The sequence below is a fragment of the Treponema sp. genome (genome assembly GCF_024696245.1).
Taxonomy (GTDB): Bacteria; Spirochaetota; Spirochaetia; order Treponematales; family Treponemataceae; genus Treponema_D.
Map to the genome: position 1 here is coordinate 1 of NZ_JAILGZ010000057.1, position 54704 is coordinate 54704.

44 protein-coding genes are annotated in these 54704 nt (G+C 39.8%); 25 read left to right on the forward strand and 19 right to left on the reverse strand.

Going from position 1 to position 54704, the window contains the following annotated elements; translation table 11 throughout:
• The 5 genes from K6D58_RS03935 to K6D58_RS03955 all read left to right on the forward strand — a co-directional run.
• The coding region (locus K6D58_RS03935; protein WP_296827845.1) for an ATP-grasp domain-containing protein at nucleotides 1-840 on the forward strand (840 nt) is incomplete at its 5' end.
• Nucleotides 827-1924 (forward strand): HD domain-containing protein, encoded by a 1098-nt coding sequence (locus K6D58_RS03940; RefSeq protein ID WP_296827846.1) that lies wholly within the window; start codon nucleotides 827-829, stop codon nucleotides 1922-1924. The genes K6D58_RS03935 and K6D58_RS03940, both read left to right, overlap by 14 nt.
• A 22-nt stretch (nucleotides 1925-1946) precedes the next feature.
• On the forward strand, nucleotides 1947-2636 hold the full coding sequence (locus K6D58_RS03945) for a helix-turn-helix transcriptional regulator (protein WP_296827849.1): 690 nt from the start codon (nucleotides 1947-1949) through the stop codon (nucleotides 2634-2636).
• A gap of 96 nt (nucleotides 2637-2732) precedes the next feature.
• Complete coding sequence (locus K6D58_RS03950; RefSeq protein ID WP_296827852.1) at nucleotides 2733-3506, forward strand: TrmH family RNA methyltransferase; 774 nt, start codon at nucleotides 2733-2735, stop codon at nucleotides 3504-3506.
• Between the two features lie 3 nt (nucleotides 3507-3509).
• Nucleotides 3510-4331, forward strand: a complete 822-nt coding sequence (locus K6D58_RS03955) for a phosphatase PAP2 family protein (RefSeq protein ID WP_296827854.1) — start codon at nucleotides 3510-3512, stop codon at nucleotides 4329-4331.
• Nucleotides 4332-4346: 15 nt separating this feature from the next.
• Here K6D58_RS03955 and K6D58_RS03960 read toward each other — a convergent pair whose 3' ends face one another.
• Nucleotides 4347-4853: a flagellar basal body-associated FliL family protein gene (locus K6D58_RS03960; protein WP_296827857.1), complete on the reverse strand. Its 507-nt coding sequence runs from the start codon at nucleotides 4851-4853 to the stop codon at nucleotides 4347-4349.
• Between the two features lie 15 nt (nucleotides 4854-4868).
• Nucleotides 4869-6161, reverse strand: coding sequence for a GTPase HflX (gene hflX / locus K6D58_RS03965; protein WP_296827859.1), 1293 nt, complete (start codon nucleotides 6159-6161; stop codon nucleotides 4869-4871).
• Nucleotides 6162-6277: 116 nt separating this feature from the next.
• Here hflX and aspS point away from each other — a divergent pair, with 116 nt between their 5' ends.
• Nucleotides 6278-8110: an aspartate--tRNA ligase gene (gene aspS / locus K6D58_RS03970; protein ID WP_296827861.1), complete on the forward strand. Its 1833-nt coding sequence runs from the start codon at nucleotides 6278-6280 to the stop codon at nucleotides 8108-8110.
• Nucleotides 8111-8302: 192 nt separating this feature from the next.
• On the opposite strand, the gene K6D58_RS03975 is transcribed toward aspS, so the two are convergent.
• Nucleotides 8303-9535 (reverse strand): cation:dicarboxylate symporter family transporter, encoded by a 1233-nt coding sequence (locus K6D58_RS03975; protein WP_296827863.1) that lies wholly within the window; start codon nucleotides 9533-9535, stop codon nucleotides 8303-8305.
• 66 nt (nucleotides 9536-9601) lie between these two features.
• On the opposite strand from K6D58_RS03975, the gene K6D58_RS03980 reads away from it, so the two are divergent.
• From K6D58_RS03980 to rpiA, 6 genes are read left to right on the forward strand one after another with little or no spacing between them, the layout of a single operon-like run.
• Entirely contained in the window at nucleotides 9602-10417 is an 816-nt protein-coding gene (locus K6D58_RS03980) for a hypothetical protein (protein ID WP_296827866.1), read from the forward strand.
• Between the two features lie 10 nt (nucleotides 10418-10427).
• Nucleotides 10428-11090: an MgtC/SapB family protein gene (locus K6D58_RS03985; protein WP_296827869.1), complete on the forward strand. Its 663-nt coding sequence runs from the start codon at nucleotides 10428-10430 to the stop codon at nucleotides 11088-11090.
• 19 nt (nucleotides 11091-11109) lie between these two features.
• Nucleotides 11110-12903 (forward strand): DNA repair helicase XPB, encoded by a 1794-nt coding sequence (locus K6D58_RS03990; RefSeq protein WP_296827872.1) that lies wholly within the window; start codon nucleotides 11110-11112, stop codon nucleotides 12901-12903.
• 2 nt (nucleotides 12904-12905) lie between these two features.
• The gene (locus tag K6D58_RS03995) at nucleotides 12906-14978 is read left to right on the forward strand and encodes an LSm family protein (protein ID WP_296827874.1); all 2073 of its coding nucleotides are present in this window, start codon (nucleotides 12906-12908) and stop codon (nucleotides 14976-14978) included.
• Nucleotides 14979-14990: 12 nt separating this feature from the next.
• Nucleotides 14991-16502, forward strand: coding sequence for a type I 3-dehydroquinate dehydratase (locus tag K6D58_RS04000; protein ID WP_296827876.1), 1512 nt, complete (start codon nucleotides 14991-14993; stop codon nucleotides 16500-16502).
• Nucleotides 16483-17202 carry a ribose-5-phosphate isomerase RpiA gene (gene rpiA / locus K6D58_RS04005; RefSeq protein ID WP_296827878.1) on the forward strand — a complete coding sequence of 240 codons (720 nt, stop codon included), beginning with the start codon at nucleotides 16483-16485 and terminating at the stop codon, nucleotides 17200-17202. The genes K6D58_RS04000 and rpiA overlap by 20 nt, the downstream gene beginning before the upstream one ends.
• Before the next feature lie 92 nt (nucleotides 17203-17294).
• Here rpiA and K6D58_RS04010 read toward each other — a convergent pair whose 3' ends face one another.
• The 5 genes from K6D58_RS04010 to K6D58_RS04030 all read right to left on the reverse strand — a co-directional run bounded on the left by K6D58_RS04010 (nucleotide 17295) and on the right by K6D58_RS04030 (nucleotide 22232).
• The gene (locus K6D58_RS04010; RefSeq protein ID WP_296827880.1) at nucleotides 17295-18326 is read right to left on the reverse strand and encodes a PASTA domain-containing protein; all 1032 of its coding nucleotides are present in this window, start codon (nucleotides 18324-18326) and stop codon (nucleotides 17295-17297) included.
• Between the two features lie 16 nt (nucleotides 18327-18342).
• A complete protein-coding gene (gene fmt, locus K6D58_RS04015; protein WP_296827882.1) occupies nucleotides 18343-19356 on the reverse strand; it encodes a methionyl-tRNA formyltransferase in 1014 nt (337 codons plus the stop codon).
• Nucleotides 19357-19932, reverse strand: coding sequence for a peptide deformylase (gene def, locus K6D58_RS04020; protein ID WP_296827884.1), 576 nt, complete (start codon nucleotides 19930-19932; stop codon nucleotides 19357-19359). It abuts the gene before it with no gap.
• Nucleotides 19933-19960: 28 nt separating this feature from the next.
• On the reverse strand, nucleotides 19961-21277 hold the full coding sequence (gene hisD, locus K6D58_RS04025) for a histidinol dehydrogenase (RefSeq protein ID WP_296827886.1): 1317 nt from the start codon (nucleotides 21275-21277) through the stop codon (nucleotides 19961-19963).
• Between the two features lie 223 nt (nucleotides 21278-21500).
• Nucleotides 21501-22232 carry a hypothetical protein gene (locus K6D58_RS04030; RefSeq protein WP_296827888.1) on the reverse strand — a complete coding sequence of 244 codons (732 nt, stop codon included), beginning with the start codon at nucleotides 22230-22232 and terminating at the stop codon, nucleotides 21501-21503.
• 117 nt (nucleotides 22233-22349) lie between these two features.
• Here K6D58_RS04030 and K6D58_RS04035 point away from each other — a divergent pair, with 117 nt between their 5' ends.
• The gene (locus K6D58_RS04035) at nucleotides 22350-25316 is read left to right on the forward strand and encodes a two-component regulator propeller domain-containing protein (protein ID WP_296827890.1); all 2967 of its coding nucleotides are present in this window, start codon (nucleotides 22350-22352) and stop codon (nucleotides 25314-25316) included.
• An 82-nt stretch (nucleotides 25317-25398) separates the two neighbouring features.
• Here K6D58_RS04035 and hisIE read toward each other — a convergent pair whose 3' ends face one another.
• Together hisIE and K6D58_RS04045 are read right to left on the reverse strand one after the other, a co-directional pair.
• Nucleotides 25399-26706, reverse strand: coding sequence for a bifunctional phosphoribosyl-AMP cyclohydrolase/phosphoribosyl-ATP diphosphatase HisIE (gene hisIE / locus K6D58_RS04040; protein WP_296827891.1), 1308 nt, complete (start codon nucleotides 26704-26706; stop codon nucleotides 25399-25401).
• 163 nt (nucleotides 26707-26869) lie between these two features.
• Nucleotides 26870-27523, reverse strand: coding sequence for a porin family protein (locus tag K6D58_RS04045; RefSeq protein WP_296827892.1), 654 nt, complete (start codon nucleotides 27521-27523; stop codon nucleotides 26870-26872).
• Nucleotides 27524-27667: 144 nt separating this feature from the next.
• Between K6D58_RS04045 and K6D58_RS04050 the strand changes: the two genes are divergently transcribed.
• Genes K6D58_RS04050 through K6D58_RS04060 form a run of 3 tightly spaced genes read left to right on the forward strand, consistent with a single transcriptional unit; the run spans nucleotide 27668 to nucleotide 31839 of the window.
• Nucleotides 27668-29803 (forward strand): energy-coupling factor transporter ATPase, encoded by a 2136-nt coding sequence (locus tag K6D58_RS04050; protein WP_296827894.1) that lies wholly within the window; start codon nucleotides 27668-27670, stop codon nucleotides 29801-29803.
• An 18-nt stretch (nucleotides 29804-29821) separates the two neighbouring features.
• On the forward strand, nucleotides 29822-30496 hold the full coding sequence (locus tag K6D58_RS04055) for a TMEM165/GDT1 family protein (protein ID WP_296827895.1): 675 nt from the start codon (nucleotides 29822-29824) through the stop codon (nucleotides 30494-30496).
• Nucleotides 30487-31839: an ArsB/NhaD family transporter gene (locus K6D58_RS04060; RefSeq protein ID WP_296827897.1), complete on the forward strand. Its 1353-nt coding sequence runs from the start codon at nucleotides 30487-30489 to the stop codon at nucleotides 31837-31839. The genes K6D58_RS04055 and K6D58_RS04060 overlap by 10 nt, the downstream gene beginning before the upstream one ends.
• Nucleotides 31840-31844: 5 nt before the next feature.
• Here K6D58_RS04060 and K6D58_RS04065 read toward each other — a convergent pair whose 3' ends face one another.
• The 3 genes from K6D58_RS04065 to K6D58_RS04075 all read right to left on the reverse strand — a co-directional run bounded on the left by K6D58_RS04065 (nucleotide 31845) and on the right by K6D58_RS04075 (nucleotide 34843).
• Nucleotides 31845-32246 (reverse strand): hypothetical protein, encoded by a 402-nt coding sequence (locus K6D58_RS04065; protein ID WP_296827899.1) that lies wholly within the window; start codon nucleotides 32244-32246, stop codon nucleotides 31845-31847.
• A 61-nt stretch (nucleotides 32247-32307) separates the two neighbouring features.
• A complete protein-coding gene (locus tag K6D58_RS04070) occupies nucleotides 32308-33579 on the reverse strand; it encodes an extracellular solute-binding protein (protein WP_296827900.1) in 1272 nt (423 codons plus the stop codon).
• Complete coding sequence (locus tag K6D58_RS04075) at nucleotides 33548-34843, reverse strand: aminotransferase class I/II-fold pyridoxal phosphate-dependent enzyme (protein ID WP_296827902.1); 1296 nt, start codon at nucleotides 34841-34843, stop codon at nucleotides 33548-33550. Before K6D58_RS04075 ends, K6D58_RS04070 begins: the two co-directional genes overlap by 32 nt.
• A gap of 174 nt (nucleotides 34844-35017) precedes the next feature.
• On the opposite strand from K6D58_RS04075, the gene K6D58_RS04080 reads away from it, so the two are divergent.
• Nucleotides 35018-35974, forward strand: coding sequence for an ABC transporter substrate-binding protein (locus K6D58_RS04080; protein WP_296827904.1), 957 nt, complete (start codon nucleotides 35018-35020; stop codon nucleotides 35972-35974).
• 147 nt (nucleotides 35975-36121) lie between these two features.
• Here K6D58_RS04080 and K6D58_RS04085 read toward each other — a convergent pair whose 3' ends face one another.
• From K6D58_RS04085 to K6D58_RS04095, 3 genes are all read right to left on the reverse strand, one after another.
• A complete protein-coding gene (locus K6D58_RS04085) occupies nucleotides 36122-36568 on the reverse strand; it encodes a PTS sugar transporter subunit IIA (protein ID WP_296827906.1) in 447 nt (148 codons plus the stop codon).
• A gap of 127 nt (nucleotides 36569-36695) precedes the next feature.
• Nucleotides 36696-38486 (reverse strand): CotH kinase family protein, encoded by a 1791-nt coding sequence (locus K6D58_RS04090; RefSeq protein WP_296827908.1) that lies wholly within the window; start codon nucleotides 38484-38486, stop codon nucleotides 36696-36698.
• Nucleotides 38483-39331: a patatin-like phospholipase family protein gene (locus K6D58_RS04095; RefSeq protein WP_296827910.1), complete on the reverse strand. Its 849-nt coding sequence runs from the start codon at nucleotides 39329-39331 to the stop codon at nucleotides 38483-38485. The genes K6D58_RS04090 and K6D58_RS04095 overlap by 4 nt, the downstream gene beginning before the upstream one ends.
• 159 nt (nucleotides 39332-39490) lie before the next feature.
• Between K6D58_RS04095 and K6D58_RS04100 the strand changes: the two genes are divergently transcribed.
• A complete protein-coding gene (locus K6D58_RS04100; protein ID WP_296827912.1) occupies nucleotides 39491-41086 on the forward strand; it encodes a xylulokinase in 1596 nt (531 codons plus the stop codon).
• Nucleotides 41087-41127: 41 nt separating this feature from the next.
• Entirely contained in the window at nucleotides 41128-41847 is a 720-nt protein-coding gene (gene araD, locus K6D58_RS04105) for an L-ribulose-5-phosphate 4-epimerase AraD (RefSeq protein ID WP_296827913.1), read from the forward strand.
• Between the two features lie 124 nt (nucleotides 41848-41971).
• Here the strand turns inward: araD and K6D58_RS04110 are convergent, their stop codons facing one another.
• Nucleotides 41972-42196 carry a hypothetical protein gene (locus K6D58_RS04110; protein ID WP_296827915.1) on the reverse strand — a complete coding sequence of 75 codons (225 nt, stop codon included), beginning with the start codon at nucleotides 42194-42196 and terminating at the stop codon, nucleotides 41972-41974.
• Nucleotides 42197-42389: 193 nt separating this feature from the next.
• On the opposite strand from K6D58_RS04110, the gene K6D58_RS04115 reads away from it, so the two are divergent.
• From K6D58_RS04115 to K6D58_RS04140, 6 genes are all read left to right on the forward strand, one after another.
• Nucleotides 42390-43592 carry a sugar ABC transporter substrate-binding protein gene (locus tag K6D58_RS04115; RefSeq protein WP_296827917.1) on the forward strand — a complete coding sequence of 401 codons (1203 nt, stop codon included), beginning with the start codon at nucleotides 42390-42392 and terminating at the stop codon, nucleotides 43590-43592.
• A gap of 24 nt (nucleotides 43593-43616) precedes the next feature.
• Complete coding sequence (locus tag K6D58_RS04120; RefSeq protein ID WP_296827918.1) at nucleotides 43617-44933, forward strand: carbohydrate ABC transporter permease; 1317 nt, start codon at nucleotides 43617-43619, stop codon at nucleotides 44931-44933.
• A complete protein-coding gene (locus K6D58_RS04125) occupies nucleotides 44933-46177 on the forward strand; it encodes a sugar ABC transporter permease (protein ID WP_296827919.1) in 1245 nt (414 codons plus the stop codon). Before K6D58_RS04120 ends, K6D58_RS04125 begins: the two co-directional genes overlap by 1 nt.
• A 74-nt stretch (nucleotides 46178-46251) precedes the next feature.
• The gene (locus tag K6D58_RS04130) at nucleotides 46252-48414 is read left to right on the forward strand and encodes a beta-galactosidase (protein ID WP_296827922.1); all 2163 of its coding nucleotides are present in this window, start codon (nucleotides 46252-46254) and stop codon (nucleotides 48412-48414) included.
• A 189-nt stretch (nucleotides 48415-48603) separates the two neighbouring features.
• Nucleotides 48604-48951, forward strand: a complete 348-nt coding sequence (locus K6D58_RS04135) for a heavy-metal-associated domain-containing protein (RefSeq protein WP_296827924.1) — start codon at nucleotides 48604-48606, stop codon at nucleotides 48949-48951.
• Between the two features lie 15 nt (nucleotides 48952-48966).
• Entirely contained in the window at nucleotides 48967-51498 is a 2532-nt protein-coding gene (locus K6D58_RS04140; RefSeq protein ID WP_296827927.1) for a heavy metal translocating P-type ATPase, read from the forward strand.
• A gap of 96 nt (nucleotides 51499-51594) precedes the next feature.
• Here K6D58_RS04140 and K6D58_RS04145 read toward each other — a convergent pair whose 3' ends face one another.
• Together K6D58_RS04145 and fusA are read right to left on the reverse strand one after the other, a co-directional pair.
• A complete protein-coding gene (locus tag K6D58_RS04145; protein WP_296827929.1) occupies nucleotides 51595-52269 on the reverse strand; it encodes an ATPase domain-containing protein in 675 nt (224 codons plus the stop codon).
• 180 nt (nucleotides 52270-52449) lie between these two features.
• Complete coding sequence (gene fusA / locus K6D58_RS04150; protein ID WP_296827931.1) at nucleotides 52450-54546, reverse strand: elongation factor G; 2097 nt, start codon at nucleotides 54544-54546, stop codon at nucleotides 52450-52452.
• Nucleotides 54547-54704: the final 158 nt, after the last annotated feature.

Sequence of the window (54704 nt, forward strand, 5' to 3'; positions counted from 1 at the left end):
GATTGTGTTTACGTTAATCATCAGCTTTTCTGGTGTGCCGGTAACAAGGGCAAGGTAAGGGAAAACGTTTATAAGGATGCCATTCTTTTTAAAATTTCTCAGATGGAATACCCTCTTGTTATAAAAGATACTACAGGCTTGAGTTCCTATGGAATGGAAGTGTGCAGGACTTTTGAAGAAGCAAAAGCTTTTTTATGTTCAAAGAGAAATAATTCTGACAGGGTTGTAGAGCACTTAATAGAAGGAAGGCAGCTGGGGGCAGAAGTATATTGCTGTGACGGAAAGATGACTTTTTTTAGTCCCCTGGAATTTTCTGTAAACAAATATGGTATTACAAGTCCAAAGCTTAGTATAAAAAAAGGTCCTGTTAATAGAAAAGATTTTTGTCTTGAAGCGCTTGAAGCCTGCTTAAAAAAGATTGCGGAAGCTTTTAAATTTAACGGGGTCTTTCAGGTTGATCTGGTTTTTGCAGAAGGCAAATGGTATGTAATAGAAATCAATCCCCGGCTCAGCGGAATGTCCTGGACTTATAGTGCGGCTTTGGGAAAGTCTCCGGTGGAGCTTCTTTTAGAAAATGCCCTGGGGCTTCTTGATGTAAGGGATATGGAATACACGATAAACTTTAAGCTGCCTTTGCAGGAGATAAGTATTCTTGAAGATATTTATCGTGAAGAGGGTGTGCGTTTTGTTCATCAGGTAGAAAATCTTGCTGCAAGACAGGAAAGGGAAAAGGGATATCTTGAAGTTGTTCTTTGTGGTAAAAGTCTTGAATTTATAGAAAATAAATATAAACTTCTCAAAGAAAGATTTGATAAGGCGGTTGAAGATGAATCTTTATGATTACTGGAAGGGAGAATATTTTGACAGGGACAAAAGCGGTTATAAGTGGAATACCGACAGCTATCATAAAATTCTTTGTTCCCGGGTTCCTGATTTTCTTAAGGATTACATTCAGCTTCCTCTTGTTCAGCGTTTAAGTGGAATCGGACTTTTGTGCGGAACAGACTGGACAAAACTTTTTAGAAACAGATTTTTTTATTCCCGCCTGGATCATTCAATAGGTACGGCTTTAATTGCATGGAATTTTTCCAGGAGTAAAAAACAGGCTATAGCGGCCCTGCTTCATGATGTATCAACTCCTGCTTTTTCTCATGTTTCTGATTTTAGGAATGGAGATGCCCTTCTTCAGGAATCTACGGAAGACCTTAACATTCAGATGATAAATGAAAATGCTTTTCTTAAGGAACTTCTTGAACGTGACGGCTATAATCTTCAGGAAGTAAATGATTACCACAAGTATCCGATTGATGACAACAAGTGTCCGGGGCTTAGTGCAGATCGTCTTGAGTATATGTTTCCAAGCGGAGCTGCCCTTAATGAAGTCTGGACTATGGAAGAAATAAAAGAAACTTATAAAGATGTTGCAGTACTTCGTAATGAAAAACTTCTGCCTGAACTTGGTTTTAAAACAGAAAGCATTGCCCTGGATTATCTAAAGAAGTTTACGGATGTAAGTCTTATTTTGCAGCATAACGAAGACAAGGCAGCCATGCAGTTAATGGCAGATGTAATGACAGTTGCCCTTAAGGAAAATATTATTCATGAGCTGGATCTTTATCTTCAGAGTGAAAGTGAGCTTATAGAATTTTTTGATGACTATGCAGTAAAAAATCCTTCTGTAGAATTTACCCGCCTTTATTTAACGTTTAGAAATATGGACAGGGTTATCCATTCTGAAGAAAGGATGGATGACTGCTGGTGTGTTAGTCTTGATGTAAAAAAGAGGTATGTGGATCCTCTTGTTCAGGTAGAGATGAACCGCTTTGAAAGAATATCAAAAATCAATGAAGAGGCTGATAAGGTAATTAAAGATTTTCTTTCTTATAAAGACAGTCTCTGGGGCTGTGTTCCCTATTATAAATAAGCGGCTTTAATCTGAGGAAAATATGCAGGGACATAAATCAAAGCGTATTGTTTTTGTAGGCAGTGATACAAAACTTCTCAAGGAATGGGCAAAGGAAAATGAGACGGAAGTAGTGTCTTCCCTTTCTTTTTTATTTTCCATGGGAACAAGATTTATGCCGGACCTGATTGTTTTTCTTAAGGTAAAGGATGCAGAGCTGAGGGAGCTTCGTAAGAATGAAGCTTTTAAGAAAACTGTAGTTCTTATTGTTCAGGAAAATTTTAAGGACGAAAATAATTTTAATTCCATTTCTGACTTCCCCCGGGTTTTGATTTGTAATGAAGAACTGGCTTTAGAAAAATCTTTTTATGACAGTCTTATGGAAATTATAGAAGGTAAAAAAAAGATGCTGCCGGTAAAAACAGCTTCCATCGTAAAATATACAATTCTTTTTATAAATAAAAATTATTCAAAAAAGCTTACCAGAAAAAATCTTGCTGATCAGGTTGGTGTTACAGATGATTATTTAAGCAGGGTTTTTAACCAGGAGATGGGGATTCCCCTCTGGTCTTATCTTAATCTTCTTCGTCTTAATGCAGCCAGGGAATTACTGGAACAGACTGGTATTTCCGTAAAACAGGTTTCCAGTCAGTGCGGTTTTGAATCTTCTTCTTATTTTACAAACTGTTTTACAAAAAAATACGGCATGTCTCCTTCTCAGGTCCGTGAGTGATAAAGGCTTCGTGAGTGATTACAGGTCATCAGGTGATTACAGGTTCGTGAGTGACTTAATAGACTTTTAAAATAAAGGCATGATATACTTTTTTTTATGAAGAATACAAAGAATAATGAACTTGCGGTTTGTGGTTTTGCCGCTGTTAAACTTTTGGAAAAAACTAATTACCACAGAATCAGGAGACTTTATTTTTCTGAAGAAAGGGCTCCTCTTTTTGGTGGTCTTTGTAAAAAACTCTCTGCAGATAAAAAGCCCTACAATAAAGTAAAGGATATAGTTGAACTTGAAAAACTTTGTGGCAGTGTTCATCATCAGGGTGTTGTTGCCATGATAGAGGCTCCGGAAATTCTTTCCCTTAATTCAGATATTACAGCCAAATGGATTCGTAATAATGAAAGCGCCCTTCTTCTGGACAGGGTTGGGAACGCAAACAATCTTGGTGCCATTGTCAGAAGTGCAGCTTTTTTTGGAATAAAAAATATTGTCATTCCTCTTGATGAAGCTCAGTCTTCCATTACAACCAGTTCCTATCGTGTTGCGGAAGGTGGAATGGAATTTGTAAATATTTATTCCATTAAATCCATTCCGGCCCTGCTTAAAGATATGGAAGGAAAAATGGTTCGTATTGGAACTTCCCTTGATGCAAAAAAATCTTCTGCTGATATTAAAAATCTCTGTGGCTCAAAAAATGCAATTGTAGTTCTTGGTAACGAAGAGCATGGTATCAGTGACCAAGTAAAGGAGAATTGTGATCATCTTGTTATTATTCCTTTCTCTGGAATGGAAGCCGGTAGTGATGGTCCAAAAGTTGACAGCCTTAATGTTGCTCAGGCAGCTTCTATAATTATGTACGAAATGAGGAAGTAGTTTATGGTAAAAAAGATTCTTTCTCTTTTAGCTTTTTCTTTATTTTCCCTTTCTTTTTTAACGGCTGAGATTCCTTTTGAAAAGGATGCCCTTGCTGACGGTCTTATTTTAGGCGGTGGTGCTGCAGTTTTTGCAGGGGGCATGCTTATGGATGAGTATGTAGACTTTGACTACCCGGAAAATCTTGATAAGGATGATGTTAATGTTTTTGACAGCTGGTGCATTCAGGATTTTGACAAAGCTTTTGGTTATGCCGGAAATATTTCTTATGGAGCCGGTGTCCTGCTTTTTCCGGAAATACTTTTTTCTGCTTCCTATCTGAATGATTCAATTAAGGGACAGGAACTTGTAACAATTGGTCTTATGTATGTAGAAAGTTTTTTATATACAAAAGGAACCATAAACATTATTAAGAATATTGTTCAGCGTCCAAGACCTTACTCTTATTACGGTGATGTGGATTATTTTGATGAATCCGTAAAAGACCGTTACTGTTCTTTTCCAAGTGGTCATACATCTGATGCATTTATGAGTGCAGCTTTTACCACTTATGTTTTTCATGAATGTTTTCCGGATTCTAAATGGTGTCTTCCTGTAGGAATTGCTTCTTATACAATTGCAACTTCAACTGCTGCCTTCAGGATGATGAGCGGTAATCATTTCTTTACGGATGTTCTGGCTGCCGCTGGTATTGGAACTTTTTATGGTCTTGGAATTCCTTATCTTCATAAGGTGATTTATAAAAAGAAGACTGCTGAATCCCAGAGGGCAAAATTTGAAGTGACACCCCTTCCTTCCGGATTTAATTTTACCCTGAGGTTTTAGAAAATATTTTAATTCTTACTGGATGAATCTGTAGTCTCTAAAATAGATTCCCCGGATTTTTCCAAGTACAAGATTTTCGTTTATAAGCTGGAAAAGTTCTGTTTTAACAAGGACTTCTCCTTTTTCATTTAATTCTTCTATTGTAAAGTCTTTAAAGTAATCAGCTATGAGGTTTTCAAGCATAAGTTCCTTGTTGGAAATTTCTTCAAATAATTCTCCATCTTTTTTTTCATAAGAGAACCAGGGAGAAACTACAACAAGGGCTCCGATTTTATTGTCACTGTCACTTTTACATCTTACCCTTATCTGTCCAAAATCAGTAAAGGCATTAAGCTTGCTTGATTCAGGTCTTTTAAGAACCTGGGCTGGGGTAGGGTCTTCTTTTCTAAGGTTCTGGCCCGGTGTGTATTTTCCTGAAGCCAGGGCAAAGGCTGTTACAAATATAATTATTAAAAGTATTGAGGCAATTATTGCTGTAAGTATTTTTGTTGATTTTTCCCATTCAGAAAAGTTTATCTTCATTTTATCTTCCTGTTTTTAGTCAAAAATATAATCCTGAACAAGGGCAAGGGTTCTTGTTGAAGCTTTACCTTCGCTGTTAATTGTTCCAGGAATTCTTGCTGTGATTTTAATTGTGTTTGCAAGCCATTCTTCTTTTTCTATTGTACCGTTTTTGCGGCAGAGTTCCACAAGGTCACTTCTGTTGATTGGGAAAATAAAGTCCCTTAAAGTGCCAAGGAGGTTTTCTGTTATGCACATAAGAAGTTCTTCAAAGCCTTCCTGAGTTTTTGCACTTACCTTTATTGCTTCTGGAAATTCGGAAGCAAGCATTGCAAGACGGGAAGGGTCTTCCTTTACAGAATCTATTTTGTTAAGAAGGATTTTCTGAGGGATATGATCTGCATGGATTTCTTTAAGAACCTTCTGTACCTGCTGATACTGGAAGATGCAGTTTTCATCAGAGGCGTCAACTGTTATAAGAAGAAGGTCGGACAGGGCTGTTTCTTCCAGTGTGGATTTAAAGGCATCTATAAGGGTGTGGGGCAGGTTTGAAATAAAACCTACTGTGTCTGTAAGAAGGACAGTGGAAGCTTCACTTAAAGAAAGTTTTCTTGTGGTAGGATCCAGGGTTGCAAAAAGTTCGTTTTCTACAAATACATCAGCTCCAGTTAAGGCATTAAGGAGACTGGATTTTCCTGCATTGGTATAACCTACAAGGGAGCAGCTGAATGTAGAAGTTCTTTCCCTTTGTTTACGCTGAATGTTTCTGTTTATCTGAACCTGTTCAAGTTCTTTTTTTATCTGAAGGATTTTGTCTTCTATCTGGCGGCGGTCAAGTTCAGCCTGAGTTTCTCCGCTTCCTTTTGAACCATAGTTGCCACCTCTCTGACGGGCCATGTCTCCATACATGTGACTGAGTCTTGGCAGGGAGTAGGTAAGTTTTGCCAGGTTTACCTGAAGAAGGGCTTCTTTGGTCTGGGCTCTCTGGGCGAATATTCTGATAATAACTTCGTTTCTGTCAAAAACAGGTTTTGTAACAAGGCGTTCCCAGTTGCGCTGTTTGGAAGGATCTATTTCCCAGTCAAAAATAATGCAGTCTGCCTCTGAATCCTTGGAGCGGTCTGCAATTTCCTGAGCCTTTCCGCTTCCTATTCCATAGGTAGGGGTTGGTTCAATGCGGTTAAGGACAATTACATCTGCAATTTCCATGCCTAAGGTTTTTACAAGCCCCATGAGTTCTGCTGGCTGGGGATTTTCTGCTTTTTTATTTGGAGCGCCTACCAGAAGGCAGCGTACTTTCTTTTCTTCTTCAAGTTTTACTTCAACCATAGTTACAAGAATACAGAAAATAAAATCCTCTTTCAATTGAAGAGAGTGCATTAAATAAGGTAAAAAACGTAATAAGCGTAGAAAAAAAAATTCAAAAACATTAAAATCCTTATACTATGGAAAACTCAAAAAGAACCGTTACCTGTGGTCAGTTAACAGCCGCAGATGTTGGTAAAAATGTAGTATTGAATGGTTGGGTCAGCCGCTCCCGTGATCTGGGAGGACTCTGTTTTATTAGCCTCCGTGACCGTTATGGAATTACTCAGGTTGTAGTTGGTGATAAAGCTTCTGATGATGTTAAGAAAACAGCTGCTTCACTGAAGAGCGAATATTGTATTGCCGTTAAAGGTGTAGTTGCTGCACGTTCTGAAAAAGACGTAAACAAGGATATGGCTACTGGTGCTATAGAAGTAGAAGCCGAAGAAATTGAAATCTTTACAACTTCTCAGGAACTTCCTTTCTCTATTGAAGAAGTACGCCAGAAGGACGGAAGTCTTGTTCTTGCAAATGAAGATCTCCGCCTTAAGTACCGCTATCTTGATCTTCGCCGTGCTCCAATGCAGCACAATATTATCCTTCGTTCTCAGGTTGCTTTTGCTACACGTGAATATCTTACTTCTCAGGGCTTCCTGGAAATCGAAACACCTACATTCATTAAGTCTACACCGGAAGGAGCCCGTGACTATCTGGTTCCAAGCCGTGTTCATCCTGGAAAATTCTATTCACTTCCACAGAGCCCTCAGCTTTACAAACAGCTGCTTATGGTTTCTGGTTTTGACAAGTATTTTCAGATTGCAAGATGTTACCGTGACGAAGATGCCCGCGGAGACCGTCAGCCTGAATTTACTCAGATAGATATGGAAATGTCTTTTACAAACCGTGAAGAAGTTCTTACTACAACTGAAGGCATGATGCAGTACATCTTTAAGAAGACTCTTAATTATGAACTTCCTGCAAAATTTGACCGTATCAGCTGGGATGATGCTTTTGATCTTTACGGAAGTGATAAGCCTGATTTACGTTTTGACCTTAAGATGCAGGATGCTGCATTTATGGCTTCTATTTCTGATTTTGGTGCATTTAAAGCCGGTGCTGCAAATGCAGATAAAAATATTGAACGTCATAAGAGAAGCGGACTTAAGGCTCTTGTAGTAAAGAATGTTGCAGATAAATATTCCCGCAAGATGATTGAAGCCCTTGAAGATGTTGCAAAGCGCAATCACGCTAAGGGACTTGCCTGGATGAAGGTTAATGCAGAGGGAACTTTTGAAGGCGGTATTTCAAAATTCTATGCCGGAAAAGAAAGTGAAATCTGTTCTAAACTTGGTGCAGAAAAGAATGACCTTCTTCTCTTTGTAAGTGATGAAAAATGGCAGGTTGCCTGTGTTGCCCTTGGTGCAGTACGCAAGCAGCTGGGTAAGGACCTTAATCTTTATAATCCTGCAGATGAATTCCATTTTGCATGGATCATCGACTTCCCTTACTTTGCATGGAACGAAGAAGAAAACCACTGGGAAACAGAACATCATATGTTTACCCTTCCACAGAAAAAATACTGGGATACTCTTGAATCAGATCCAGGTGCCGTTAAGGGTGATCTTTATGACCTGGTACTTAATGGTTATGAACTGGCTTCCGGTTCTATGCGTATTAATGACCCTGCACTTCAGCAGAGAATCTTTAAGATTGTGGGCTATACAAATGAACGTGCAGAAAAGGCATTCGGCTTCCTTGTACAGGCATTTAAGTTTGGTGCACCTCCTCATGGTGGTATTGCTCCTGGACTTGACCGCCTTATCATGCTTATGTGTCATGAAGAATCAATTCACGAAGTAATTGCCTTCCCTAAGAATAACCTTGCTGCATCTCCAATGGATGAATGTCCTTCTCCTGTTGATGAACAGCAGCTTAAGGATCTTCACATTAACTGTTATGATGTTGAAGAATAGGAAAAAAATTAAAGGAAAGCTTCTTTAAAACAAGAAGGCCGCTGAACTTTTTATAAGAAAGCTCAGCGGCCTTTTTTATTGAGGGTTTATTACAAAACCCTCAAAACGGCGAAGTCAAGGCTTTAAGCGTGAGCGTGCCTTGACTCGACGTATAAGTGCCGGTCAGAAAATGTTAGCCGGCAGGTCATTCAATTATATAAACTTTTTGATTTCTACTGTGTGGAGCATTTTGTTTTTGTAAGCGATGATGTAGTTTCCAAACATTGCTGTAATTGCATCAATACCGGCAGCATAGCAGCATACTACTGGTGCTGTTTCTTTAAGAAGAAGATAGCCGGCAGAAAAACCGCTGCCTTTCATTGCACAGAGAATTGTAATTGCAAAGAAAGCTCCTCCTGTTGGAAGCTGGGCAAGTACAAAGGAAAGAAGGAAGGCACTGGCTCCAATCCAGAGAACATCTGCAAAAGGAATTCCGTAACTGCCAGAATAGAATCTGTTAATCTGAATAAAGCAGATTGTTGTTATAAGGGCAGAACCACCTCTTGAAAGAATGGAGAACATAGGAAAAGAAAAACGAGCCAGTTCATTTTTGATTCCAAGACTTTCCCTTCCGTGACGCATGTTTACTGCATAAGAGATGTTTGAGTCTCCTGTAATAAAGGCTGTAAAGAAAGGAGCTATACAGGAATAAAGAACTTTAAGGATGCGGGCTTCCGGACAGGTAATCTTAAGTGTAAGAGGAAAGATTACAAAAGTAAGGATAAGAAGGTCCACTGTAAGCATTTTTATCAGGGACTTAAAGATTCCGGAATTCCACAAAGGAATGAAATTTAAAACCCAGCGGCACATAAGGGCAATCATTCCTATAGAAAATACTTCCGTAAAGAATTTAAGTATGGTCCAGCAGATTTCTGCTAGGGAATTAATAAGGGATACGGCAGCCTTTGAATCATTTTTTTCTGCAGCAGCTGCAAATCCTGCAAAGCCGGCAAAAACAAAGGCAGGTAAAAGATAGGCATCTTCAAGAATTGCAGCGAAACCTGAATAAGGGAAAAGTTTAAGAATAAAATCCTGCAGGTTAAGGCTGGAAATTTCCGTAGAGTTTTCTATAGACATAGGAATTTTCGGCAGGTGAACCATAAGGGCCGAAATAAGTCCGAATATTGTAAGAAGAAGGGATGCAGCTACAATAACACCGGCTGTCCATAAAAAAGTCCTGAGCAGGCGTTTTTCGTCCCTGAGGGTAAACCAGGCAGAAGTTGCCGTAAAGAAAAGCAGTGGAAGTACAATGTAACGTCCAAAATGAATAAAAAGGTCACTGCAGAAGTTAAGCAGTGTAAGGGAAGTGTCGCTTTTAAATGGAAAAATCACTGTAAGCAGGATGCCGATGATAATTCCGATTATGTATTTCATCCATATTTTCATGGGCAAAATTATACTAAGTTTCTCTACTGTTTGCAAATAAAGGTTGCTGTGGTATACTGAATCATTATGAGTAAAACAGTTCTTATTGCAGGTAAAAATTCAGGGGATATTGACAGATTCAGTGACGGTCTTCTTTCTTTTTCACGTCAGGTTGTAGAGACTGACGCCATCAGCTTTCCGGAAGTAAAGACAGGACGTAAGACTATAGCAGAAAAAAAAGCAGAGCTGGCAGCTTTTGAAGAAGAAAAAGAAATTCAGTCTCAGAGTGGAATCTGTACTTTTGAATGGAATAAGGCATCGGCTTTAAGTGCAAGAAACCTTGTTCTTCAGGCAGAGAACTTTTTTGAAAGGGTTGATGAAGCTGTTCTTTATTTTGATGAAGAATTCTATGCATCTTCTGCAGAAAAAATGGATGCTGCAGAAATTTCAAGAACCTGTGATGAACTGATTCTTGGCTTTGAGTATCTTGCAACAGAGATTCTTTCACGCTTTGAAAGAAAATATGAAGACAAGCCTTTTTCCCTGGTATTTCTTTTAAAGGAAGGTCCTAATCTTCTTGATGTTTTAAGGTCACCAGCAATTAAAAACGGAACTGTTGCCATTGCTTCTCCTTTAGTAGCCGCAGCTGCTGCAGCATTTACAAGTTTTGCAGAAAATATTGCAGCTCTTTATGGTGATGAATCTTATGTAAATATTGTTCTTGTAAGGGGAGACGCTTCTATGGAAGAAGCAAAGAAGGATGACAGTCTGGCAAAGTGGCTGGCTCCTTTCCTTGATTCCCTGGATGAACTTAAATCCAAGCTTACTGCAAAAAAATCAGCTGTCTGGATTAAGCCGGGCAGCAAAAAGGCTGGCGGTGGTTTCAGCCTCTTTAGAAAATAGGAGGAAAGCCTTGTTTTTTGACTGGCCTTACATTCTGGAATGTTCAATTAAAATAGTACTCAGTTCTGTTTTTGGCTTTGTACTTGGAATAGAAAGAAAACGCCGCAAGCAGGTAATAGGTACAAGAACCCTTATACTTATTTGTGTTTCTTCCTGTCTTCTGGCTATTCTTTCCGGCTACACAGCTACAGGGGAAGATTCTTCCCGAATATCTGCCCAGGTTGTAAGCGGAGTTGGTTTTCTTGGTGGTGGTGCCATTATGAGGCAGGGACTTAACATAAAGGGTCTTACTTCTGCCGGTGTAATCTGGACAGCTGCAGCTCTTGGTCTTTCTTTAGGAAGCGGCCTTTACATTCAGTCAGCACTCGTTCTTGTAGTTGTTGTATTTCTTCTTGTTGCCCTTGAAAAGGTTGAAGGAAGAATGTTTCCTGCTGCCCGTAACAAGACCATTCACCTGTCTTTTGAAAATCAGATTCCAGACCTTAAGAAAATAAAGGAAATACTTAAGAAGTATAAGTTTGGTGTCCGTGACATCGACCTGAATAAAAATCTTACTACAAATATAACTGAACTTTTATATTCAGTAATTGTTCCTGTGGATTATGATATTGTTTCACTTGTTGAGGAATTGAATAAAATCGGGGATTTACTGGAGTTTTCAATAAGTGATTAAAAATGTATAATTACAGATTATGGTAAATCCCGAAAATCCTCTCATCGTACAGTCAGATAAAACTCTCCTTCTTGATGTTCATGCAAGTCTGGCAGAGGAATGCCGCAACGCCCTTATCCCTTTTGCAGAATTAATAAGGTCTCCTGAGCATCTTCATACATATCAGCTTTCTCCTCTTTCTTTGTGGAATGCAGCAAGCGCCGGTTTTACATGGAAGGATGCAGTGAATGTCCTTAAAAAATATGCCCGCTATGATGTTCCTGAATCTGTAGCAGTATGGATAGAAGAAACTTCTTCAAGGTTCGGCAAGCTTCGTCTTGTTCAGGGGCCTGTGGTTACGGAAAATTCAATAGATACGGAATATCTTTTTCTTGTTACTGATTCACCTTATGTTCATAAAGAACTTATGGTTCACCCTGTTATTAAAAAGCATCTGGTTCCCTACGAATTTACTTCTGCTGGAGAAAATCAGAAGTATGCAGAAGGACTTACTGAAAACGAAAAAAAGTTCTGCTTTATTCTTCCTGTAACAGACAGGGGAACTGTAAAACAAAATCTTCTTCAGATTGGATGGCCTGTAAAAGACGAGGTTCCTCTTCTGGAAGGCAGTCCTCTTGATATAGTTTTAAAAGAAGAAAGTGCTGCAGGTAAAAAGTTTCAGGTCAGGGATTATCAGAAAAAAGCAGCAGATGCCCTTTTAGGAAGCGGTGGTCCAGGTACAGGTTACGGTACAATTGTACTTCCATGTGGTGCCGGAAAAACTGTGGTCGGCATGGAAATCATGTCCCGCATAAAAAATAATACCCTTATCCTTACTACAAATATTTCCGCAGTTCATCAGTGGATAAATGAACTTATAGATAAGACAAATTTAAGCCCGGATGATATTGCTGAATACACCGGCGAGAATAAAACCATTAAGCCTGTAACGGTTGCTACTTATCAGATTCTTACCTGGAGACCTGACAAGGTTGGTCCTTATCCTCACTTTTCTCTTTTCAGGCAGAATAACTGGGGTCTGGTTATTTATGACGAAGTGCACATGCTGCCAGCTCCTGTATTCCGTGTTGTTGCGGAACTTCAGGCTGTTCATCGTGTAGGACTTACGGCAACTCTTGTCCGTGAAGACGGTTGTGAAGGTTATGTTTTTTCTCTTGTAGGACCAAAGCGCTATGACGTTCCATGGAAGGAACTGGAAAAAAGTGACTGGATTGCACATGCTGAATGTGTTGAAGTTCGTCTGGATCTGCCGGAAGAAAGTCTTTTAAAATATTCAGCTGCAACTCAAAGGGAAAAGTTTAAGATATCCAGCCTCAATCCCCTTAAGTATCAGGTGGTAAAGGATCTGGTAGAAAAATATCCTGAAGATAAAATTCTTGTAATCGGTCAGTATCTTGATCAGCTTGGAGAAATTGCCAAACTTTTAAATGCTCCTATTATTACAGGAAAAACTCCTAATGGAGAAAGGGATACCATATATGCAGATTTCCGTTCTTCAAAAATCAGGGTGCTTGTGGTAAGTAAGGTTGCAAACTTTGCCATTGACCTTCCTGATGCCAGCCTTGCAATTCAGGTAAGCGGAACTTTTGGTTCCCGCCAGGAAGAGGCACAGAGACTTGGAAGAATTTTAAGGCCTAAGGAAAGGACTTCCAGATTTTTTACTTTGATTACAAGAAATACCGTGGAAGAAGATTTTGGTAATAACCGCCAGAAGTTTCTTGCGGAACAGGGATACAGTTACAGGATTATCCGTTATTCAGATTCATCAGATCTTGAACAGCTGGATGAAGCACCTCTGCTTGGATGGAGTTAAACATGGTAATCGATGAAAAAGTAAAGAACATTATGGAATGGCAGGATGCCCTTACTTCTTACAGCGATGATTATTTTTTTGAGATTGTACGTATTTATCTTGGTGCAGTCCGTACTCCATTTAATAAACAGAATATTGTAAAACAGATTGCAAATGTCCTTAGACAGGAAGAAAGTAAAAAGATACTTTTGTCTTATCTTACGGAAGAGGATGTTAAAATCCTTACTGCCATTAAAATCATTCCTGATTGTACTGCAAAAAAACTTTACTTATTTTTTAACAGTGAATCTGTTTACGAAAAACTTGCAAATCTTGAAGACCGCCTTATTGTTTATCATATAAAGAGTTCAAGGGACGAAAGTGTTCTTCTTAAAATTAATCCAATGATTAAAGATGAAATTGAACCTTATCTTGGAAGCGGTATACTTTTTAAAAATGCAGATAATGTAGAAAAGCAGGATTCTTCATTTACCGTAACAAAAGAATTTATTGCAGCCCTTCTGTCTTATGCAGCAGATCATGGGGATTGTTTTAAAAATGACGGAACATTTAAAAAGAAAAATCAGGCAGACATTATAGAAATCTTTGGAGAAGAAAAACTTACAGCAGTAAAAGTAATCTTTGATGCCTTAAAAAATATGAGCATTCTTTATGAATCAGAAAAAGGTTACGAAATTGAATGGGGTCGTATGGAATCTTTGTGTGACAGGGATTTCTTTGATATCCTCTGTTACATTTGCGTAAGTGCTGCTGTAAAATTTGCCAGGTCCAATTTAATTTTATATGCAGAGCTTTTAAAAAATATTCTCCTTCAGTTAAAGGGAAAGTTTTATACCAGTGATGAAATTCTTCAGCTTGCCTATCTTTTAAAAGAAGGCAGGGGGTCTGATAATTATACTACGGGAAGATTTTCTTCCATGATGGCAAAAGTTTTTGAAACTGCAGAATCTTCCGGACAGATTATAGAAAGCATTCTTGATAAAGCTCTTGATGCAGGTCTTTTAGTTTCTGCCCGTGATACGGAAAACGGAAAGGAAGTTTTTTCTTCTGTCTGTGATGCAATTGATTCAGGTTGTGAATGTAAGGCTATAAATCTTACTCCTGCAGGTGGTGTGAATCTTATGCCTGGCCTCAATCTTTTTAGTCTTGTTCAGCTTGCAAAGTTTATGCAGATTATTCGTTTTGATACAGTATCTTCTTTTGAAGTAAACAGACGTACTGCAGTAAGGGCCTTTAACCAGGGAATGTCCGTTACAAAAATCTGTGAGCTTATATCTTCCTTTAGTATGTATGACGTTCCCCAAAATCTTCTTCTTAATCTGAATGAATGGAATGACAGCTTTTCTTCTACTGAGTCATATTTTGGTTTTATTCTTAAAGTGAATGACAAGCAGCAGCAGATTCAGATAGAAAAAAATCCTGTTCTTGCTTCTCATATTTTAAAATTACTTGCTCCAGGTTTATATCTTTTTGATTTTGAAGACAGGCTTGAAGCACAGTCTTTTATAGATAAATCAGGTTTAGATTTTATTGGAGAAATAAAAAATTCAAATAAGGAAGCCGTTAAACTTGTACTTCAGAAGCTTTATGCAGATAAAAGTCAGCTTTGCAGTTCTTCTCCTGTACAAAGAAGTCCTGATGAAGAAAGCTTAAAGAGCGGGGATAATTTTAAGAAGTTCCTTATTGGACAATTAAAAAAGCATGAACTTACTCAGGAACAGTATGATGGCCTTGAAGACAGAATCAGGCGTAACCTTATAATAAGTCCGGAGCAGTTAAGGGCAGAAAGTGTTCGCTTTGAAATAACCGAAGCTACGGCAATGGATCATACCGGTAAGATTCACGTAATAGAATCTGCCATGAATAACAATGATCTTCTTTTAATAAGTCTTCGCAGTAACGAAAAAATTCTGGGACAGATTCGTTCTTTTAATAAAAAGTATGATGAAGCAAGCGTAAGGATTTTTATAGAAAAACTTAACGTTGAACAGGATATTTATATTAAAAACATTATGCACGTAAAAAGATTGCGTAATCCTTCTGTATTTGTTTCTAAAGCAAGTGACAGATGGTAAGTGGGAGTAAAAATGGAAAAAACAAAAATTTGTCTGACCCTTACAGGTTCAACTATTGCACAGAATCTTGAGCTGATAGAAAAATACAGAAACTATATAGACATTGCAGAGTTAAGGGTTGATCTTCTTGAAGATGATGAAAGATTAAGAATAAGAGAGTTTCCTTCACTGGCAGGGATTCCCTGTCTCTTAACTATCCGCAGGGAAATTGACGGCGGTCAGTATAGGGATGGAGAAGGATCAAGGGCAACTTTATTTGCCATGGCACTTTCTTTTGCCGAGGAATCAAAGGGGAAGAATTTTGAGTATGTAGATTTTGAAGAAGACTTCAGGGTATCAAGCCTTCAGGATGCGGCCCTTGCTTTTGGAATTAAAATTATCCGCAGCGTTCACAGTATGCATTCACCAATTAAAAATCTTAAGGAAAGACTTTCTTCTTTGTGTACAACAGGATTTGAAATTCCTAAGATTGCCCTTATGCCAAAAAACCTTGATGATGTAAGGGAAGTTTACGAAACTGCAGCATCATTAAAAGATAATAATCATATCCTTCTTGCCATGGGTCCTTTAGGTGTTCCTACAAGACTCCTTGGTAACAAAATGAAGAATTATCTTACTTATGTTTCTGCCCCGGATTTAAATTCAAATATTTCAAATCTTGCTCATCTTGATCCTGTTACTGTAAATGATGTTTATCACATTAAGGATGTAGATGAAGATACAAAACTTTATGGAATTACAGGATGGCCTTTAGTTGCAACTTCAAGCCCGGCCCTTCACAATCAGGGGTATCAGGCAAAAAAGATGAATGCAATCTACATTCCATTTAAGTCAGAAAAATTTGATGAAGCCCTTCGCTTTGCAGATGCACTTTCTATAGATGGATTTTCTGTAACAATTCCTCATAAAGAAACAGCTGCCATGAATGCTGATTTTATTGATGACAAAGTCCGGGATATCGGGGCAAGCAATACCCTTGTTAAATCTCATGGCAAATGGAATGCATACAATACAGACTGCACAGGTTTTTCAAGAGCCCTTCTTGAGTTTACAGGACTAAAAAATCTCCGTCATAAAAAAGTTGCCATTATTGGTGCCGGTGGTGCCGCTAAGGGTATTGCCTGGGCTGTAAAAAATCTTCATGGCAGTGCCTGTGTATTTAACCGTACTATTGGAAAAGCCAAAATGCTTGCAGAACGTTACGGTTTTGAATATGCTTCATTAGGTCCGGAATCGGCAGATAAATTAAGAAAGTACAGCAACATAATCATTCAGACAACTTCCAAGGGAATGAATTCTACGGAAGCTGCCAGCGAATCAAATGATCCGATTTACTTTTATAATTTTACAGGTATGGAAATTCTTTATGACATTGTTTATGTACCTGCAGTAACTCCTGTAATGGAGAGGGCATCCCAGGCTGGATGTAAAGTTTGTAACGGCTATAATATGCTTAAATATCAGGGCTATGAACAGTTCGAATTATTTACGGGGGAGAAGTACGATGGCGCTCAGTCAAAGTGAACAGAAAGTGCTGGCTGCAAAAACAGCAGTAGACACTTTAATCAGTGAAGGACTTATTTTCAGCGGAATGAAAATAGGACTTGGGACAGGAAGTACAGCAATGCCTGCAGTTAAAAGACTTGCAGAAAGAATTGCTGATGGAACTCTTAAAGACATTAAGGCAGTTGCAACAAGTTTTCAGACCAGCCTTGCCTGTGAAGATTTAGGAATTCCGGTTTACACACTTAATGACCGTACAATTGGTGGTCAGCTTGATCTTGCCATAGACGGAGCAGACGAAGTTTCTCCTGAAAAAACTCTTATTAAAGGCGGCGGAGCTGCTTTGCTTAGAGAAAAAATTATTGCATATAATTCAAAACATTTTGCCATTGTTGCAGATGAATCAAAAAAATGTGATGGTCATGGAACAGGTTTTGCCCTTCCTGTAGAAATCATTGGCGAAGCAAGGGTTCCTGTAATTAAGGCTCTTGAAAAAACTGGTGCTGAATGCGTTCTTCGTGAAGGTGTAAAAAAAGCCGGTCCTGTAATTACTGACAATGGTAATATGATTATCGACTGCCGCTGGAAGAATAAAGTTGATGCAGCAAAACTGGAAGATGAGATTAACGACATTACCGGTGTTGTTGAATGTGGTTTCTTTACAAAAAATGTACCAACTGTTTTTATCGCCCACAGCGATGGCAGTGTAGAAAGAATGTAAGAAATAAAAACTTATAAATAAAAAAGCCCTGCATTAGAAAGTGACATTAAAGTGCACTTAAAATGCAGGGCATTTTTTTAGTCAGGTATTAATTACTGAACAACTTCTTTTTTAAGTGTTTCGCCATTTACTACAAGGGAAACAGTTGATCCTTTTTTTACTTCATAAGGAATTGTTACAAGCTTACCCGGATGATTGAATTCTATGATTACAGATTCAATTCCGTCTGAATCAAGGCATTCCAGTTTCATAGGAACAGGGAATGGATATTCAGGGAGCTGAATTGTAAAGATGCCGCAGCTTGTAGTATCTTTTTCGTTCTTTGCCTTAAATGAAATGTCAGCCTTAACTCTTGAGTAAGGAGCTGCTCTTTCTACGTTATCAGAATATTCAACCTTAAACTTCTTTCCGTAAGTGTAGGTATTTGTAAGGTCAAATACCAGTTTAGAATCCTTCATAATAGTAAGAAGCTGATCTAAAGTTTTTCCTTCAAGGGATGGAACTGATACAAGCTGTTTTTCGTTGCCGGCACTTACGATAAAAGTAAGATCAACCGGGTCAATGATTGTTGTTCCTGCTTCCGGATACTGGGCAAGAATTGTTCCTGCATTGTTTTCGCTGGTCAGGTAAACAGGTTTCTTAACCTTAATAAGAGGAACTTCTCCTGCGTAGTGAAGGTCGATTTTATTTACTGCATCATTATAATTGCTGCCTGTATAATCAGGAATTGAATCCAGCGCAAGGCCCCTGCTAACTGTAAGGGTTACCCTTCTGTAGGCTTTTACGATTGAACCTTCAACAGGATCCTGGGCAATGATTTTTCCTTCATCACCTTCATTTTCTGAATCACGGAACTGGATTTTTCCGTAAAGTTCTTTCTGTTCAAGTTCAAAGAGACCTGTGTAAATATTTTTTCCTGTTACATCAGGTACCATGACTTTTTCTTCGCCCTGTACGTTGGCAAAAAAGATTGCAATGGCTGCAGCAAACATAAGTATGATTGAGCCCACAACTGTAATGATAAGAACTTTTCCTGAGCTTTCAATAGTTTCTGCCTGTTTCTCGATGAATACACGAAGTGTTTTTTTTGATTTGAAAAATTCCAAAGGGTTTTTGAGTTTCATTTACTGTCTCCGCTTTTTATTCAAGAACTGTACCAATAAAATTTCTGGCACCGTTCATAAATGATTTATAGTCCATGGCTTTTTTACTCTGCCACTGTAATTCCGTAACGATAAGGACACCGTCTCCTGTCTGAATAAGAATGCCTCTCTGTTTGTTATAGGCAAGAACTGTACCCGGAACAGCTGCTGTGTTCTGAGGAAAGTTTGCATCCTGAATTGCTACTTTTACTGCTGCTGCTGCCTTTAAGATTCTAAGCTGCTGGCCATTGGTTTCTGTATAGCATCCCGGCCATGGTGTATAAGCCCTGATCTGTGCATCTATCTTTAATGCAGAATCCTTCCAGTTAATTTTTCCGTCAAACTTTCTTATCATTGCACAGTAACTTGGAATACCGGTCTGCTTCCAGCTTGGAGGAAGAATACCTGTTTTTGCAGTTTCACGAAGAATATTTGTAATGGCTGTTCCACCATAAAGGGCTGCATTTTTTAAAAGCATGCCTGCTGTTTCTGTTCCTGCAAGGGAAGTTTTCTGCTGATAAAGCAGGTCTCCTTCATCAATTTCCTGAGACATTTTCTGTACACTGAATCCTGTTTCTGCATCCTGATTAAGAATGCAGGCAGGCACCGGAGTAGCTCCCCTGTATTTAGGAAGGAGGGAAGGGTGAAGGTTAATTCCTCCCAGCCTGAAGATGGAAAAGAATTTTGGACCTACAATATGACCATAAGCAAAGCATACAAAAATATCAGGCTTAAGCTGAGCAATCTGTTCTCTTTCTGCCTGACCTATATGCTCTGGTGTAAAAATCTGAATGTTATCTTCACGGGCTTCATTCCAGATGCGGGTATAAGTTTCTACTTCTGTCGGAATAAGTTCCTTATGACGTCCGTGGGAAGAAGGAGGATTTGTAAGTACGCCTACAACTTTATATTCATGTTCGGGAATACTGCCAGACATAACGCTGTCTTTAAGTATAAGCTCAAGAGTCTTAGCTGAATCTGCAGGACTTCCACCATAAATTACTCTTAGCATTTATTTTCCTTTTTTATTTTTAGCTGCAATCTTTGCTTCTATGCTTGCTTTTTTTGCAGCCCTGGCAGCGGCTTTAGCAGCAGCTTTTTCTGCTCTCTTTTTGAATTTAGCTATAATTTCTTTTTTAAACTCTTCATCACCACGGTCAATGTAAAGAACTCCGTTAAGGTGATCGTTTTCGTGCTGAATGATTCTTGCAAGAAGACCATCTGCATCTTCTATTGTAAAGCGCTTTCCATTTTCGTTAAGGGCTGTTACTGAAACTTTTACAGGGCGTACAATTGATTCTGATTCACCTGGGATAGAGAGACAGCCTTCTTCATAAGCTACTGTTTCTGCAGAAGTTTTTGTGATTTCCGGATTAATAAAAACTCTTTTTACATCATCATCTGACATAAGAACGAAAAATCTTTTTGCAATACCAACCTGAGGTGCTGCAAGTCCGACTCCGTTTGCACTGATCATGGTATCAAACATTTCATTAAGAGTATTTCTAAAGTTGTCATCAATTTCTTCCGGCTTAACAGGTTCACATGTAAGGCTTAAAACTTCTTCACCGATTTTACATATTCTCATTTTTATTCTCCCAAATTACTTGAGTTACTTATTTTGTAAGACGAAGTCTGGCTGCTTTTGCATGAGCGGCAAGACCTTCTGCATCACCAAGGAAACCTGCAGCTGTTGCACTGGCAAGAGTTCCCTTTTCTCCGGCTCTTGTTTTCAAAGTTGTTACTGTTTTAAGGAAGACCCTTACGCTTAAGCCGCCTGTAAATCTTGCACTTCCTGATGTAGGCAGTGTGTGGTTAAGGCCTGCTGCGTAATCCCCGAATACTTCTGCTGAACCGTGGCCAATAAAAAGTGAACCATAGTTGTGTACCAGGGATTCAATTTTATCACGGCTGCTTCCTGCTTCCATGGCAAGTTCCAGGTGTTCCGGAGCTTTTTTGTTGGCAATTTCTGCAGCTTCTTCCAGGTCTTTTGTTATAATGATTCTTCCGCAGTTAGCAATACTCTGGGAAGCTGTTTCTTTTGTGCTTAAAGTCTGGAGCTGAAGTTCAATTTCTTCTGCAACCTTTTCTGCAAGTTTCTGGTCAGGAGTTGCAAGTACAGGCTGGGCAACAATATCATGTTCTGCCTGAGCAAGAAGGTCTGCTGCAACCCATTCAGGATTTGCACTTGAATCTGCAATGATGAATACTTCTGTAGGACCTGCAACCATGTCTATGCCAACAGTTCCGTAAACAAGTTTTTTTGCCTCTGCTACGAATTTGTTTCCTGGTCCGACAATAACATCTGTTTTAGGAATGCTTTCTGTACCAAAGGCCATAGCTCCTACAGCCTGAGCGCCGCCACATGCAAATGCTTTTGTTACTCCGCAGATGTATGCTGCAGCCATAATGTTTTCATCAGCATAGGCTTTGCTGGAACCATCAGGATTTTTTCTTGGAGGAGTGCAGAGAATTATTTCTTTTACACCTGCAGCAAGGGCTGGTGTTACGGTCATAATTACTGTACTTACAAGAGGGAATCTTCCTGCAGGAACATAAACTCCTGCAATGTCTACAGGAATATTTTTCTGGCCTGTAATAATGCCAGGTTCAAGTTCTATTTCAAAGTCATCAAAGGATTCCTTCTGTTTTTTTGCAAACCTTAAGGCCAGGTCCCTTGAATAACAGAGGGATTTATAAAGATCAGGATTGTTTTTTTCCAGTTTTTCTGCAGCAGCTTTAAGTGTCTCCTGGGGAATTTCAAAATTATCCGGAGTAGCTGCGTCAAACTTCTGGCTGTATTCACGGAGGGCTTTATCCTTTCTTGTCTGTACGTCTTTAAGAATGTCACGTACAGTCTGGATTGAGTCACCAAAATCTCTTCCGTTAAAGAAACTTTCTTCTATTTCATTACTTTTCTGAATCTTAATCATAAAGCAAAGTGTAGCATATTTGAAGAAAATTGAAAACAAGGGCAGTCCGGTGTGTTTGTGAACAGGGCATTGGGGCTGTTATCAGAGGCTGTTACAGGAGGAAGCTGCGGGGCGGGGGATTTTTTAAGGGACGGAGTGAATTTTAAGGAGCAGGGAAAAAGGCATAAAAAAACCGCCCTGTTATCAGGACGGCTTATGACCTTATGTTTAAGTAAGGCTTTTATTACTCTGCAGTAAAGTAAACTCCGTTTCCATCACCATAAACTGCTGATGATGTAGCTGGTTTAAGGCTTGAAGCGATTTCGTCAGCCATTTCGCCTGCTTTCTTAAGGTCCGGGCTGTCTGCATTAAGACCAAGCTGCTGAATGTAAGCTGCTGCCTGCTGCTGCCAGAGTTCCTTTTCGCATGCATAAACCTGAACTACAGTGTAGTTTTCTGTTGTTTTATCGTTTTTCTTGTCTGTAACGCGCTGAAGAAGCCAGTAGTCACCAACTTTCTGGAATCCAGTAAACTTAGCTTCTGTTGCAGTTGCAGTAAGCTGTTTCTGTGTGTCTTCGTTTGTAGAAAGAGCACCAGAGAAGCGCTGGTCAACACCGTTGTTAAGTGTCTGTGCAATCTGAACCATGTAGTTTGCTGTTACGCTGCTTTCAAGAAGCTTAAGGTCACGGTCACTTTTCTTTGCACGTGAACCGCTAACTACAACATAGTATTTGTCCTTAAGTTTGCTTGCAAGTTCTCCGTTTTCAAGTGAATCGTAATCAGAAGCAAGGGCATCATAAACCCATACTGGTGGATCACGGTTAACTACGGCACCCTGCCAGTCAATAGTTTCTCTGGTTACTGAAGAACCAGTTGAAAGAGATTTGTCAGATGTTTCTTCTGTAGAAGCACAACCAGTAAGATAAGCTCCGGCAGAGAGAATTACAGCTGCTAAAAACAAATTTGTCTTTTTCATTATTATTCCTCCAAAAATATATTCTTTAAATCTTTAACAAAATCATACCTTAAAAGATACGTAAAAACAAGAATAAATTTTATTTCTCGGGGAATAGGGATTATAATTACTACATATATGAAGACTTTTAGAAAAATATTCGTGTTTTTATTGTTTTACACAGTAATGCAGGGCTCTTTTTGTGAAGGCAGTCTTTTTTTTAATAACTACGTCCCTACCAGCTGGAATTCTGAAGACGGACTTCCGGGAAACTCCGTAACTGATATTGTCCAGGATACAAAAGGCTACATTTATATAGGAACTTATGAAGGCCTGGGGCGGTTTGACGGTATTGAATTTGAAATCATCAACAGAAATTACGATAAAAAATACAACTTTGTAAGTGCCAGGTCTCTTTTTATTGATTCCAGGGGAAATTTGTGGAATGGTTCCAACGATGAGGGAATTTTCTGCATAGCTCCGGATGACAGTGTAAAAAGTTATTCAGTTCAGGACGGCCTGCCTAATAATTCCATAAGGGATATCTGCCAGGATAATGAAGGCAATATCTGGGTAGGAACTTCTTCAGGAATTGCCATAATCAACAGTGAAGGTAAGGTTCTTATTCCTGAGGGAATTGAAGCACTTGGGGAAGAAAACAATATTCTCGTAAAAAATATGTTCTGTGACTCTGCCGGAAGAATCTGGATTTGTACAGGTCAGGAAAAAAGGCTTTATCTTTATTCAGAAAGGCGTTTTACAGTTTATGAAGGTATTCACAGTTTTGAGAATCCTGTGGTTACTTATGTTACTCAGGATTCCAGCGGAACCTTCTGGTTTGGAATCAGTCCTTATTATGTTTTAAAAAAGAATAATGATGAAGAAGTTATTTATGCTATAGGTGGAAGCAGTCAGAAAGGAACTATTGTCAGCTGTATCTTTCAGGATTCAGACGGTAACATGTGGTTTTCTACAGATACGGGCCTGGCTGTTTTATCTGATGGAGAGATTTCTTATTTTACAGAAGCCCAGGGACTTATAGATGACAAGGTTATCAGAATTATTGAAGACCGGGAGAGTAATATCTGGCTTGGTACGGACAGAGGTGGACTTGAAAAATTAAGTCAGAGCCAGTTCCGGGTAATCCGCACTAATGAAACAATTAATGCCGTAGCAGAAGATACTTTTAGAAAAGTAACCTGGCTGGCAGGAGACAAGGGCTTACGCTGTTATGACCAGAAAAAATTTGTAAGCAATGCCCTTACCCGCTATTGTGAAAATATCAGGATTCGTGATGTTAATGTAACGGAAGAGGGAGATGTAATTGTAAGTTCCTATGCAAGTCTGGGAGTAATAAAGTATTCCCCTGACGGAAGTCTTGTAAGCTGGAAGGAAGAAGACGGCCTTACCGGTAACAGGACCAGGGTCACCCTGCTTCATTCAGACGGGGACCTTTATGTGGCAACGACCAATGGCCTTAACATAATTAAGGGTAACGCTGCCGACGGAAAAATCATTAATATTGATAAGAATGCCGGGCTGGATTCAGATTTTATCATGGCCCTTTATGAAGATAAAAATCATGATGTCTGGTGCGGAACAGATGGGGGCGGTATTTTTATAATTGATTCAGAAAGTTTTGAGATAAAACAGAAGATTACAACAAATGATGGCCTTATAGGAAACATCATCTTTAAAATATCAGAACCTGTTGAGAATCAGATATGGGTTTGTACCGGTACAGGCTTGAGCATTATAAGTGGCAGCCGGGATCAAATGGAATTTCATAATTTTGATTCTTCAAATGGTCTTGGTACTGACGGTGTATTCCAGGCTTTAATGGATTATACGCAAACAGTCTGGTTTACCAGTAACAAGGGAATCTTTTCCGTTCATTTAAGGGATTTTGAAAACTGTCTTTCCGGAAAAAGTTCTTCCATCTTCTCAAAGTTTTATGGCCGTTCAGATGGAATTGCTACAGCAGGTGTTACTTCTACTTCCAAATCTGCAAAGGATTCATTTGGTCGACTCTGGTTTACCCTTGTAGACGGAGTTGCATTTTATGATCCTGTCCGGGGCAAGCTTAATACAAAGGCACCTATAGTTCAGATTCAGGAAATAAGTGTAGATGATGAAAGCTACGTTTATGATGGCAAGCCTGTTGTAATAGGTCCGGATATAAAACGTCTCAGCATTAAATTTACAGGCTTAAGTTTTATTTCTTCTGAGCAGGTAAAATTCAGTTATATGCTTGAAGGTTATGATTCAAAATTTTCTGAATGGACAAGCCAGAGAATTGTTTCTTATACAAACCTTCCTCATGGTGAATATAAGTTTTCCGTAATTGCCATGACCAGGGATGAAGTAAAGAGCCAGCCTTCTACTATGGTTACTGTAATAAAGGAACCTTATTTGTGGGACCTTACCTGGTTCAGGCTTTTAGTTGCAGGAATTATAATAATGATTCTTCTTTCCCTGGTAGTTTACAGGTACAGGGAATTTATCAGGGAACAGAAAAAGAATAAGGAATTTACAAGTCAGGTAATTTCTGCCCTGGTTGTTGCTATTGATGCAAAGGATCAGTATACCAACGGCCACTCAAATCGTGTTTCTAAATATGCAGTAATGATTGCCCGTAAAGCCGGTAAATCAGAAGATGAACTTGAAAGAATTTTTTATGCCGGTCTTCTTCATGATGTAGGAAAGATTGGAATTCCTGATTCAATTATTTCCAAGCCGGATAAACTTACAGATGAAGAATTTAAAATCATAAAGACTCATGCTGTAATCGGTAGTGATATTCTTAAATCCATTACTGCTGTACCTGAAGTTGTTGTTGGGGCAAGGTGGCACCATGAACGCTGGGACGGAAAGGGGTATCCTGATGGTCTAAAAGAAACAAAGATTCCAGAGGTTGCAAGAATTATCGGTGTAGCAGATGCTTATGATGCAATGACTTCTGACAGAAGTTACCGCCGTCATCTTACTCAGGATGTTGTCCGTGAACAGATAGAAAAGGGTAAGGGGTCTCAGTTTGATCCATTTTTTGCAGATATCATGCTTTCTATAATAGATTCAGATACAGATTTTAAACTTCACGAGTAGGACAAAAAAATACCCCCGCTTTTGAAAGGCTCTTTATTATAGATGCCTTTTACAGACGGGGGTTATTATTTAAGAAAAAGATTTATTTTTCCTTATGGCGCTTGTCCAGTTCGTTATAAACATCCTGCCAGTTAACGCCTTCCTTGTACATAAGGACGCTCATAAAGTAAAGAAGGTCAGCTGCTTCCCAGATAACATCATCTTTTGTTTCTGCTTCATCTGTAAGTTCTTCTGCTTCTTCCATTACCTTTTCACGAACCCTCTTGTCGTTAAGGGTTGCTGTATAACTTCCAGGTTTTGGATTTGCAAAGCGTTCTGAAATTGTTCCGTAAAGACGTTCCAGTGTTGAACGTTCATCAGGGTCACTGCCAAAGCATGACCAGCTTCCTGTGTGGCAGGCTCCTCCATGAGGAATAACTGTTGCAAGAACTGTATCCCTGTCACAGTCAGCACGGAGTTTTACAACTTCAAGGAAGTGTCCTGAAGTTTCTCCCTTAGTCCAGAGACAGTTGCGGCTGCGGCTAAAGAAGGTGAGCTTGTTTGTATCAAAAGTTTTTTCAAAAGCTTCTTTGTTTGCATAGCCCATCATCATTACCTGAGAGCTTCTTGCATCCTGGGCAATAACAGGAATCATACCCTTTTCTTTTTCAAAGTCCAGGCAGCTGATAAATGAATCTTTAAGACTTACAGCTCCTGTGTAAAGGGCCATTCCCAGCTGAACGTCACAGCCCATTTTTTCTAACTGTGTAATCTGTTCAAGAGAGTTAACTCCACCTGCAGCAACTACACGGCAGCTTACGGCATCACGAAGGGCCTTAACCTGTTCCATGTCTGTTCCCTGCATGCAGCCTTCTTTTTCTACACAGGTAAAGAGAAGTTCCGATGCATATTTCTGAGCTTCTTTTGCTCCTTCAATCAGGCTTATGTTAACAGTTTCTTTCCATCCCTTTACTGCAATTTTTCCGTTAATTGCATCAACAGAAATGATTACCCTCTGTTTTCCGATTGCAGCACAAAGTTCTTCAAGGAAAGAAACATTAAGTACAGGATCTGAATCATTTTTGCGGTCAGCGTTCCATGCAGCTGAACCAATGATTACTTTTTCTGCACCAAGAGAGATAAGCTGACGTGCTTTTTTTACGTCACGGATACCTCCTCCTACACGAACATTACCTTTATGAAGAAGAGATTTTAAAAGCTTTGTATTTGGAGTGTTACCTTTTTCGTCTGTGTTACGCATTGCAGCATCAAGGTCGATAATTGCAACTTCTCCATATTTGTTGAAGTCATTGATAAGTGCATCTGCATCATCACGCTGAAGCACCAGATCTTTTCCATTTTTAAGCTGGACAACGTGTCCGTCTTTCATATCAATTGAAGCGATAACCATAATACCGTAATTTTACAGAAAAAAACGTGATTTGAAAAGTAAATGTCATTACTGACTGATAAGTTTGCAGGATTATAGCATTCTGAACCTGATTCGGAATCTTTGCATTTTATATAGCTCAGATGCTGAATCAAGTTCATCGTGATTATATTTTTTTATTCTGTTAATTCAGTTTCCATGAATATCCGGCACCAAGCTGAAGTGCTCTGAATGTTGCAATGTCACTATCGTCATCCCGAACCGGGAAAAGTCCTAAATTGTAACGGCCGTCAAGTACGATGTGTCCCGGACCTACACTTACAAGAGCTTCAACGCCAAACAGCAGGCTTGAAAGGGAAATGGAGTCTACAGAGCCGCTGTCGCTTTGAGTAGTACCGCTAACTGTAACTTCTGAATCACAGTCTCCCAGAATGTATCCTGCCTGGATTCCTACAAACGGAGTAAGGGCAACTGTATTCTGTGCCAGAAGGAAGTCATAGCCGAAAAGGGCTGCGAAGTTAAGGGTGTTGCAGCTGAATGTCATTTCAACGCCGTCTCCTTCAAATCCCACGACATTGTGTGCAAAACCGAATTCACCCTGAAGTACAATGTTGTTGGAGAATGTATTCTTAATAAGAAGAGTTACTCCTCCGCCGACTTCAGTTGTCGGATCTAAATTAACTCCAAAGGATTTGTAAACATCCTTTATGTCGCTGCCAAGTTCTGAGCCGACGCTGAAAGAAAGGTCTCCCCTTACGCCGATTGTAGAAATCCTTTCTGCTGTAACTGAACTTACAGCCAGAGCCATTCCCAATGCTAATGCAATAAATTTTTTCATACTCATCTCCTTAAAATAAACTTATATATGAAAAATTGTATACGGCTGTAAGAAGTTCTGTCAAGAAAATAATAATCTGCAGCGGGAATGGTTATATTGCGTTTCAAATTGAAGAAGTTGCCTAAAAAAGGTAGAATGTGCCCTATGTCTCTTGTGAGCCTTAAGAACGTAAACTATAAATATCCTCAGTGCCAGACTCCTGCCCTTAAGGACATCAGTATAGAAATTAATAAGGGTGAATATATTGCCCTGGCAGGATTAAATGGCTCCGGTAAATCAACACTGGCAAGGCTTATTGCAGGTTTTATTCAGCCTGAATCAGGAGATTTTACTGTAGAAAAAAATACTCTTCCGGGAATTGTTTTTCAGCAGCCAAAAGAACAGATTGTTGCAGGCATAGTAGAAAGGGATACCGCTTTTGGTCCCCAGAACCTTAATATGTCAAAGGCAGAGATTGAACTTCGTACTATTGAATGTCTGACTGTTGTGGGAATTGCAGATAAGGCTATGAACAGGACCTTTGAACTTTCTTTAGGACAGACTCAGCGTCTTGCATTCAGCGGCATCCTTGCACTTTTTCCATCCCTTCTTATTCTTGATGAAGTTACAGCCATGCTGGATCCTAAAGCCAGGGAAGAGCTGGTGGAATTTATAAGGCAGTGGAATGCAAAGGGACATACTGTAATTCACGTAACCCATGATGAAGATGAAGTTTTAGCTGCAGGCAGGGTTATTGTTCTTGATAAGGGACGTAAAATCTTTGACGGCAGCAGTGAGGAATTTAAAAAGGCAGCTCCTGTTAAAGATATGCTTTTTGACAGCGGTGACCAGTGCCTTCCTTCTTCAAAAATAAATTTACAGGAGAGGGAAACAAGCCTTAAAGTAGAAAACCTTTCTTTTTCTTATGAGGGGTATGAGGTTTTTAAAAATCTTTCCTTTGAATTAAAGAAGGGCTCTCTTGTGGCATTAACAGGTCCTTCCGGCTGCGGTAAATCAACTTTATTTGAATGTCTTGCCGGTCTTAAAAAAGCAGACAGTGGCAGTATAAAAGGAAGCTGTATTCCGGCCCTTGCATTACAGGAAAGTGAAGCTGCTTTATTTGAACGTTATGCAGCAGATGATGTAGCCTTTGGCGCAATTAATGAAGGCTTTAAAGGTAAGGAACTTGTAAGAAGGGTAAAGTCATCCATGGAACTTGCCGGCCTTAATTACAAGGAATATGGCAACCGCTCTTCCTTTAATCTTAGCGGTGGAGAAAAAAGAAAGCTTTCTATTGCAGGTATTATTGCCCTTAACAGGGATATACTTATTTTTGATGAACCTACTTCTGCCCTGGACGGAGTTTCAAGAAAGACAGTTTTAAGAACCTTAAGGCAGCTGGCTGATGAAGGAAAAACAGTTCTTTTTAGTACCCACAGAATGGAAGAAGCAGCTGCAGCAGACTGCCACATTTTATGGAAGGATTTAATTGCGACAAAGGCAGATGATAAAGCCGGTCTAGAAGCTAAAGAAGACGTAAAAACAGGCACTCAGTTAAAAAATATAGAGGCTGCATCCAATTCCCTGATATTGAATTCAATTCAAAAACTTACGGGAGTTCTGACTGCTCCTGCAAAAGTTCCATCTTCCCTTTTATCTGATAAACCGGCCTGGCTTAAGACTTTAATATTCCTCTTTTTATTTACAGCATCCCTTGCAGTTCAGTCTGTAAGTCTTTGTGCCATAATGCTGGGGCTGAATTTTATTTATGCCCTCTGTTCTTCTTTTTCTTTAAAGAAAGTATTTACTGCTTTAAGAAAGCTTCTTCCCTTTATACTTTTTTTCCTTTTACTGGAATTTATTTTTTATCCGGTAAGTAAAGGGGACTCAGAAATATTCAGATGGAAATTCATTGTTATTTCTGAATACAAAATCCTTCTTTCCGTAAAGACTTTAATCAGGGCTTTATGTTCTGTTACCTGTGTTGCTGTTTTTATAAGCTCTACCAGTGAGAGGGAAATTCTTGACGGACTTTCCGGAGTACTTCTGCCTCTGGCTAAGGCAGGAGTGCCTGTCAGGTATCTGGTTTTAGTAACCGGAATAATCTTCAGGTTTATGCCTCTGCTTCTTGACGAACTGTCGGCTATTATTAAGACTCAGATAGTCAGGGGTGCTTTTTCTCATGCAAAGGGACTAAAAAAGTTAAAGATTCTTATTCCTCTTTTTGTTCCTCTTATGCTGCAGACTTTCAGAAAGGCTCAGTTTCTGGCAGATGCTCTTACGGCAAGGTATTTTAAGTAATTATTTAAGGGGTTAGTTTTGATTTTAAGTTTCTTTTCCATTCTGCTTACAGTATTTATTGCAGAGATGGGGGATAAAACTCAGCTTTTACTTGTGGCTCTTTCTTCCAGATATAAGTTAAGGGATATTGTTGCGGGAACAGCTGCTGCAATTCTGGTTTTAAATGCCCTGGCTGTTGCCCTCGGTTCTGTTGCCGGAAACCTGATTCCTTTATGGATAGTAAAGCTTACGGCCGGTCTTGTATTTTTATTATTTGCCCTTTCTTCCTTTAAAGAAGATGATGATGAAGAAGAAGAGTCTGGTGTAAAAAAATCAGGTCTGGCAATAGCTGCTGTTTTTTTTAGTTTTTTTATTGCAGAGTTTGGAGATAAAACTCAGCTTGCAGCCTTTACTTTTGGTGCCAGTGAAGGACTTTCTGTCTGCATTCCTGTATGGCTTGCCTGTTCTGCCGGTCTCTTTTTAGCAGATATGCTTGGCCTTGCCCTTTGTATTTTCCTTAAGAAAAAAGTTTCTTTATTCTTTATACATGTTCTTGCAGCCCTGCTTTTTGCCTTTTTTGGCTTTAATTCCCTTTACAGAGGCCTGGTACTTTGTCCTTACGGTCTTCCTGTGTGGAAAATATTGGCAGCTGCTGTTATAGTATTTGTACTGCTTTTTGCAGTATCTGTTTTCAGGAGAAAATCATGCAGATGAAATGGCTTGTCCTTGGTATTGCAGCAGTGATGTATTTGCTTGCAGTTGTTTTTAAGAAAAAGAGAATTTATTTTTCAAGTTTTGCAGCTTTTCTTATTATCATTCTGGGTATGATTTTTCCGGGGCAGATATTTGCCCTTCCTAAGGACCTGCTGGCTATGAATGATATTGCATCCATGAGGCTTTATGCTCCTGCCTATAGTCTGGGTACGGCAATTCCATATAATCTTATGATGATTATAGCAGGACTTATGATTATTAATGCCCTTATGGTTTATTCCAGGATTCCGGAAAAGGCTGCCAGCCTGCTGCTTTCTATTGTAAAGCTTCCTTCCCTTTCCTTAACAATGCTTTTTATTTTTACTGCAATTCTTTCTGCCTTTATGGGACCTGTTGCCGCAATGACAGTCAGCCTGCCGGTAATTCTTTCTTTAAGTAATCAGCTTAAGTTTAATCCTGCTTTCTTTTTATTGTCCCTTGGAGCAGTTTGTATGATGGAAGCTTCTGCTTTTTACTTTGCTTCTCCAGCTTCATTTATTTTTGCAGACAGTACAGCTTTTTCCCTGGGAAATTTCTTTATTTATTCCGGTAAGATTTCCCTTTTCTTTATAGCTCAGCTCTCCCTTCTTGTTACATCCATTTTCTTCTTCATTTATTTTTCAAGAAAGCTTAAGGGCTCTTACTTTATTGCAAGGGTAAAGATTGTAAGTATTGTTCCCCTTATTCTTTACGCTGCTGTTATTGCAGTACTTATATTCTGTTCCCTTACAACTCTAAGATTTGAATGTACTTCCGGTAGTGCCGTTTTAGGAATTGCTCTGGCAGGTCTTTTGTGGTTTTTCCTCTTTGAGAAAAAGACACTTTCCGAAGTTCTGACCTTCTTAAAGGAAATGGACTGGGATATGTTTGTTTATATTGGCGGCGTTTTTGTTATTGCAGGTGCCCTTAAAAAATCCGGCGTTTATAATGATCTGGCAGGTTTTTTACTTACAGCCTGTGGAAGTTCAAGGATTTGCATTTACTTAGTTGTATTTTTTGTATCCCTTCTTGCAGGGGCTTTTTTAGAGGGAATACCTTTTATAATCATGCTGCTTCCTGTAATAAAAATAGCAGCTGCTTCCTATGCATTTAAATCCGGCCTTCTTTCTGCTGCAATGCTGGCAGGACTTTGTTGTGGTGCTTCCCTTACTCCATTTTCTTCTGTTTCTGGTCAGTACGCCCTGGGACTTTTAAAAAGGGAATCTTATGAGATAAAAAGTCTGGACTGGATAAAGAATGTTCTTCCTGCAGGCATAATAGCAGCTGCATCTTATGGAACATTACTCTGGTTTTTGTGGAAATAACTTAATTAAATACTGATAGATACAACAGCTCCGGCTTCCGGCATTATTCCGGCAAGTCCGTAGCTGCCTGTCTGAGCCTGGGCTGCTGCGGCAATTTCGCTTTGAATCTGCTGCTGGTACTGCTTTATAAGGGCATCCTTCTGTTCATCATTCATTCCCCCTATTTCTTCTTTTGTAAAGGAAGGGGTTTTCTTCATGTTTACAAGCTGGTTGATAAGGGTATTAAGAATGCTTACACGACTAACAGGAACGCCTCTCTGTCCTGGATCTGCTGCAATTCCGTGAACATAATCAAACTGAGAATAAATAACGGCACCAGGGCTGACCGGAACATTAAGAATTCCCCCGGAAGTATTGAAAAGAGATTTATAAGTTGATGCGTTTAAATTAATACCGTTACTAAACATAAGCGTATCCTCGTCATATTTAGTATCGGTATTATTTGTATTCTTATTAAGAAGTTTTTTATCAATAGAACTGTTTGTTCCAGTTTTCTATTCTTGTTTTAAGGGAATCAGGCTGTTTTTTAGAATCTGTAGTTACACATTCTTCCAGATAAGGGAGAATAATTTTTTCTTTTATACTGTTCCATCTGTAAGGAAGAATATCCGGCACTACCAGATTTTTTTCTCCAGGGAGACTTCCAAGAAGCTGGCGGTAATAAACAGGGTAGTAATTTTCGTTAGTAGCCTTTATTGAAGAAAAACCATTTGCAAGACCAAAGGTTGTTGTATCAAGCTTCATGGAAAGCTTTCTTTCTATAAGGTGCTTTTGTGTTTTTTCGTTAAGAAGCCAGCTGATAAATACTTCTGCTTCGTTAGTGTGGCGGGTAGCTTTGTAAAGTCCAATGGAGACAATGTCATCTTCAATAGGAATCTTGCCTTCTGCAGCAAGCCACCTGAAGTTAATGCCTTCACTCTGGCTTTCATCAAGCTTAAAGAATTCATTGCTCTTGATTGAGGCAAAAAGACTTCTTCCTGTACTGATCTGGCGGTGCTTAGGCATAAAAAGATATCTGAACTGAAAGTTTTTTTCGGTTGTAGTATCAGTGTTAAAAGTTGTAGTCCAGTTTTTCATTTGGTCTATGGTTTTGTTTACAGCCTTTTCATTCCAGATAAAGCTTCTGCCTCTTTCTGCGTAGGCGGCTCCGTTAAGCTTTGTTGCTTCGTAAAGGAAGGTGCTGTCCCATCCTGGAGCATAACCCATGGCTGTGTAAGTTCCGCTGTCATTCTTTTTGTTGAATTCAGAAGAAATCTTTTCCATGTGCTCAAGGGTAAGGAGGTGTTCATCCTGAAGAAGATATTCATTTGCAGATGAATAGATAACCATAGGAAGGTTAAAGCTAAAAGGAATAAGGTACTGCTTGTCGTCAATAGTGCCGTACTCCAGAATCTGAGGATAAAAATCATCTTTATTTAGAAGGCCGGACTTAAACATAAAGTCCAGGGAAGCGAAGTGCTTTCTTATAGAAGAATTCATAAGCCAGCTGGCAATAACAATATCCGGCTGGAGTTCGTCAGCTGCAGGGGGAAGGGCTGCTGCAGCTTTTTCCTTGTAAACGATTACAACTTTTGAATTATTATGACTGGCATTAAAATCTTCAGCAAAAGAGGCAAGGTCAGCTGTGTCAGTCCATACAACGAGATAATTTCTTTTATTCTGGCTGCAGCTTATAAAAGAAAAAAGTGCAGCCAGAAGGAAGAAAAACTTAAGCTTTTGCAAGTTCTTCTGCAGTGTCATAAATTGCCTGGTAAACAATATCAATCTTTTCTTCATCCAGACTTGAGAATGCCACGCGAAGGGTATGTGCGTCAATGGATATTGTTCCGATTCCCTTGTCTTTAAGAAGCTTCTGTCTTAAAACTTCTGCATCTATTGTATCAAGGTGGAATGCCATAAAGTAACCTGAGTTAAATGGAAGAGGTTTAATAAAGTCACTTTTATGAGAAGCCAGGAATTTCTTTACAAGCTTGTATCTGTTTTCAAGAACCTTGCGGAATTCAATTTTTTCTGCCTGAATGTTTCCTTCTTTGTATGCCTTAAGAACCATAGACTGTGGTGGAGTAGAAGCGCAGGAAACAGAAGAACGGATTGCAGCCATAAGTTTTTTAACAAGAGCATCATAGTGAGCATCAGAAAGACCTTTGCAGCCAAAAGTAATAAAGCCGCAGCGGAATCCCCATGCAAAGTCTTCTTTTGTAGGTCCGTCTATTTTTGCAGCAAGAACGTTTTCGTGAAGGTCACAAAGTTCTGCAAAAAGGGACTGTGGATATATGTCGTTTTCGTAGTTAAGTCCAAAGTATGCGTCGTCGCACCATACCATAACTTTTGTACCCTTTTCTGCCAGTTCCTTAACAATAGCGATAATACGGGCAGCTTCTTCCTTTACAGGGGAATAACCTGAAGGATTCTGAGGGAAGTTAAGGATTACCCTTACTGAACCGCCTGCAGCTTCTTTTTTAAGGCATTCTTCAAGACCGTCAACGTTGAATTTTCCGTCCTTAAAGATAGGGAACTGTGTAAAAGGTGCGTTTCTTCTTGCACTGGCAATAAGAACGTAGTTGTCCCAGGATGGATCTGCTGCAATAAGTCCCTTTCCTTCATCAAGGAAGAGGTCTGCAAGGTAAGAGATACCTGCTGTAAGACCTGGTACAAGTACAGGAAGTGAGAATGATTTTCCATCAAGACCAGGATTTTTTCTGATCATTTCCTCTTTCCAGAGAGCACGAAGATCAGGATTTCCTGCAGTTGGTGCATAAGCAACAAGTTCGCCGCTCTGAAGTTCAGGTGAGTATTTGCGAACAGAAGGAAGAATTGCAGGCTTACCGTTAATTACGGTCATGCCGATAGTTCCGTTGGCAACTTTACCAAGTTTTTTGGCCTCGCCGCTCTGGGCTATAATTCCTTTAGGAAAGTAAAGGCGCTGTCCTAAATCAGAAAGCAGTTCTCCAGGTGTTGTGCCTGCAAGAAGGTCATTTAATTCTTGTGCTAATGGATTAATCATAATGGGGGAATTATAGTAACTTATGTAATTTTTATCAATTAAATTAGGGTAAAATTGCATATTTATACAATAAATCCAGTATTTTTTTATAAACAAATGAATATAAAAACTCGACTTATAAAGATTAAACTGTTAATATGAAAATAGTAGTATTTTATTTTAGGGGGAAAAGTGATGAAAAGAATAATGGCATTGCTTGCAGCTGCATTTGTTTTAATGTTTACAGGCTGTCAGAAACAGGATCTTATCGTAGGTTTTGTTCAGGCCGGACACGAATCAGCATGGCGTATTGCAAACACAGATTCTTTCAAAGAAACTTTTGACGAAAACAGCGGATACGTTCTTGATATGTATGACTGTAACGGAAGCCGCGAACTTCAGATAGAAGCAATACGTAAGCTTCTTGATGACGGAATTGATTATCTTGTAATAGCTCCTGTAGTAGAAGATGGATGGGAAGAAGTTCTCCGTGAAGCAAAGGAAGCAGATGTTCCTGTAATCCTGGTAGACAGACAGATCAGTGCAGATTCAAACTTCTATGACTGCTGGGTAGGAAGCTACTTTGTAGGAGAAGGTCGTAATGCAATTAACTGGCTTGAAAATTATATTTCAGGTCAGGAAAGAACTAAGAAATACCTGAACATTGTAAACATTCAGGGAACAATGGGTTCTTCTGCCCAGAAGGGACGTACACAGGGTCTTGATGAAGGTCTCCGTGCCCATTCAGACTGGAAGCTTGTAGGCCGTGATACTGCTAACTTTAGTGAATCAGAAGGCTACAATGTAATGAAGAGAATTATTGATTCCATTGGTATTGAACTGATTGACGTTGTATATGCAGAAAATGATGACATGGCAATTGGTGCTGTAGATGCTATTCGTGAAGCAGGTAGGGAACCAGGAAAAGATGTTATTGTAATTTCCTTTGATGCCGGAAGACGTGCCCTTAATCTTGTAAAGGAAGGTACCATTAACTGTGCAGTTGAATGTAATCCTCTCCATGGTCCACTTGTAAAGGATATTATTGACAGAAAAGAAAAAGGCTTTGATCCGGAAAAGATTATGAACGTAAAGGAAAGTCTTTTTGACATTAATAACGTAGATGAAGTTCTTGAAAGCCGTACATACTAAGGCTTAAGAAATACTGTCTTTTATATAAAGAAACCGGTTACCTGAATAATGAATGTTCATGGCAGCCGGTTTTTTTTATGGAGAAAAAGAATTTAAAAATAAAAAAGCCCGCCACATAAGGCAGGCCTGCTAGATCGTTTCCAGAAACTACTCTGTCAAAATCTTAATGATTTCAGCTTTGTCCTGTGTGTTCAGAATCTGAGCACGCTTGTCAGCTGATTTGAAGAGAAGGCTTACTTCAGCAAGGAACTGAAGGTGAGGACCGGTCTTGTTTACTGGTGACAAGGTCATGATGAAGATGCGGCATGGTTCCTGGTCAAGGCTGTCGAAATCAACAGGATTGTCAGAAATACCGATGCATGCAACAAGATCAGAAACTGCATCTGTTTTTCCGTGAGGAATAGCGATACCGTGTTTCATACCTGTAGACATTTTGCGCTCTCTGTCGAGTACAACTTCTTTAGCAGAAGCTTTATCTGTGACCTTTCCTGCTTTTACGAGGATGTCGAGCAATTCGTCGATAATCTCTTCTTTTGTAGTTCCCTTGAGGTGGAGTTCTACTGTTTCTGGTGTTAATACTGTTCTTAAGTCCATGGTTTTATTCTATGTTCGCCATAAATATTTGTCAAGAAAAATAAAGGCTCCCATTCTTAGATTTTTCGTAAAAAATTACACTTTAATGCAATAAAAAGCAATCTTTATCAATAAATGTAATCTTTACCTATATTCCAAAGGCTGCCTTAACCTGTTTAATAAAATAGTCTCCTCTTTTTTGCAGGACACTGTCTTTTTGTGAAACTCCGGATTCCCAGAGGGATTTATTATAACCCCAGCGTTCTGCCCGGTTTTCCATATAAGGTTCTGCTTCTTTTTTAAAGCTTTCAAGAAGGACTGAAGCATTGTCATAAGAAAAAGCTTCTTCTATATATTGTGCTCTTTCAAGAAGCCTTTTTTTAAATTTCTGATTTTTTGCAGGCTGAGAAAGAATAATGTGTTCGCAAAGGGGCAGGTACCATTTTGTCTGTCCGTTAAGGCTGTGGTTAAGGCGTTCATTCCCCAGGTAATAATCAAAATAGCTTTTTTTACCGGAAGTCCAGTTGCTGTCTGCCAGTTTTGCATCGGCTGTTGCAGAAGAAAAGCCTACGTCCAGATCATGGAGTACAAAGCGCCACCTGCAGTCTCCGTAAGTATTGCCTTCTTCTATTTCTGCACTACGCCACATCCTGAGGTTGTTAAACATAAAGTCCCAGTTTCCGGCATAACCTTCAACAAGAATCAGGTCTATCAGGGAATCTATGTCTACAAGTTTACAGAAGTCTTCGTAAACGGAATCCTGAGTAAAGTCTTTGTAATTTTCTGAATCCTGATCATAAAGAGTCTGACTTGCCCAGTCATAGCCTAATGCCAGGTAAAGTTCTTCAAGGGCTGCAAGGTTAAGGTTCTGGTCACCATCCTTTACAGAAAAATGGTATCTGGCGTAAGAAGTTTCTGCCGTATCTCCATTCCAGGGTCTGTCTACGTAAAGGATGTTGTCGTCATTAATGCCGTAGTTGTATTCAAAATAATCGGCGTTGTAGTGTTCCCTTATCATGTAAAAGCCCCAGTATTCCCCGTTAAGATAGAGGATGCAGGGCCTGTATGCTGCTGTTCCTACATTAAGGCCTGCATTGTAGGCAAGCTGCTGTATAAAGGCATCTGTAAACATTGCCCCGTAAAGGTCATTGCCCCCTACATGAAGCCTGAGTCTTTTTATCTGGCCTTCTACAGGGAGTTTTGTTCCGCAGCCCTTTCTGGAATTAAAGATATTCACTTTAGGAGCCTTGTTTTTATTACCATCCTGGTCTTTTTTAAAGTTAAGGTTGATTGTTCTTACAGGGTAGTAGCGGGTCCAGTTGCCGCCTCTTTTCATCTGGCTGCTTAAAGAAAAGAATTCATTTTTTGAATAGTCAAAGTATTCAAGCCAGGCCCGGTATTTTTCATCACTTCCTGTGGCAGGGTCGGTGTTGTAAAGGCCGCCATCTCCGTCTTCTCCTATCCAGCTTTCTGGAGGAGCGGTAAGGCAGATTACAGGAATTTTTGGCCTGCTGTTTATAATAAAGCTGCCTCTTTTTTTAGCTACAGTCTGGCCTTCCTGATTTACTTCAATAAAGGAAAGGGTATGCCCCCTGTCTATGTAGGAATAGCCTGAATACCCCTGCCAGGCTTTAACTGCAGGGGTAAGTACATAGCCGGAGGTCTGGTTTTTAAGGCTTGTAACTGAATATTTTGTTCCTGAAAATTGTGGGGATGCAGCAGAAGCTTCACTGCCGTCTTTTGTATAGAAGATAGTGTTATTTGAATCTTCCGGGGTAACTGTCAGCGAAAACTTTAAAGTATAAATGCCCGGATCATGGGAAAAACTTAAGGCAGAAGAGCTTTGGACTTTTGAATCAGCCTGACTTTTACAGGAAAAGAGGGAGGCTGTTATAAAAACTGTTACCAGTGGAAATAAAGATTTGCGGTACTTTTTCATTGGCTTAAGTATTCCCTAAGGGCTGGAAGGAGGGACTGGGCTCTTTTGCGGCCTTCTTCGTAGACCCGTCTCAGTTCCTTTTCGTCTTTACAGGTTCTGCTTATTCCCAGGGATTGTTCAGGGCAGATAACAAAGGCTTTACCCTGGTCCCTGGCTTTAAATACGTATTCAGTCTGGGCATTGTACATAAGGGGCCTGTTAATAATGGTTTTAACAAGTTCCGGGTATTTTCTTAAGGCAATCTTCATTACTGAAGAAAGTTTTGAAGGCTTTTTGCGGTAAGATTCAGCCTGGGTTAATACAACTACATTTTTTGTACAGCCGGCACCTTCTGAAAACTTAAGGGGAATGGAATCAGATATTCCACCGTCAAGAAGCAGGGTTCCCTCTGCCTTAACCGGGGTAGAAACTAAAGGCATGGATGCAGAGGCCCTCATAAGTTCAAGTTCATCATAATTACAGGTAGAAAGCTTGTGGTAGCGGGGTGTGCCCTTAATAATATCCGTAGTAACTGCAAAGAATTCCATGGGATTATTCCTGAAGCTTTCAAAATCAAAGGGGTCCAGTTTTTCCGGCAGGGTGTGGTAGCAGAATTCAGCATTAAAAAGATTTCCTGTTTTTATAAGGGATGTAATGCTTGAATAGCGCTTGTCATGAGCAAAATTAATGTTGTAGCGTAAAGCCCTTCCTATCTGTCTGGACTTAAAGTTACATCCAAAGGCTGCCCCTGCAGATACTCCTGTCGTCATGTCAAAAGTAATTCCTTCTTCAAGAAATACATCCAGAACACCGCTTGTAAAAAGTCCTCTCATGGCTCCGCCTTCAAGAACGAGACCTGTTTTCATAATATTCTTCCTCTTCCTTAAAAATAGAAGAAGAATAACATTTTGTAAACAAGAAAGTCCTATGTAAAAAACTGTATAAAATAGAAAATAAATATTGAATGAAATTTTTTTAGGGATTAGAATCTAAGAAAAGGTTTTCATAACACTTACGGGGGATTTATGACTAAAGAAAAAATCATCGAAGAGATTTCCGGTGGAAAAGCAGTTTTAGGAATTGAATTTGGTTCAACAAGAATTAAGGCTGTTCTTATTAACAGCGAACATGAACCTGTTGCAGGCGGTGCTTTTGACTGGGAAAATTCACTTGTAGACGGCATCTGGACCTATTCACTCGATGAAATTCATAATGGAATTACAACAGCTTTTGCTGAAATGAAAAAAGACGTGGCAGAAAAGTACGGCGTTAAGCTTACAAAACTTGCTGCCCTTGGTATCAGTGCCATGATGCACGGATATCTTGCCTTTGATTCAAATGACAAGCTTCTTGTTCCATTCAGAACATGGCGTAACACAATTACTGGAGAAGCTTCAAAGGCCCTTACAGAGCTCTTTAACTATCCTATTCCTGAGCGCTGGAGTATTGCCCATCTTTATCAGGCAATTCTTAACAATGAAGCTCATGTTAAGGATGTTTCTTTCTTTACAACTCTTGCAGGTTATGTTCACTGGATCCTTACAGGAAAAAAGGTTCTTGGTACAGGTGATGCTTCGGGCATGTTCCCTATTGATGATAAGACAGGTTCTTTTAATAAAAACATGATTGCTCAGTTTGACAATCTTGTTGCAGATAAGAATTTTGGATGGAAGCTTGAAAACATTCTTCCTGAAGTTCTTCCTGCAGGAAAAGAAGCCGGAACCCTTACTGCAGAAGGTGCTGCATGGCTTGACCGTGACGGTACTCTTGAAGCTGGCTGCCTGCTTGCTCCTCCTGAAGGTGATGCAGGTACCGGTATGGCTGCTACTAATTCAGTTGCTGCCCGCACTGGTAACGTAAGTGCCGGAACTTCAATCTTCAGCATGGTTGTTCTGGAAAAGCCTCTTGCAAAAACTTATCTTGGCCTTATTGATGTTGTAACAACTCCTGACGGAAAACCTGTTGCCATGGTTCACGGAAACAACTGTACCGGTGAATATGACAAGTGGATTAAAATGTTTGGAGAAGCTGCTGCCCTTTTAGGTGCAAAATTTGACAAGGGTGCCCTTTATGATGCCATGCTTATGGCTGCACTTAAGGGAGACAAGGACTGCGGCGGATGTGTTCCTTACAATTATATTTCCGGAGAAAGCATTACCGGCTTTAATGAAGGACGTCCTCTTTTTGTACGTACTCAGAATGCCAGCCTTAACCTTGCAAACTTTATGAGAAGCCAGCTCTTTACAGCTCTCGCTGCCTTAAGGGTAGGAATGGATGTACTTTTTGATGAAAAAGTTCCTCTTGAACGTCTTACATGCCATGGCGGTTACTTTAAGACAGAAGGTGTAGGACTTCCATTTATGGCTGCTGCAATGCACACACCTGTAAGTGCCATGTCTACTGCCGGAGAAGGTGGTCCATGGGGAATGGCTGTTCTTGCTGCATACACAATTAACGGTAAGGGTGAATCTTTAAGCAGCTATCTTGAATCAAAGGTATTTGCTTCTGCTAAGGTAGAAACAGTTAAACCTGATGCTGCAGATGTAGAAGGATTTAATGTATTCCTTGAAAACTACAAGAAGGGCCTTGCTGCAGAAAGAGCTGCCGTAGAAAACCTTTAGTTCTGCTTATTTTATGAATTTTATTTATCAGGGAGATAATTATGTCAAAATATCAGTCTTTAAAAGATGAAGCTTTTGAAGCAAACATGCAGATTCCAGCCCAGCACCTTGCTTTGTATACCTGGGGAAATGTAAGTGCATTTGACCCGGATCTGGGCGTATTTGCCATTAAACCAAGCGGAGTTCCATATCCTGAACTTACAGCTGACAGTATGGTTGTAGTAGACCTTGAAGGAAAGGTTGTGGAAGGTTCTTTAAGGCCTTCTTCTGATACTCCTACACATGCAGTTCTTTACAAGGAATTTGCAGTTGCAGACAAGGCTAAAATCAGGGGAATCATTCATACTCATTCAACTTTTGCCGTTTCATGGGCTCAGGCTCTTAAGCCGGTACCTCTTTTTGGAACTACTCATGCTGATCATATTCAGACAGAAGTTCCATGTACACCTTATCTTTCCAGGGAAGCTGTAGAAAATGACTATGAAAAAGAAACAGGAAACCTTATTGTAAGCCATTTCCGTTCCCTTAAGCTTAATCCTGATGAAGTAAACATGGTTCTTGTTGGCGGACACGGACCTTTCTGCTGGGGTGCAAATGCTGCTAAATCCGTTTACAATGCAGCTGTTCTTGAAGAAGTAAGCCACATGGCTATGAACACCCTTGCAATTAATCCTAAGGCAGATCCATTGCCTGATTATATCATTCAGAAGCATTACTTAAGAAAGCACGGTCCTAATGCATATTACGGACAGTCTAAGTAAGTCTTTTAAGGCTGAATGAATATACCCCGGAGGCTGGGGCTTTTCTGATACAGTTATACCTGTAAGCAGAAAGGCTGAGTGCACCGGGGTATTTTTTTTGGGAATCCTTTATATAGGAAATAAATTACATGCTTTTTTTAAAGAGGGAGTCTACTTCTTCCTGAGTAACGCGGCAGTTTGTTATGTCAGCAAGGGATGTTTTTCCTGCACGGGCTGTGTTTTTCTTTATATTGTTTCTTATCTTGCTGCAAAAATCAGTAACAAGCCCAGAAGTCTTTTTTTCTTCGGCATGAGCCATAAAGAGCTTGTCCAGATCACTTTGAGAAAGGGAAATTCCTGCATCTGCCATAGGGGCCTCCAGTAAGGTCAGCATTTTTTAATTGCTAATTTTATATAATTGTAAGGCATAAGTCATTATAAAACAAAGAAATTTTTTCATAATGGAGAATTTAGCTGTAGAAGAAAAAATAAATTTGACAAATTTAAATCAACACGTGTAAAATAAACGTGTTGATTTAAAATAAGGTGTATAGGAGGTTGGTATGAGTAAAAGGTTCATATTTGTATCAGTAGTTTTTCTTGCTGCTCTTGTATGGCTTTCCATGCCTGAGTTTAAGGAAAAAGATGATGGTAAGACAACAATAACTGTCTGGGAGTCTTTAGGTGGTCCTGATGTCTTTATAAAGCAAGCCGGAGAAGCTTATTCCCGTTTGCATCCGGATGTAAAGATTAAGTTTGTAAACGTAGAACTTGGAGATGCAGTAAGCCAGGTTGCCCTGGATGCTCCTGCTGGAGTAGGGCCTGATATTTTTGCAGCTCCTCACGACAAACTTGGTGAACTTTATAATATGGGCCTTGTATTTGCAGTAGAAAACCCTGATGAAGTTAAGGCAGCTGTTCTTGACAGTTGTTCAAAGGCTGTTTCATATAAGGGTACTATGTACGGTTATCCTGTCAGTGCAGAAACCTATGCTCTTTTCTATAATAAGGATTATATTTCAGAAGAAGAAATTCCTCTTAAATGGAGCGGACTTGTAAACTGGTGCCGTGACTTTAATGCAAAAAATCCTGGTAAATACGGTTTTATGATGGATGTAGGTCAGGGTTATTATACCATCACCTTTGCATCTAAAAACGGTAACAGGCTTTTTGGTAAGGACGGAACTGATTCAGAACATACTAACCTTAATAATACTGATGCTGTCCTGGGAATGTCCTTCTTTCAGGGGATGAGAAAAGCTATGCTGGATGTGCCTTCTGCTGACTTAAGTACTGCTACCTGTGACGATTCCTTCCGTTCCGGAAAAGTTGCCATGTATATTACCGGTCTCTGGAACGTAAAGTCTTTTGAAGAAGCCGGTATTAATTTTGGTGTAGCTGCTCTTCCTGCCTTACCTGGTGAAGATACTCCTTCTCCTTCTTTTAGTGGTACCCGTGCCATGTATGTAAGTGCTTTCTCCAATCACGAAAAGATTGCTGCAGATTTTGCAAAATTCCTTATCAGTCCGGAAATGCAGAAACTCAGGTTTGAAATTACCGGAGCCCTTCCTGCAATTGATGTTACTGTAGAAAGTCCTTATATTGCCGGCTTCCTTAAGCAGCTGGACTATTCTTTCCCGATGCCTTCCATAGACAGAATGTCTTCTTTCTGGGCTTCTATGGATAGTGCTTCCAAGAATATATGGGAGGGGGCAGATGTTCAGACAGAACTTAATGCCTGTGACCATATCATTATGAGTAACTGATTTAAGAATTTTATGGAGGAAAAGATGACTTTGGCTTTAGACGGAAGTTCAGGAAAGAAAATCAGGAAAACAGCCCTGTGCTTTATGGGACTTTCACATCTTATTCATTTAAAGGAATATTTAAAGGGTGTAATTTTTGCTTTAATAGAAGTGGGCTTTATTGCCTGCATTCCATTTATTGCAGGAAAAATCAGGGATCTTATTACATTAGGTTCTCCTCATCCGGAACTTGCAGCCCGCTATCGTGATAATTCAACTTACATGCTTATAGACGGCATTCTTGTTCTTGCCCTTATTGGTATTTTTGCTGCCCTTTATGTAATTTCAGTAAGAAGTGCAGAAAAATCTTACGGCGTTTACTGCAGGACAGGCAGGTATGCTTCCCAGAAGATTTCAGAAAGCCTGAATAATGCCTTTCCTATAGCAGGACTTGCTCCCTGTGTAGTAATGCTTTTAGTTTTTGTTGTTGTACCTTTAGTATTCAGTATTGCAGTTGCCTTTACAAACTATAGTTCTCCTTATCACCTTACACCTGCAAAGACAATTGACTGGGTTGGGGCAGACAACTTTATCAGCCTTATTTTTGGGGGAACAGGATGGTCTGCAGGATTTGCCCGTGTTGCAATATGGACAATCATCTGGGCCGTTCTTTCTACATTTACCTGCTATTTTGGAGGCCTTATTGTTGCCATTTCCCTTCAGGAAAGCGGAATCAGGTTCTCTTCTGTATTCAGATTCATTTTTATCCTTCCTTATGCTGTTCCTTCTGTAATAACCATGCTTGTATGGAAGAACATGCTTAACGGAACTTTTGGAACTATAAACAGAACCCTGTGGGCTCTGGGAATTGTAAAGCACGGAACTGTAATTCCATGGCTGGGAGATGCAACCATTGCTCAGATTATGTGTATCGTTGTAAACCTCTGGGCCGGTTTTGGTTACTTTATGATGCTTTCTATGGGTACAATGACTGCCATTCCTAAAGATTTGTATGAAGCTGCCCGTATGGACGGTGCAAACAGTAATCAGGTAATGAGGCATGTAACCCTTCCTCTGGTACTTTTCCAGACAATGCCTCTTATCATTATGAGCTTTACCCATAACATCAATAACTTCGGAATCATTTACTTCCTTACAGGTGGTGATCCTACTGTTGCTGATACAACAACTACCCGTGCAGGTGGTACGGATATTCTTGTTACATGGATTTATAAACTCACTATGAATCTTATGCGTTATGACTTTGCTTCGGTAATAGCTGTTCTTATCTTTGTTGTACTTGCTCCGTTTGCAATCTATCAGTTTAAGAATACCAAAGCTTATAAAGAAGGAGAGCTGTAATGACACGTGCAGGTTCTATCGTTAATAAGACGATTATTTATGTTGTATTTGTTTTGATTTCAATAGCAGTATTTTATCCTCTGGTTTATGTAGTAGCCGGAGCATTTGCACCTGGTTCAGGTATTTCTGATATGAGTATTGTTCCTTTTACCAGGGAATATACAGAAAAAAGTGAAGATGATTCAGCTGCCAGTCTGGATAAAGTTGTAGAAAATTATCGCGGTACAGGAAACATTCTTCCTCTGGTACTGGTTTCTGAACTTAAGGGCCAGGAAATCCTTGGAGTTAATATTACTGTAGAAGGGGCTGCTGCCGGTGAATGGTATACAGCTGTTGCAGGCCAGGAATGGAAAAACGAAATCCGCCTTGCTGCAGAAAGTGATCCAGAGACTTCTTCTATTGTATACAAGGGTTCTACTACTGATGGAGAATTCATTAAGGCTTATATTTCTGATGGTCTTGGACTTGCTGCCAATGCAGATGCTGCTCCTTCTAAGGTTTCGGTTTCTTTTGACATTAAAAAAACTGGTCCTGCTCCAAAAACTCATTTTACTACAAAGGGTGCCTTTACATTAAAGCACTTTAAGTATCTTTTTACTCAGACTCAGTACTGGCTCTGGTTTAAAAATACCCTTGTAATTTCTTTGTGGACAGCCTTGCTTACAGTAATTATTTCTTCCATAAGCGCTTATGTATTCTCCCGCTTCCATTTTGTATTTAAGAAGACCCTTATGATGAGCCTTCTTGTCCTTCAGATTTTCCCTTCCTTTGTAGGTATGATTGCAATTTATGTAATCCTTAACCGTATTGGGGGGCTGGATACTCTCTGGGGACTGGTGCTTGTTTATGTAGCAGGAAACATTCCTTACAACACCTGGATGGTAAAGAGCTACATGGATACTGTAAGCCGTAACCTTGATGAAGCTGCCCGTATTGACGGTGCAAGCCACTTTAGAATTTACAGTACGATTATTCTTCCGGTAACAAAACCTATTATTACTTTCCTGGCTATTTCCAGCTTTACAGGACCATGGATGGACTTTATCTTCCCTAAAATGGTTCTCCGCAGTCCGGAAAAACAGACTCTGGCTATAGGACTCTTTAGCTTTGTATCTGATAAAAAACAGGAATTTACTACATTTGCTGCCGGCTCCCTGATAATTTCCATTCCATTCATTATATTCTTCCTCCTGACACAGAAGAGCATGATGGTTTCCATGGGTTCCGGGGCTGTAAAGGAATAATTAAAAATATAGGGCTGTCCTCCCAGGGATGTGTTTTCTTAGGGGGGCAGCTTTGTAAAAAAAAAGGAATTTTTATGACATCTTATTCATTTGACAACAAAAGCCTTTTCAGGGACAACAAACGCTGGTTCCCTGTAATGGGAGAGATTCACTATTCACGCTATCCTGAAGCATACTGGAAGGAAGCCCTTCTAAAAATGAAGGAGGGTGGAGTAGATATTATAAGTTCTTACGTAATATGGATTCACCATGAAGAAATAGAAAATCAATGGGACTGGACCGGCTGCCGTAATTTAAGAAAGTTTGTTGAACTTATAAAGGAATGCGGCCTTACTATGGTTTTAAGAATCGGGCCATGGGTTCATGCAGAAGTTCGTAACGGGGGATTCCCTGACTGGCTTTTAAAGAAGTGTCCTGATGCAAGAACAAACAGTCCTTCTTATTTTGCAGAAGTAGAAAAGCTTTATAAAAATATTTTTGAACAGGTAAAGGGGCTTTTGCTAAAAGATGGTGGTCCTGTTATTGGTGTTCAGATTGAAAATGAATTTGGTCACTGCGGCGGACTCTGGGGAGAAGACGGAGAACTTCATATGAAGCGTCTTACTCAGATGGCAAAGGACATTGGTTTTGACCTTCCTCTTTATACTGCAACAGGCTGGGGTGGTGCTTTAACAGGAGGTCTTCTTCCTGTAATGGGTGGTTACTGTGAAGCTCCATGGGATCCCCGTGTTACAGAAATTGAACCAAGCGTTAACTACGTCTTTACCTATGAACGTAATGACCACGGAATTGGAAGTGATTATGGTCTTGGAGAAGGAATTACCTTTGACATGAAAAAATTCCCTTATCTTACTGCAGAACTGGGAGGAGGACTTCAGGTTACTTACAAGAGACGTCCTGTTGCCAGAGGTAAGGATATTGGTGGAATGAGCCTTGCAAAAATGGGAAGCGGCTGTAATCTTTTAGGTTACTATATGTATCACGGCGGCTGTAATCCGGAAGGTAAACTTACTACCCTTGAAGAAAACACTTCTACAGGCTCAATTAATGACCTTCCTGTAAAGAATTATGACTTCCGCGCTCCTCTTGGTGAATACGGTAAGAAAAATGACAGCTATGACGAGATAAAGCTCTATTCCCTTTTTGTACATGACTTTGGAGAAGCTTTAGCAGCAACTGATACCTATATTCCTGAAGAAAATCCTGTAGATGCTGATAACCTTACGGATTTAAGGTCTTCATGGAGATATTCAGATTGCAGGACCTGTAATAAAAAGAAGGGTTTTGTTTTTGTAAACAATTTTCAGCGCAGATATGCTATGGCTGATCATAAAAACATTGTCCTTAAAAATAAGGAAGGGGCTGCAGAGTTTAAAGCCCTGGATGTTTATGACGGAGATATGTTCTTTTTGCCATTTAATTTTTCTGTAGGAAAGAATAATCTTGCCTCTGCCCTTGTTACACCTTTGTGTTCTTTGAATAAAAAGGACTATGTATTCTACAGTGCAGCCAGTCCTGCAGGAAAAGGTCCTGTAAAAGAATCTTCCGTTAAGGGAATAAAGGAAGCTGATGGTGACTTGTATTCCTTTGATGTTCTTGAAGATGAATCAGTAAAAATCCTTACCCTGAGCCGTAATGATGCCCTTAAAGCTCATAAAGTAAAGGCTTCTTCCGGTCAGGAGTATATTTTTATAACAGATGCTGCCCTTTATCAGGAAAACTGTAATGGAAAGACCCTGGTTCACTTTGAATCAGAGGGGGATTTTGATGTAAAGATTTACCCTGAGCTTAAGGAAGTGCCTGCCGGTCTTGACTATGTTAAGTCTGAAAATGGCTTTGCTTTATATCGTGGCAGCCCGGCAGCCGGCAGTGGTTTTGGTGTAAAATGTGAAACCCGTCAGGAAGATGGAAAGCTTAAGCTGTCTGTGGTAACAGATGCCTTTGATTCAGAAGATGCTTACATTGAAGTAGATTATACAGGTAACTGCGGCAGACTTTATCAGGATTCAAAGCTTGTGGATGATTCCATTTATATTGGTGATGACTTTCCATGGCGTATATACCTTAAGCGCTTTGGAAAAGAAAGCCACAAATTTGAGCTGGAGATTGATCCTCTTAAGAAAAGCCAGAAAAGCTTAAACTTTATAGAAAAGTGGCCTGACTTTAACAGTGACAGTATCTGCATCGTTCGTTCAGTAAAATGCGGACTGGAGCAGAAAACAAGCATAGAGCTTTAGTTTTTATTCCCGGACAGAAAAAGACAGAAAAAATCCTGACAATTTCTCTGTTAATTTCTGAATCCGGGATTTTTTTTGTCCTTTTATAAATAACTTGCATTCAATTTAATTTTCTCAATAAGTGCATTTTTATTGTCACTTTTTTTTATGACGGGTATATTGTTATGTAGATATTCCGGAGGTAATTATATGGGTACTATTGTTATTTGTGCTGTTCTGGCTGTAATCGTCCTGCTGGCATTTAAAAGCGGTCTTTCTCACTTTAAGGGAGAAGGGGGCTGCTGCGGAGGTGGTGGAGGTTCAGTTGTTCTTGAAAAAAAACTTGAAGGACCTGTGGTTTCTAAAAAAACTATTACCATAAAGGGAATGAAGTGTGACAACTGTCGTGTTAAGGCTCAGAATGCCCTTAATCAGATAGATGGTGTATTAGCAAAAGTAAACCTTAAAAAAGAAAGGGCAGAGCTTTCTTTTGACAGGGAAGTTTCTGATGAAGTAATAAAGGCCGCTGTAGAAAAATGTGGTTTTACAGTTGAATAATCCGGAGGTAAGTTAATGCAGAAATTTGCAGTGACAGGAATGACTTGTGCAGCCTGTGTTGCCAGAGTAGAAAAGGCAGTCAGCAAGGTTCCGGGTGTTAATTCAGTAAGTGTAAGTCTTTTAACCAACAGCATGGGGGTAGAAGGTAAGGCTGCTGACAGTAAAATCATAGATGCGGTTTTAAAGGCAGGTTACGGGGCAAGTTCTTTGTCTGCTGCTTCCAGTCAGGCTTCTTCTAAAAGTGAAGAAGAAAAGCTTCTTAACAAGTCAGATACTCCTCTTTTGCTCAGAAGGCTTTTGTCATCCCTGGTATTCCTTCTTGTCCTTATGTATTTCAGCATGGGGCATATGATGTGGAATTTTCCTATACCAGCCTGGTTTGAAGGAAATCATATGGCTATGGGGCTGGTTCAGCTTTTTTTGTGCCAGATTATTCTTGTCATTAACAGAAAGTTCTTTATAAACGGCTTTAAATCCCTGCTTCATGGGTCTCCAAACATGGATACCCTTGTGGCTTTAGGTTCAGGTATTTCTTACATTTACAGTGTTGCAGCCCTCTTTCTTATGACTAAGGCTGTAGTTGATGGTAATCAGGCTCAGGTAATTCATTACATGGAAAACTTTTACTTTGAAAGTTCAGCCATGATTGTAACGTTGATTACTGTAGGTAAGCTCCTTGAGTCAATTTCCAAGGGACGTACTACAGATGCCCTTAAGGCCCTGGTTTCCCTTGCGCCGGATACAGCCCTTATAATAAGGGATGGAAAGGAAGTCGAAGTTGCCCTTGAAGAAGTTAAGCAGGGTGATATTTTTGTTGTAAAACCAGGAGATAAAATTCCTGTAGACGGAACTGTTATTGAAGGTTCTTCTTCTGTAAATGAATCTGCCCTTACCGGAGAAAGTATTCCTGTAGATAAGGCAGAAGGTCTTGGTGTAAGTGCCGGTACCATGAATGTGTCCGGTTACCTTAAGTGCCGGGCTGATCATGTAGGCAGCGATACTACTTTAAGTAAAATTATTCAGCTTGTAAGCGATGCTGCTGCAACAAAAGCACCTGTTGCCCGTATTGCAGATAAAGTAAGCGCTGTTTTTGTTCCTGCAGTTATAAGCATTGCTGTCATTACCTTTTCAATATGGCTCTTTAAGGGGGCAGATTTTACCTTTGCCTTAAGCCGGGGAATTGCCGTTCTTGTAATAAGCTGCCCGTGTGCATTAGGACTTGCAACCCCTGTAGCCATCATGGTTGGAAACGGAAAGGCAGCCCGTAACGGTATTCTTTTTAAGACAAGCCTTTCTCTTGAAGAAACAGGCAGGGTAAAGATTGCAGCCCTTGATAAAACCGGAACCATTACAAAAGGTCAGCCTGAAGTTACCAATATTCTCTGCTACGGAAATGTTGACGAAAAGACTCTCCTTACTGCAGCCCTTTCTCTTGAAGCAAAAAGCGAGCATCCTCTTGCCAGGGCAATTGTAGAAAAAGGAAGCAGTCTTGGGCTTAGTGGAGAAGAAGTCAGTGATTTTGAAGCTATTGCCGGAAAAGGTCTAAAAGCCAGATTTATTAAAGACAATAAGGAAGTTTACGGCGGAAATCAGGCCTTTATTGCTTCCTGCTGCAGTGATAGACGGGATATAAGTAAGGATATGGAAGCTTTTGCCAGTCAGGGTAAGACTCCCCTTATCTTTGCCGAAAAGGACAGGATTCTTGGAATAGTGGCTGTTGCTGATACAATTAAGGAAGACAGTGCCCTTGCCATAAGTCAGTTAAGGGCTCTTGGAATAAAAACAGTCATGCTTACGGGAGACAATGAAGTTACGGCCAGGGCTGTAGCAGAAAGTGCCGGTGTAGACCAGGTTATAGCCGGAGTTCTTCCTGATGAAAAAGAAAAATACATCCGCAGTCTTATGGAAGAAGGAAAGGTTTGTATGGTAGGAGACGGAATTAACGACGCCCCTGCCTTAACCAGGGCTGATGTGGGAATTGCCATAGGAGCCGGAACAGATGTTGCCATTGATGCCGCAGACCTTGTTCTTATGAAGTCTTCCCTTTCCGATGTAGTAAGTGCCATAAGGTTAAGCAGAAGGACCCTCCTTAATATAAAGGAAAACCTTTTCTGGGCCTTTATTTATAATATAATAGGAATACCTCTTGCTGCAGGTGTATTTGCCAGTGCTTTAGGCTGGGAATTGAATCCTATGTTTGGAGCTGCAGCTATGAGTATGAGCAGTTTCTGTGTAGTTTCCAACGCTCTCCGTCTTAATTTCTTCAGGATGAAGAATAATTTTGCCGGAAAAGCAAAAAATACAGATACAATAAACAGTAAGGAGTTTGCTATGGCAGATGTTACAGAAAAAGTAATTAAAGTAGAAGGCATGATGTGTGAACATTGTGAAGCTCATGTAAAGGAAGCCCTTGAAGCTATTAAGGGAATTGATTCAGCTAAGGCTGACCATACTAAAAATGAAGTTCTTCTTACAATGAGTAAGGATGTTGATTCAAAGAAAATTGCAAAGGCTGTAGAAAAAGCCGGATACAAATATATTGAATAGACACGGGCTTTAAAAAGAAAAGGGCTGTCTGCTTTATAGGAATAATGCAGGCAGCCTTTTTTTTAGCTTAATAAGATTTCAGAAAGTTTCTGATTTTTATTTTGCTGTAATAAGAAGGGTCTTTGGATCAAGTTTAAGTGTTGATTCAAAGTCTGTTGCCTTACCCATCTTAAGGATAGTCATTACAGTTGTAGATGCCTTTGAAGAAAGGTGAACTACTCCTGCAAAATATGGAAGAATGGCTTTTGGTGCCTGTTCTTCAAGTTTATCTCCTGCTACTGTAGAAGAAATCCATACCTTTGTTTTTGTAGCCTTTGCATAGCTTGCAACTGCCTGAATGTCTGCTTCTTTTGCCTTAGCAAAATCAACACCGTCAATTACAACGCCAGAAACTGCAATACCACCGGCCTTAAGGGCGTTAAGTGTGTTTACAACCTTTTCCAGGTTAAAGTTATCCTGATTAAAGTTAAGGATTGTTCTGTTGCGGACAATCAGATCCTTAGCTTCTGCAGAGATTGTCTTTTTCTTGGAAATTTCGTTAAGGATTCCATCGTACCAGACAATTACGTTAGATGAATGCTGGTCAAAGGAAACATGTACGAGCTGCTTTCCGTTAAGAAGGGTGTCCATACCAAACTGTACGAGAACAGCTGTCTTACCTAAACCTTTTTTTGCTGTAATAAGACCAAGTTCACCAGATTTAAGACCGCCGTTTGCTACTGCATCAAATGCCCTTACAGGGCTCTTTTCAAATAATTCCTGCTTTGCCATGATCCTGTCTCCTTAATTTTGTGATTTGAATTTAGTTTTAAACTGGAAAGTTTTTAACTATGATTTTATTTTAACACGTATTTATTCAAAAGACAAATTTTACGAAGACAAAAAAAGGCGCCTGAAATTAATCAGACGCCTCTTATGCTTTATAAAGCTTTAAGAATTAATCAGTATTGATTATTTCTGTTCAGCCTTTTTCTTTTCCTGGTACTGTTTGATAAGTGTTTCAGAAACAGCATTTGGAACTTTTGCATATTTTTCGAATTCCATTGTGAATTCTGCTTTACCCTGTGTTGAAGAACGAAGGATAGTAGAGAATCCGAACATTTCTGAAAGTGGTACTTCAGCGTTAACTGTAGAAGTTCCGTTTTCATCAGTTGTATCAATGATAACACCACGGCGCTGGTTGATAAGACCGAACATGTTACCCTGGAATTCTGTAGGACCTGCAATCTGTACCTTCATGATTGGTTCAAGAATAGCTGGCTTAGCTTTTGCATAACCTTCACGGAAAGCACCGATAGCTGCAGTCTGGAATGCGATATCAGAAGAGTCTACTGGGTGATACTGACCATCATTGATTGTACAGCGAACACCAACTACAGGAGCACCAATAAGTGAACCCTTTTCCATAGCTCTCCTGAATCCCTTGTCACAAGAAGGAATGTATTCGTTAGGAATAGCACCACCCTTAATTGAGTCAACGAATTCGTAATCTTTGTCTGAAATTGGTTCCATAAATCCGGCAACACGACCGTACTGACCAGAACCACCAGTCTGCTTTTTGTGTGTATAGTTGAAGTCTGCACGTGCAGAAATTGATTCGCGGTAAGCTACTTCTGGCTGTGAAACTTCTACTTCACATTTGTATTCACGCTTCATACGTTCAACGTATACTTCAAGGTGAAGTTCACCCATACCCTTGATGATTGTCTGATTTGATTCAGGATCAACGTAAGTCTGGAATGTTGGGTCTTCTTTTGTAAAGCGGTTAAGAGCCTTAGCCATGTTAGCAGCATCCTGCTTGTTCTTAGGAGTAATAGCCTGAGAAATAACAGGGTTTGGTACGAACATAGAAGTCATGGCGATGTTAAGACCACCACCACAGAATGTATCACCAGAAGCACAGTCAATACCGAAGAGGGCAATGATGTCACCTGGCATACCTTCGTTAATATCTTCCATGTTAGCAGAGTTCATGCGGACAATACGACCAACCTTGAACTTTTTCTGTGCACGAACGTTAAAGAGTTCATCACCTTTGCAAATCTTTCCCTGGTAGATACGAACATAAGTAAGCTGACCGAACTGACCGTCATCGAGTTTGAATGCGAGGGCAACACAAGGCTTGTTTTCAACGTTGAAAAGTTCAACTTCTGCTTCGTTGTTATCGCGGTCAAGACCGTAGTTGTGTACTTCTGTTGGATCTGGAAGATAGCGCTGTACTGCATCGAGAAGTGGCTGGATACCCTTGTTTACGTGAGCTGAACCAAGGAATACACCTACAAACTGTTCAGCAAGAGTTCCCTTACGGATAGCAGCGATGAGCTTGTCTTCAGGAATATTGTCATATCCGTTTTCAAGAATCATTTCCATGAGTTCGTCATCAAAGTTTGATGCTGCATCAAGGAGTTCTTCACGGTATTTTTTAGCATCATCAGCAAGATGAGCTGGGATTTCTGCATAGCGGAGATCTTCACCGTTTGGTCCGTCAAAGTAAATTGCCTTCATTGCAACAAGGTCAACTACACCTTCGAGCTTATCTTCAAGACCAATAGGAAGTTCCATCATGTGTGAGTTAAGACCGAGTTTTTCACGGAGCTGTCCGCAAACACGGATTGGGTTAGCACCCTGACGGTCACATTTGTTGACAAATGCAACGCGTGGTACATGATAACGCTTAAGCTGGCGGTCAACAGTGATTGACTGAGACTGAACACCTGCAACGGCACAAAGAATCATGATAGCACCGTCAAGAACGCGGAGTGAGCGTTCAACTTCTACTGTGAAGTCTACGTGACCTGGAGTGTCGATAAGATTGATTGTGATGTCTTTCCACTGAACCTGTGTTGCAGCAGACTGAATAGTGATACCACGTTCACGTTCCAGATCCATGTTATCCATTACAGCACCGACACCGTCCTTGCCACGTACTTCGTGAATCTGGTGAATCTTGTTACAGTAGAACAAAATACGTTCTGAAGTTGTTGTCTTACCAGAGTCAATGTGGGCACTGATACCGATATTACGTACTTTAGTAATATCAAAAGCCATATTGTTTACCTCTCAAAAAAAAAAGTTTCCATTAGTTAGATTCTGCGGAAAATGACAGAATCTTCCACGGAATACAATTATCGCATAAATATATTCTAAAAATCCGTAAAATTCAATAGTTTGCACCTTTTCTTGCATTTAATTTTCTTCCATTATAT

Excerpts from the sequence above, each read along its gene's own strand:
- K6D58_RS03940 (WP_296827846.1), top strand. The coding sequence starts at position 827 with ATGAATCTTTATGATTACTGGAAGGGAGAATATTTTGACAGGGACAAA.
- K6D58_RS03945 (WP_296827849.1), top strand. The coding sequence starts at position 1,947 with ATGCAGGGACATAAATCAAAGCGTATTGTTTTTGTAGGCAGTGATACA.
- K6D58_RS03950 (WP_296827852.1), top strand. The coding sequence starts at position 2,733 with ATGAAGAATACAAAGAATAATGAACTTGCGGTTTGTGGTTTTGCCGCT.
- K6D58_RS03955 (WP_296827854.1), top strand. The coding sequence starts at position 3,510 with ATGGTAAAAAAGATTCTTTCTCTTTTAGCTTTTTCTTTATTTTCCCTT.
- K6D58_RS03960 (WP_296827857.1), bottom strand. The coding sequence starts at position 4,853 with ATGAAGATAAACTTTTCTGAATGGGAAAAATCAACAAAAATACTTACA.
- hflX (WP_296827859.1), bottom strand. The coding sequence starts at position 6,161 with ATGGTTGAAGTAAAACTTGAAGAAGAAAAGAAAGTACGCTGCCTTCTG.
- aspS (WP_296827861.1), top strand. The coding sequence starts at position 6,278 with ATGGAAAACTCAAAAAGAACCGTTACCTGTGGTCAGTTAACAGCCGCA.
- K6D58_RS03975 (WP_296827863.1), bottom strand. The coding sequence starts at position 9,535 with ATGAAAATATGGATGAAATACATAATCGGAATTATCATCGGCATCCTG.
- K6D58_RS03980 (WP_296827866.1), top strand. The coding sequence starts at position 9,602 with ATGAGTAAAACAGTTCTTATTGCAGGTAAAAATTCAGGGGATATTGAC.
- K6D58_RS03990 (WP_296827872.1), top strand. The coding sequence starts at position 11,110 with ATGGTAAATCCCGAAAATCCTCTCATCGTACAGTCAGATAAAACTCTC.
- K6D58_RS03995 (WP_296827874.1), top strand. The coding sequence starts at position 12,906 with ATGGTAATCGATGAAAAAGTAAAGAACATTATGGAATGGCAGGATGCC.
- K6D58_RS04000 (WP_296827876.1), top strand. The coding sequence starts at position 14,991 with ATGGAAAAAACAAAAATTTGTCTGACCCTTACAGGTTCAACTATTGCA.
- rpiA (WP_296827878.1), top strand. The coding sequence starts at position 16,483 with ATGGCGCTCAGTCAAAGTGAACAGAAAGTGCTGGCTGCAAAAACAGCA.
- K6D58_RS04010 (WP_296827880.1), bottom strand. The coding sequence starts at position 18,326 with ATGAAACTCAAAAACCCTTTGGAATTTTTCAAATCAAAAAAAACACTT.
- fmt (WP_296827882.1), bottom strand. The coding sequence starts at position 19,356 with ATGCTAAGAGTAATTTATGGTGGAAGTCCTGCAGATTCAGCTAAGACT.
- def (WP_296827884.1), bottom strand. The coding sequence starts at position 19,932 with ATGAGAATATGTAAAATCGGTGAAGAAGTTTTAAGCCTTACATGTGAA.
- hisD (WP_296827886.1), bottom strand. The coding sequence starts at position 21,277 with ATGATTAAGATTCAGAAAAGTAATGAAATAGAAGAAAGTTTCTTTAAC.
- K6D58_RS04030 (WP_296827888.1), bottom strand. The coding sequence starts at position 22,232 with ATGAAAAAGACAAATTTGTTTTTAGCAGCTGTAATTCTCTCTGCCGGA.
- K6D58_RS04035 (WP_296827890.1), top strand. The coding sequence starts at position 22,350 with ATGAAGACTTTTAGAAAAATATTCGTGTTTTTATTGTTTTACACAGTA.
- hisIE (WP_296827891.1), bottom strand. The coding sequence starts at position 26,706 with ATGGTTATCGCTTCAATTGATATGAAAGACGGACACGTTGTCCAGCTT.
- K6D58_RS04045 (WP_296827892.1), bottom strand. The coding sequence starts at position 27,523 with ATGAAAAAATTTATTGCATTAGCATTGGGAATGGCTCTGGCTGTAAGT.
- K6D58_RS04050 (WP_296827894.1), top strand. The coding sequence starts at position 27,668 with ATGTCTCTTGTGAGCCTTAAGAACGTAAACTATAAATATCCTCAGTGC.
- K6D58_RS04060 (WP_296827897.1), top strand. The coding sequence starts at position 30,487 with ATGCAGATGAAATGGCTTGTCCTTGGTATTGCAGCAGTGATGTATTTG.
- K6D58_RS04065 (WP_296827899.1), bottom strand. The coding sequence starts at position 32,246 with ATGTTTAGTAACGGTATTAATTTAAACGCATCAACTTATAAATCTCTT.
- K6D58_RS04070 (WP_296827900.1), bottom strand. The coding sequence starts at position 33,579 with ATGACACTGCAGAAGAACTTGCAAAAGCTTAAGTTTTTCTTCCTTCTG.
- K6D58_RS04075 (WP_296827902.1), bottom strand. The coding sequence starts at position 34,843 with ATGATTAATCCATTAGCACAAGAATTAAATGACCTTCTTGCAGGCACA.
- K6D58_RS04080 (WP_296827904.1), top strand. The coding sequence starts at position 35,018 with ATGAAAAGAATAATGGCATTGCTTGCAGCTGCATTTGTTTTAATGTTT.
- K6D58_RS04085 (WP_296827906.1), bottom strand. The coding sequence starts at position 36,568 with ATGGACTTAAGAACAGTATTAACACCAGAAACAGTAGAACTCCACCTC.
- K6D58_RS04090 (WP_296827908.1), bottom strand. The coding sequence starts at position 38,486 with ATGAAAAAGTACCGCAAATCTTTATTTCCACTGGTAACAGTTTTTATA.
- K6D58_RS04095 (WP_296827910.1), bottom strand. The coding sequence starts at position 39,331 with ATGAAAACAGGTCTCGTTCTTGAAGGCGGAGCCATGAGAGGACTTTTT.
- K6D58_RS04100 (WP_296827912.1), top strand. The coding sequence starts at position 39,491 with ATGACTAAAGAAAAAATCATCGAAGAGATTTCCGGTGGAAAAGCAGTT.
- araD (WP_296827913.1), top strand. The coding sequence starts at position 41,128 with ATGTCAAAATATCAGTCTTTAAAAGATGAAGCTTTTGAAGCAAACATG.
- K6D58_RS04110 (WP_296827915.1), bottom strand. The coding sequence starts at position 42,196 with ATGGCAGATGCAGGAATTTCCCTTTCTCAAAGTGATCTGGACAAGCTC.
- K6D58_RS04115 (WP_296827917.1), top strand. The coding sequence starts at position 42,390 with ATGAGTAAAAGGTTCATATTTGTATCAGTAGTTTTTCTTGCTGCTCTT.
- K6D58_RS04120 (WP_296827918.1), top strand. The coding sequence starts at position 43,617 with ATGACTTTGGCTTTAGACGGAAGTTCAGGAAAGAAAATCAGGAAAACA.
- K6D58_RS04125 (WP_296827919.1), top strand. The coding sequence starts at position 44,933 with ATGACACGTGCAGGTTCTATCGTTAATAAGACGATTATTTATGTTGTA.
- K6D58_RS04130 (WP_296827922.1), top strand. The coding sequence starts at position 46,252 with ATGACATCTTATTCATTTGACAACAAAAGCCTTTTCAGGGACAACAAA.
- K6D58_RS04135 (WP_296827924.1), top strand. The coding sequence starts at position 48,604 with ATGGGTACTATTGTTATTTGTGCTGTTCTGGCTGTAATCGTCCTGCTG.
- K6D58_RS04140 (WP_296827927.1), top strand. The coding sequence starts at position 48,967 with ATGCAGAAATTTGCAGTGACAGGAATGACTTGTGCAGCCTGTGTTGCC.
- K6D58_RS04145 (WP_296827929.1), bottom strand. The coding sequence starts at position 52,269 with ATGGCAAAGCAGGAATTATTTGAAAAGAGCCCTGTAAGGGCATTTGAT.
- fusA (WP_296827931.1), bottom strand. The coding sequence starts at position 54,546 with ATGGCTTTTGATATTACTAAAGTACGTAATATCGGTATCAGTGCCCAC.